The organism is Rhizobium sp. BK619 (assembly GCF_014195245.1).
GTDB classification, from domain to species: Bacteria; Pseudomonadota; Alphaproteobacteria; order Rhizobiales; family Rhizobiaceae; genus Rhizobium; species Rhizobium acidisoli.
This window is the reverse complement of record NZ_JACIBH010000008.1, coordinates 112,432-168,924: the sequence shown is the minus strand read 5'-3', so window position 1 is coordinate 168,924 and position 56,493 is coordinate 112,432. Positions and strand designations below refer to the sequence as shown.

Here is a 56,493-nt window from a genome sequence, read left to right as displayed (position 1 = left end):
TAGCCGTAGTTCGTCTTGCTTTCGTCCGAGGTGCCGTCGGAAACCTTGACGTTGCCGAGGGCAAGACCGGCCGTGCCGTAGAGCAGGAAGGGGTTCATGTCGTAGCCGACGCGGCCACGGACGGAGCCGTTCCAGCCATACTTGTTCTTAACGCCGCCCGAGGAAACGTCGTCGCCGCTGTAGCCGAGGTCGGATTCAACGCCGTAAACGATCTGGCCCTGCTGCCAGTTGTAGCCGGTGAAGACCTGGCCGCCGAAACCGTAGGTGTGGCGGTCGGAACCGAAGTCACCCATGTTGTAGGTGCCGGCGCCGCCGAGGTAGAAGCCTTCCCAGCTGCCAGCCGGCTTGACCGGGGCTTCCTGGGCGACCGGTGCTTCCGGAATCTGGTCGACGGCATCGGCCGCCTGAGCTGCCGAGATGCCGGCAATTGCAAAAACGGAGGCCATGAGGCCAGCAATGAGTACACGCATACTTAGTCTCCTTTCAGTCCCGCGCCGCTGATCATCTGTCTATCAGTGAAGCATTGGCGGGATATTGCCAGATGTCCCTTCCGGATCGAGACTGAAATTGGAACTCAAATGCGGATTTGAAAGAGCCAAATTGTGATATCATTGTGGCTGCCGCATGGCCGAAATTCGATGTTGCTTTGACGCAACATACATTTCATTAACCCTACTGAAGAGTTAAACTGAAAATACTTATTTTAGGAAATCGCATTCTTAAATAATACATAGAATATCCGGCCCTCGGATGCAACCGCCACAGCCTATTTATATAATCTCCGCCCGCGCCTATATAGTCGGCAGACAGACTCGCGGGATTAGAAGGCAGGATTTTGAACCACAAAAGACTTCGCTCGGCCCTTGTAACAGGGGCTGCTAAAAGAATAGGCCGGGCAATCGCCGAAGACCTTGCTGCAAATGGCTTTTCCGTTGCCATCCACGCCAACGGCTCCCTCAGTGAAGCCGAAGAGTTGGTGGCGGAATTGCGGCAGAAGGGATATCGGGCGATCGCGCTCAAGGCCGACCTTACCAAAATCGGCGAAACCGGCGAACTCGTAAAAAGAGCGTCGGAAGACCTCGGTCCGCTCGACCTGCTCGTCAATAATGCCTCCATCTTCCGCCAGGATTCGGCCCGCAGTTTCGATGCGCAGGCATGGGCGCAGCATTTCGACGTCCATGTGCGGGCGCCGTCGATCCTTGCCGCAGCCTTGGCCGAACAGCTGCCCGACGATGCGACCGGGCTGATCGTCAACATCATCGACCAGCGGGTCTGGGCGCTCAATCCCGGCTTCTATTCCTACACGCTTTCCAAAGCCGCACTCTGGACGGCGACGCAGACGATGGCGCAGACCTTTGCGCCGAGGCTGCGCGTCAACGCCATCGGCCCCGGCCCGACGGTGCGCAGCGCGCGGCAATCGGAAGAGGACTTCCAGGCACAGATCGACGGGCTTATCATGAAGGCGGGGCCGGGATTCGGCGAGTTCGGACAGACGATTCGCTTTCTCTTCGACACGCCCTCGATCACCGGCCAGATGATTGCCCTCGATGGCGGCCAGCACCTCGCCTGGCAGACGCCCGATGTGGCGGAGATTACGGAATGAATGGACGAAAGCTGCCGGATGGCGGCGTTCTCTACGACGATACGGATGAGAGCGAAGACGAGATCGAGGTGGAAGGCGACCTTTCCACTGCTGCCCCGCTTGCGACTGCGGTCGACTGGAACGCCGGCAGCCTCAACGAGACCGGCCTCATCGGCGCCGAACTGATCGGCGAATTCGTCAAGCGGCTGCCGAACAGCCCCGGCGTCTACCGCATGTTCAATGCCGAGGGCGACGTGCTCTATGTCGGCAAGGCGCGCAGCCTGAAGAAGCGCGTCGGCAATTACGCCGTCGGCCGCGCGCATTCCAACCGCATCGCCCAGATGGTGCGCCAGACGGCGAATATGGAATTCGTGACGACGCGCACGGAAACCGAAGCGCTTCTCCTGGAAGCGAACCTGATCAAGCGCTTGCGGCCGCGCTTTAACGTTCTGCTGCGCGACGACAAGTCCTTTCCCTATATCCTCATCACCGGCGACCATCGGGCGCCGGCCATTTTCAAGCATCGCGGCGCGCGGGCCAGAAAGGGCGACTACTTCGGGCCCTTCGCTTCGGCCGGCGCGGTCGGGCGGACGATCAATTCGCTGCAGCGTGCCTTCCTGATCCGCACCTGCACCGACAGCGTCTTCGAAACACGCACGCGTCCCTGCCTGCTCTATCAGATCAAGCGCTGTTCCGGGCCGTGCACCCATGAGGTCAGCGATGCGGGTTACGGCGAACTGGTGCAGGAGGCGAAGGACTTCCTCTCCGGCAAGAGCCAGAAGGTGAAGTCGCACATGGCCGAAGCCATGAACCAGGCGGCCGAGGACCTCGATTTCGAGCGGGCAGCTATCTATCGCGACCGCCTGGCCGCACTTTCGCATGTGCAGAGCCACCAGGGCATCAATCCGGCCGGCGTCGAAGAGGCGGATGTTTTCGCCATCCATCACGAAGGCGGCGTCTCCTGCATCCAGGTGTTCTTCTTCCGCACCGGCCAGAACTGGGGCAACCGCGCCTATTTCCCCAAGGCCGATCCGCAGCTTTCCGGCGCCGAAGTGCTGAATGCCTTCCTCGCCCAGTTCTATGACGACAAGCCGGTGCCGAAGCAGATCATGCTGTCGGAAACGATCGAAGAGATGGAGCTGCTTGCCGCAGCGCTCAGTGAAAAGGCCGGCCACAAGGTTGCGATCCTCGTGCCGCGGCGCGGTGAGAAACGCGATCTCGTCGACCATGTCGTCGGCAATGCGCGCGAGGCGCATGGGCGAAAGCTTGCCGAAACGGCGTCGCAGTCGCGGCTGCTGGAAGGCTTCAAGGACACGTTCGGGCTTGCCTATGCGCCGCAGCGCATCGAGATCTACGACAACTCGCATATCATGGGCACCAATGCCGTCGGCGGCATGGTGGTCGCGGGGCCGGAAGGTTTCGTCAAGAACCAGTACCGCAAGTTCAACATCAAATCGACCGACATTACCCCCGGCGACGACTTCGGCATGATGAAGGAGGTGATGACGCGACGGTTCTCGCGGCTGATCAAGGAGGAAGGCATTCCCGACCGGACGGCGCAGGCAACCGCAGCCGACGCTGCCGACATGCCGTTTCCGACCTGGCCCGACGTGATCCTCATCGACGGCGGCCAGGGGCAGATGACGGCGGTGCGCGCCATCCTCAGCGAACTCGGCATCACCGACAGCGTGACGGCGATCGGCATCGCCAAGGGTGTCGACCGCGATGCCGGGCGCGAGCGCTTCTTCCCGCCGGGACGCGAGAGTTTTACCCTGCCGCCGCGCGATCCGGTGCTCTATTTCGTCCAGCGCATGCGCGACGAGGCGCATCGTTTCGCGATCGGCTCGCACCGGGCCCGGCGCAAGAAGGAAATGGTCAAGAACCCGCTCGACGAGATCGGCGGCATCGGGCCATCGCGCAAGCGCGCGCTGCTTCAGCATTTCGGCACGGCAAAAGCGGTTTCGCGCGCCGCGCTCTCCGACCTGATGGCGGTGGAAGGCATTTCGGAAGCCGTCGCCAAGCAGGTCTACAACCATTTCCACGACGACGCCGCGAAATAACCGGCGCCCGTCGCAAATTCCACGCAAAGGCAGTGAAAAGACAGAAAGAATGTTGACGGTCCGCGGTCAAAGCCGTCATCTACCGCATCGGCCCGAAAATCGGACTCGATTGGAAGGCACGATGCGCAGGTTCAAAGTGTTACAGCGTCCTTTGCGCGTCTGAAAAGCCGCGCGGCGCTGTGGCGGCGCATCAATTCAGAGAAACGATCCCATGGCATCGCGTGCGTACAGCATTCCCAATCTTCTGACCTACGGCCGTATCCTCGCCGTACCGCTGATCGTTCTCTGCTTCTTCATCGAGGGTAAGCTGTCGATCAGCAACACGGCGCGCTGGGTGGCACTGTGGATATTCGTCATCGCCTCGATCACCGATTTCCTCGACGGCTATCTCGCGCGCATCTGGAATCAGACCTCGAATATCGGCCGCATGCTCGATCCGATCGCCGACAAGCTGCTGGTCGCCTCGATCCTGCTCCTGGTCGCGGCCGACCAGACGATTGCCGGCTGGTCGATCTGGGCGGCGATCACCATTCTCTGCCGCGAGATCCTGGTGTCCGGCTTGCGCGAATATCTGGCGGCGCTGAAAGTCAGTGTGCCGGTGACGCGGATCGCCAAGTGGAAGACGACGCTGCAACTCGTCGCCATCGCCTTCCTGCTCGCGGGACCTGCCGGCGACGAGATTTTCCCCTATACGACGCAGACCGGCATCGCGCTGCTGTGGATTGCCGCACTGCTGACCATCTATACAGGCTATGATTATTTCCGTGCCGGGCTGAAACATATCGTGGATGACGAGGAATGACGCGGCTTGTCTATTTCGCATGGGTGCGCGAGCGCATCGGCAAAGGCGAGGAGGAGATCGACCTCCCCTCCTCCGTCGTCACCGTTACCGATCTTCTGAATCATTTGAAGACGCTGGGCGAAGAATATGAGGCCGCACTTCAATATCCCGACGTGATCCGCGTGGCGCTCGACATGGAGCATGTCGAGCATGACGAGCCGATCGGCGCCGCACGGGAGATCGGGATATTTCCACCGATGACGGGGGGATGAAGCCCCGCTCCTCTTGGGCTTTGGAAAGCTGATAATGGGTAAGACTGTGTCTTCCTTTCTCTCCCTCATTCCTGTGCTTGTCACAGGAATCCAGCCACCGCGCGTCCGCGCGGTGAATGACTCCTTTCGACTGCGATTAATGTCTCCCGCGCCCAAGGACTTGGGCGCACTGGATTCCTGTGACAAGCACAGGAATGAGGGAGCAAGGGGGTTTGGCAGCGCATCAAAGCAGCCGAGGATTTCGCTGTGACCCTCCCACCCACCATCCGCGTTCAACGCGAAGACTTCGACCTTCAAGCCGAAGTCGACCGCCTCTCTAAAAACAACCCCGGCGTCGGCGCCATTGTCACCTTCTCCGGCCTCTGCCGCGATGACGGCGGAACCCTCGCCGCCCTTGAACTCGAACATTACCCCGGCATGGCCGAAGCCGCGATGACCCGCATCGGCGAACTCGCCATCGAGCGCTTCGGGCTGCTCGGCCTCACCGCCATCCACCGCTACGGCAAGATCGCCGTGGGCGAGAATATCGTCCTCGTCGTCGCGGTCGCGCCGCATCGGCAGGCGGCATTCGACGGCGCCAATTTTGTCATGGACTTCCTGAAGACCGCAGCCCCCTTCTGGAAGAAGGAGCACGGTCGGGATGGCGCCGAGGGCGACTGGGTCGCGGCGAAAGACGCCGACGACGCGGCGCGCGACAAGTGGAAATAGGCTAAAGCACCACCCGCTCCCTGCGGCTCATGACCAAGAGCAGGACGAGCAGCGAAAAGATGACGAAATCGCGCCAGACGAAGGGGCCATAGGCGCCCCATAGGGTTTCGACGACGGCGAGGCAGGCAGCGCCGCCGGCCGAGCGCAGCGGATCGGAATAGCCGCCGACAGCCGCAATCAGCAGCACCTTCAGCCCGAACATCAGGCCGGCGCCGAAATCCATCGAGCCGTAATAGAATGTCGCGAGGATGCCGCAGATTGTGGCGACGAGGCTAGCTGCCGCATAAGCGACGAGAAAGACGCGGTCGGCGCTGGTACCGCAGAGTTCGGCGGCCAACGGATCATCGGTGACGGCGCGCCAGATGCGGCCCCAGGCGGTGCGCCTGAGGATCAGCGCCCCGATCGCGACGACAGCTGCCATCAGCGCCGTGTCGATCAGCTGGATATAGGTGAGCGTCACCTTGAACGGGCCATCGTTCCAGAAGACGACCGTGTCGTTCAGAAACGGCGGCAGCCAGATGGCGCGGGTATTGGCGGCAAGCCGGGCGGTTTCCATCAGCACGATCATGATCCCGAGGGCGGCGACGATCACCGTATTCGGAGATTTGCTGACCAGCGGCAGCATGATCGAACGGCCGATCCATAGGCCCGCCGCCAGCGAATAGGCGATGGCAGCGCAGGCGCCGACGGCAAGAGCGGCCGGCAGCACCAGCCAGAAGCGGTTGAAGGCGAGCTCGGTAAACAGCAGCAGGATCTGGCCGGAAAAAGCGAAAATCGCGCCATAGGTGATGTCGGCCCGCTTCGTCACGCCGAAGGCGACGGCATAACCGAAGGCGAGCGCGGCATAAAGAGCGGCTAGCGGAACCGCATTCGCCAGCTGCTGCAAAAGATAGGCCATTCCATGCACTCCGCGTCGGCAAATTATAACTGGTAAAACTTATTTCACCAGTTATAATTTGGTCATGAGCTTTTCCTGGACCCCTCACCGCTTTGCCGGCGGCGCACTGGCGCTCGACGTCGCCAACAGCGTCGTGCTGCGCCATGATGCAACCCGGCGGATCGACCGCTTCGCGGTCCGGGACCAGATGCAGGACTTTCCGCGCGCCGCTGCCGAATTCTGCGCCGAACGGGCCCTCTTCGGCGACATCGCGCCGGTGGCGGCGGAAGACGAGACGGATTTCCTCGCGCTGCGGGAAGCGATCGACCGCTATTTCCGCAAGCGTATACTGGATGGCGGCGACGACCAATTGCTGGCCGGTCTGCTGGAGGCGCTGGCAAAAGTGCTGCGCGAGGCAGCTCCCGGCAGCCTGGCCGCGGCCACCGCCCATTCGGTGCTGCAGCTGGTCGCGATGCCGGATCCGGAGCGCATGAAGATTTGCGGCAATTGCGGCTGGCTGTTCATCGATCGCAGCAAGAACAGGAGCCGCGCCTGGTGCGACATGGCGGTCTGCGGCAACCGCGCCAAGGCGAACCGGCACTATCGCCGCAAGAAGGAGGAGACGCCATGAGAAAACACCTGATCATAACGGCGGCAGCGGCCAGCCTTTTGCTGTCTGCCTGCCAGCGCCAGGCCGAAAATCTCGTCGAGGTCACCGGCCATCTCTTCGTCTTCAACTATCGCGTGGCGAGTGCCACCTATCTGCTGACACTGAAGAAGACAGGCCCCATTCCCGACGGCTCGGTCATCATCGCCGAATTCGAAAATCCTCAAGGCGGCGATCCGCTGGTGCTGAACCAGAAAATCTATCCGATCGACGACAAGATCGCGCTGCAGAGCCAAAACCTGCATTGCGTGCGCAAGGACCGTCCCTATTCCGTGAGCCTCCGGCTGGTCGACAAGGACGGCAAGGTGCTGCAGGAATTGAAGACGCAATTCCGATCCGACCTGGACCAGACCGTGCTGCCGAGTAAGCCGCTTGTCGTCGGTGCGCTTTATGACAAGAATCCTGAGGTCTTCAAGCCGGACGGCAGCGTCGATTTCTCGAACACCGACAAATGCCCGGCATGACGGACGTCCGCGCATAGAAAAAGCCGGAGCGAAGCCCCGGCTTTCGAGAGTCAATTCAAAGCATTGCCAGCCAATGCCGAAGCGTGGCCTCAGCCGACGACTTCGGTATCGGAGAACCAATACTTGATTTCCTGGGCAGCCGTCTCCGGAGCATCGGAGCCGTGAACGGAATTTTCGCCGATCGACAGAGCGTGAACCTTGCGGATCGTGCCTTCGTCAGCGTTTGCCGGGTTGGTCGCGCCCATGATCTCGCGGTTCTTGAGGATGGCGCCTTCGCCTTCCAGAACCTGAACGACCGTCGGGCCGGAGGTCATGCCTTCGACGAGTTCGCCGAAGAAGGGGCGATCCTTGTGAACGGCGTAGAAGCCTTCGGCTTCGCGACGGCTCATCCAGACGCGCTTGGAGGCGACGACGCGCAGGCCGGCATCTTCGAGCATCTTGGTGATGGCGCCCGTCAGGTTGCGCTTGGTTGCATCCGGCTTGATCATCGAGAAGGTGCGTTCAATCGCCATAGTCAAATCCTCTGTTTTCTCGGGAAAAGTGGGCGGTCTTTACCCGCCCCACCGCCCGAAAACAAGAGGTCGCCGGCAATTTCACGCCGCTGTCACAGTCCGGCCGCGGTTTTGATGGAGATCGAGGCAGCGTTCGAACCAGCCCAGGACCGGATCGGCGGCGGCCAGCATCGCGAGGCCGGTGCAGACACGCAGCCATTGCAGCGCGCCGAAGACGATATAATCGGCAAAGAGCGGCGTCTGCCCGCCGATGAAGGGCTGGAATTTCAGCATGTGCCGGAGCGGCTCCAGCTTGGCGCCGAAGGCGGCCTTCTCCGCCTCGCTACCCGCAGCAACGACTTCGAATGATTTGCCGAGACGAGCTTCGCGGCTCTCGCGGAAATAGGCCTTGTCTCCCTCGTCAAGATTGGCGTGGATGTCGAGAAGGGCAATCCGCGTGATCGCCGGATGGATGATCATCTGCGAATAGCCCTCGACCATGCGCGACAGCGCCTTGCCGCCCTCGCCGTTAAACAGTGAAGGCCGCTCAGGATAGGCCTCTTCGAGATAGAGGGCGATGTCGAAACTGTCGGGGATCAGCCGGCCGTTGTCGTCGAGCACGGGCACGGTCTGCGAGACGCCGCCGCCGATTGCGCGGATGCGGGCATAGGTCGTCGGGATTTCCTCGAAATCGAGCCCCTTATGCGCCAGTGCCATCACCGCCTTCCAGCAATGAGGCGAGAAGAGGTGCTGTTGATCGGCGCCGCAGAGGGAATAGAGGGCTCTGGTCATGACATTCCTTTCGAAATCGCAATTGCAAGCATTCCACGACAGAAAGCATCCGCGATCAAATCAGGAAATTTCATGGCGTCATCACTCCCGCTTCTAGGGAAACTGGCTAGACTGCCGATAGGCCAAAGGGAGAACCGCATGCTCAGGCAATACAGGATGTTCGCTTCCTATAATCGCTGGGCCAATGCCCAGGTCTATGCGGCCGCAGCCGATCTCAGCGACGCGGAATTCCGCAGCGACCGCGGCGCCTTCTTCGGCTCGCTGCATCGCACGCTCAATCATCTGATGGTCGCCGACCGGATATGGATGAAGCGCTTCACCGGCACCGGCGAGGCGCCGACGAGCCTCGATGCCATTCTCTATGAAGAGAGGCATGCGCTTGCCGCCGCACGCAAGACAGAAGACGAGCGGATCATTGCCTGGACCGGCGTGCTTAACGAGGCAAGGCTTGCCGCCGACTTCACCTACTCGCCGGTGTCGCAACCGATCGAGATCACCCAGCCGCTGTGGACGGCGCTCTCGCATCTCTTCAACCACCAGACCCATCATCGCGGCCAGTGCCACATGACGCTGACGGCGCTCGGCAAGCCGAGCCTCGGGCTTGATCTCATCTACTTCCTGCGCAGCGAGGGGCGCGAGTGGATGTGAGCGTATCAGCATCAACAGGTCATTAACTGCCTTTGCCAGTTTCGCTGCGAATCCAGCGGTTCCCACTCAAGAATTCAGCCTCTCTTAAAGCGTTGAGGGCATAGCGGAATGAAGGGACAAGCCGGGCCGCGAGGGATCGTCATGCAGAATGCAAGCGCAAACGCACTGGTGCCGCGCACGGCGCCCATGGCCGACATTCAGAAGATCGCCCAGCATATGGCGCGCCTGAATGTCGCGGCGCTGCCGCGCAACTACGAACTCTTTCATGAGGCAATCATCGGGCTCAATGCCGGTCTCGCGCAGGATATCGCCGCACTCGGACCCCAGCCGCAACAGGCGATGCTCGACGAACTCGGCCTGAAGTACCGTCTCGTCAGCCATTGCGGGCTGGCGGGCGAGGCTTCGCAGAACGAGGCGAGCCGGTTGCTGCGCGAAGCGGCGGAGCGGCTTGCAGAAGGGCTGCGACACAGAGAAGCCTTTGCACGCGCCTGCGCCACGATCCTGAAATCCGTCTCCGGCCACGACGACCAAAGCCTTGCCGCGTTCATCGGCGAGGTCGATTACCTCTCTGCCTCGCTTTCGACGGTACTGTCGGCGGAGATGGAAATCGGCGCCCGGCTGGAGGACGATATCAAGAGGCTGGAAACGCTGGAGCGCGGCATTTCGGCAATGCAATCGGCCGCCGTGGCCGACCGGATTACCGGACTTCCGAACCGCATCGCGCTGAACCGGGAGATCGCCGATCTCTATGAGCGCGAAGAGGGTTTTGCCGGCAGCGCGCTGGTTATGGTCGATATCGACAATTTCACCGAACTCAACGACAGATACGGCACCCAGGCCGGCAACAAGCTGCTGAAGAAGCTCGCCGGCCTTTTCCGCAACTCGATCAAGAAGAACGACTTCGTCGCCCGCACCGAGGCTGACGAATTCGCGCTGTTGTTTTCCAACGTCGGCATGCAGGATGCGATGACGATCGCCGAACGCCTGCGCGCCTCGGTCGAGGATAATCTCGTCTTTGCGACCTCCGACAAGGCCGATCACGGCAGGCTGACCATCTCGATCGGCGTAGCGCTCAGCACCGATGCGGCAACGCCCGGCCAGTTGCAGGCCAATGCCCGCGTGGCGCTTCTTGCCGCGCAGTCCAACCCGCGAAGGCCGGTGCAGGCTTTCGGCCACTGAAGGCGCGAATTAGTAAGCCTACCGAAGGATAGGCAAGCTTCTCTTGGGACGAGCGCTCTTGCCTTAGCGGGCGCTTTCGGCCAAAACGCCGGCCATGATCACGCTCACCGATATTTCCGCCCGCATTGCCGGGCGCCTGCTTCTCGACAATGCCAGCATTTCGCTGCCTTCGGGCACGAAGGCGGGGCTGGTCGGGCGCAACGGCGCCGGCAAGTCGACCCTGTTTCGCGTCATCACCGGCGATCTCGGCTCGGAGACCGGATCGGTGTCGATCCCGAAGGCGGCGCGCATCGGCCAGGTGGCGCAGGAAGCGCCGGCGACTGAGGAATCCCTGATCGAGATCGTGCTTTCTGCCGACAAGGAACGCGCCGCCCTCGTTGCCGAGGCGGAGACGGCGACCGATCCGCACCGCATCGCCGAAATCCAGATGCGTCTCGTCGATATCGACGCGCATTCGGCCGAAGCGCGCGCGGCAAGCATTCTGGCTGGCCTCGGCTTCGACCAGGCAGCGCAGGCCCGCCCGGCCTCCTCCTTCTCAGGCGGCTGGCGTATGCGCGTGGCGCTCGCCGCCGTGCTGTTTTCCGAGCCGGATCTGCTGCTGCTCGACGAACCCACAAACTATCTCGACCTCGAAGGCACGCTGTGGCTGGAAGATTATGTCCGGCGCTACCCGCACACGGTCATCATCATCAGCCACGATCGCGACCTCTTGAACAATGCGGTCAACGCGATCGTCCATCTCGACCAGAAGAAGCTGACTTTCTATCGCGGCGGCTACGACCAGTTCGAGCGGCAGAAGGCGGAAGCAGACGAGCTGCAGACCAAGGCCAAGGCCAAGAACGACGCGGCGCGCAAACATCTGCAGAGCTTCATCGACCGCTTCAAGGCCAAGGCTTCCAAGGCCCGGCAGGCGCAATCGCGCGTCAAGGCGCTCGAGCGCATGGGAACGGTCGCCGCGGTGATCGAGGACCACGTACAGCCGATCATTTTCCCCGAGCCGGAAAAGCAGCCGGCCTCGCCGATCGTCGCGATCCAGAGCGGCGCCGTCGGCTACGAGCCCGGCAATCCGATCCTGAAGAACCTCAACCTGCGCATCGACAATGACGACCGCATCGCCCTGCTCGGCTCGAACGGCAACGGCAAGTCGACCTTTGCCAAATTCATCTCCGGCCGGCTTGCGCCGGAAAGCGGCGAAGTGAAGCTGGCGCCGAGCCTGAAGATCGGCTTCTTCGCGCAGCATCAGCTCGACGACCTCATTCCCGAGCAATCGCCGGTCGAGCATGTGCGCCGGCTGATGCCCGGCGCGCCGGAGCCCAAGGTGCGCGCCCGCGTCGCCCAGATGGGGCTTGCGACCGAGAAGATGGCAACCGCCGCCAAGGATCTTTCCGGCGGCGAGAAAGCCCGGCTGCTGATGGGGCTTGCCGCCTTCAATGCGCCCAATCTGCTGATCCTCGACGAACCCACAAACCACCTCGATATCGACAGCCGCCGGGCGCTGATCGAGGCGCTGAACGATTACGAAGGCGCCGTCATCCTGATCTCGCACGATCGTCATCTGATCGAGGCGACGGTCGACCGGCTGTGGCTGGTCAATGGCGGCACGGTGACGACCTTCGAAGGCGATATGGACGAATACCGCGACCTGATCGTCACATCCGGTAAAAAAAAAGAAGAAAAGCCGCAGCTGACTGAGGATGCGACGTCGAAGGCCGACCAGCGCAAGCTCAATGCCGAACGGCGCGCCTCGCTGACCCCGCTCAAGAAAAAGATCAACGAAATCGAATCCTTGACGGCGAAGCTGGAGAAACAGATTCAGGCGCTTGACGCGGAACTTGCAAATCCCGCTCTTTATGAAAAGACGCCCGCCAAGGCCGCCGAGAAGGCAAAGCAGCGCGGCGAGGCTGCGGCCAAGCTGGCTGCCGCCGAGGAAGACTGGCTGATGCTTTCCGCCGAATACGAAGAAGCGATGGCAGGATAGCCACAGGCTTTAATGAAAGCGTGGCGAAGTGCCGCGCATCGGCACAAATCCGGCCAACATCAACCAATCGTTAACTATAATTCGAAAGGTTGTCTCAACATTCGTTACCGATTTGTTGAGCCCTTTCGATGTATCGCTTTTTCATTCTGTCCTGCATGGCCCTCACGGCCACTCTGTCTGCCTGCAGCACCACCAAACAGGCCCCGGATACCTCGATCAAGACCTCCTCGGTGATCGCGCCCGCGGAGCGGAAACTTGCCTTTGCCGGCGACGATGCGGCGCCGCGCATGAGCGGCTGGCACCATCTGGCCGGACGGACGCTTCAGGTGTCGTCGCTCGCCGATCTCAAGCTGCAGGACAAGGAAGTGATCCTGAGCTTCGATGACGGCCCGATCCCGGGCCGGACCGACAAGGTCTTGGCGATCCTCGACCGGTTCGGCGTCAAGGGCGCCTTCATGATGGTCGGCGAAATGGCCGAAATGCATCCGGCGCTGGCCCGCAGGGTCGCCGAGGACGGCAACACGATCGGCAGCCACACCTACGACCACGCCGACCTGACTTCGCTTGATTTTGACGCAGCGATGGCCGAGGTGGTCAAGGGCGAATTGGCGGTGACCAAGGCGACGGGAACCGACGTCTCCTTCTTCCGCTTCCCCTATCTGGCCGAGAGCCACAGGCTGCGCGCCGCGATCGGCATGCGCGATCTGGTGGTCATGGATGTCGATGTCGACAGCAAGGATTATTTCGCCATCACGCCGGCCTCCGTGACGCGCCGGACGATGGACCTGCTGCACAAGCGCGGCCGCGGCATCATCCTGATGCATGACATCCACAAACGCACGGCAACGATGCTGCCGACCCTGCTCTCCGAACTCGAAGCCGAAGGCTACAAGGTGGTGACGCTGAAGTTCAAGAAGACGCAGGCGCCGAGCAACCTCGTCGCTTCTGCCGATTTGGTGACGACCCGGTAGGCCGGGTTGCCAAGTCCGGACGCGCTGCCTAGATCTGTTCGACGTCAACGAACCGGCAGGTCAGCTATGAACCTTCATCTCGAAACGGACGACGATCCGCGCACTCGCCAGTTCATCGACGATCATAACCGGATTTCCGATGCGGCGTTCAGAACGGCTGAATTTGCCAGGGATCGCGACGCGATCAAGGCGTTGATCGAGCGGCAGGACAGGTTGATCGTGCCGATGCGCCGCGGTGCGTGGTTGTTCGATTTTCGGCAGAGCAAGGACAATCCTCTCGGCGTCTGGCTCCGTCTGCCTGCCGACCAGGAGCCGCTGCCGGACGCCGGTTGGGAACCGGTTTTCGATCTCGATGCCTTCTGCATCCGTGATGGCAAGCGCTGGAACTGGCGCGGCGTCGTCACCTGCCCGTGGGAGCCGACGCGGGTGCTGCTCACGCTTTCGGACGGCGGCTCGGATCTTCTCCGGCTGCTCGAATTCGACGCCGAGAAGAAAGAGATCGTCGAGGGCGGTTTCGATACGTCGGCCGCACGATCGCATGCCAATTGGCTGAGCCGTGATGAGATCTGCTATTTCGGCTCGATCGACCGATTTTCGGCGACCCGCTCCGGATGGCCACGGGTCGGGCGGCGATTGAAGCGCGGGCAGCGGCCGGAGGATGCCCCCGTCATGTTCGAAGCCGCGAATGAAGACGTCTACGGCTTCAATCTCGTCATCGATCCTGCCCTGTCAGGCGGTTCGGCGGATGCCGGCTTGATCGACATTTTCGTCGCCGCCCATGAGATCGGCGTCGCCAGCGCTTTCCTGACCGCGGCCGACGGCACGCGGCGGCGCATCGATCTGCCTAAGGAAGCCGACTTTCAGTTCAATCACCATCATTGCCTCTGGCGGGCAAAGACCGATGAGCGCGTTCCCACCGGCAGTCTCGTGCTGCAGCGCTTCAATCCCGGCTCGCAGACAGTTCCGCTCGGGCCGGAGCGGATCCTGTTTCAGCCTGGCGAGGGCCAGTCGATCTCGCAGATGATGCTGATGCGCGAGTGGTGCGTCTTCATCATTTCCGACCGGCTGCGTCCGCGCCTCATGGTGTTGGATCTGACCAAGCCCGATGCCGAACAGCGCGAGATCGCGTTGCCTGCCGACATGCAGACGGCTCATTTCAGGCCGCTCTATGCGGATCTGCATCTTGGTGACGATACGCTCGGCATCATCGGCCAGGGCTTTCTGCAGCCGCCGGCCTGTTACCGGCTCGAGCTGTCGGATCGCAGCAAGGCGGCCGAGCCGGTTTTCATCGCCGCAGCGCCCAGCTATTTCGATGCGGCCGGCATGTCATCCGAACTGCTGGAGGCGGTTTCCGAGGATGGAACCAGGGTTGCCTACCGGCTGGTCCTGCCGAAACACTGGACCAAGGGCGCGCTGCCGGTGCTGCTTTACGGCTATGGCGGTTTCGATGTTTCGCTTTCGCCGACCTATTCCGGCGTGACGGGACGCTGGCTGGAACAGGGCGGCGCCTATGTGCAGGCCTATATCCGCGGCGGCGGCGAATTCGGCCCCGATTGGTATCGCAGCGCCAAGCGGCAGGGACGAGACCGGGCGTTTGCCGATTTCGTCGCCATCGCCCGCGATCTCGTCGCCCGCGGCTACACCGTGCCGTCGCGCATCGCCTGCCAGGGCGGCAGCAATGGCGGCCTGCTGACCGGCGTGATGCTGACGCGCTATCCGAACGATTTCGGCGCCGTCTGGTGCCAGGTGCCGGTGCTCGACATGACACGCTTCCACCTGTTCAGCGCAGGCCAGGCCTGGATGGACGAGTACGGCGATCCGGAGGTAGCAGCGGATCGGGATTTCATGCTCGGCTATTCGCCCCTCCACAATGTCCGGCCGGCGACCGAGGTCGCCTATCCGCCGATCTATATCGAAAGCTCCGCCAATGACGACCGGGTGCATCCCTCGCATGCGCGCCGCTTCGCCGCGAGGCTGGAGGAAGCGGGACACCGGCCATTCTTCCATGAGTTCGGCTCGGGCGGGCATGGCGGCGACGGCAATTCCGAAGAGCGCGCCGCCCGGGCGGCGATGGGTTATAGCTTCCTTCGCCAAACTATCATGACGTAAGACGGGCCATCATGCGGTAGGATGGAAGAGAATGAAGGGGAGAGCTTGTCGGCACTCTCCTTTCTGCTAAAAGAAGCGCAATAAATCATACTTTTCACAGGCTCGAGCGAAACCATGTCTCCTATCAACCTCGCCATCGTCGGCGTCGGCAAGATCGTCCGCGACCAGCACCTCCCTTCCATTGCCAAGAACGACGATTTCAAGCTCGTCGCCACGGCAAGCCGCCATGGCACGGTCGAAGGCATCAACAGCTATACGACGATCGAAGCGATGCTCGACGCCGAGCCGTCGGTCGACGCGGTCTCGCTCTGCATGCCGCCGCAATACCGCTACGAAGCGGCCTATAAGGCGTTCGTCGCCGGCAAGCACGTCTTCCTGGAAAAGCCGCCGGGTGCCACGCTGAGCGAAGTGGCCGATCTCGAGGCGCTTGCCGCAAAACAGGGCGCATCGCTATTTGCCAGCTGGCATTCGCGCTATGCGCCGGCGGTCGAGGCAGCCAAGGCGTTTCTGGCTTCGACGACGATCAAAAGCGTGCATGTGATCTGGAAAGAAGATGTCCGCCACTGGCATCCGAACCAGGACTGGATCTGGCAGGCCGGCGGCCTCGGAGTTTTCGATCCCGGCATCAACGCGCTGTCGATCGTCACCCATATCCTGCCGCGGCCGATCTTCATCACCGAGGCCGTGCTCGAATTTCCTGAAAACCGCGATGCGCCGATCGCTGCCGACATTCACTTCCGCAATGCCGACGGCCTGCCGGTTCGCGCCGAATTCGACTGGCGCCAGACCGGCAAGCAGAGCTGGGACATCGTGGCTGAAACCGCGGCCGGCCAGATGGTTCTCGCCGAAGGCGGCGCCAAGCTTTCCATCGACGGCACGCTGACCTTCGCCGAGCCCGAGCAGGAGTATCCCTCGCTCTATCGCCGCTTCGCCGAAATCATCAAAGCCGGCACGTCGGATGTCGATCTGGCGCCGCTGCGCCACGTCGCCGACGCCTTCATGCTCGGCAAGCGGAAATTCGTGGACGCGTTTCACGACTGAGCCATTGGCGTCGTTTGGACGCCTTCTCAGACTTGCAGGCTGAGCAACAAGAGCCGCCGCAAGGGTCAGGTTTTCGCAGGCCGACAATCGGCGCCATACCGGCGCCGATTTCCGGTGAAACGCTCAGGCCTTCTTCTCCCACCGCCCTTCCGGCGTCTGTTGCCAATAGGTGAGGTTATGCCCCTCGCCTTTCAGCTTCTTCCATTGCGCCCTGGCGGCCTCCAGTTGCGCCTGGTCGTGACCATCGAACATGAAGACGACGCGTTCATAGGCATCGAGCGGCGGCGGCTCGGCGCCGTCGATGATGAAACGCACGGTCGCCGCATTGGCATTGCCTGATGTCACGGTCAAAAGCACCGGCTGGTTTTCGGCGAAATCGCCCTCGTCGGTGCCGTGCGGCAGAAAACTCTCCTCACGGAACGTCCAGAGATGCGCGTCGAGAGCATCGCGCCGCGCCGGCTCGCGCGTCTGGACGGCGACGCGCCAGCCGCGCTCGACGCTTTTGTCGATCAGCGGCGGAAGCGCGTCTTCCAGCCTGGTTTCGGTCAGATGATAAAAGAGAACGTCCGTCATCAGGATTCATAATGGGCGCGAACGAGCTCGTCGAGCAAGCGCACGCCAAAACCGGAACCCCAGGACTGGTTGATCTCGTCCTGCGGCGAGCCCATCGCCGTGCCGGCGATATCGAGATGCGCCCAGGGCGTATCCTGCACGAAACGCTTGATGAAATGCGCCGCGGTGATCGAGCCGGCCTGCCGGCCGCCGGTGTTCTTCATGTCGGCGAACTTGCTGTCGATCAGCTTATCGTAGTCCTTGCCGAGAGGCATGCGCCAGAGCTTCTCATTTGTGGAAAGGCCGGCTTCCGTCAGCTGAGCAGAAAGCTGGTCGTCATTGGAAAACAGGCCGGCATGCACATTGCCGAGCGCCACGACGATCGCGCCGGTCAGAGTGGCGAGATTGATCATGAATTGCGGCTTGAAACGGTCGTTGCAATACCAGAGCGCATCGCAGAGCACGAGACGGCCTTCGGCATCGGTATTGATCACCTCGATCGTCTGGCCTGACATCGAGGTGACGATATCGCCGGGACGCTGGGCGTTGCCGTCAGGCATGTTCTCGACTAGGCCGATGACGCCGACAGCGTTGACGGCGGCCTTGCGCGAGGCGAGCACATGCATGAGGCCGGTGACGGCTGCGGCGCCGCCCATATCGCCCTTCATGTCTTCCATGCCGGCGGCCGGCTTGATCGAAATGCCGCCGGTATCGAAGACGACACCCTTGCCGATGAAGGCGACGGGACGATCCTTGGCTTTGCCGCCCTTCCACTGCATCACCGCCAGGCGCGGCGGACGCACGGAGCCCTGGGCGACGCCGAGAAGGGCGCCCATGCCGAAACGGCGCATTTCCTTCTCGGTCAGGATTTCCACTTCGACGCCGAGCTTTTCCAGTTCCTTCGCCTTGGCGGCGAACTCGACCGGGCCGAGCACGTTCGGCGGCTCGTTGACGAGGTCACGGGCAAGATTGACGCCGCCAGCGATCGCTTCGGAATCGGAAAACGCCTTCTTGACGCCGGCCGGATCGGCGGTGACGATCGTCACCTTGACGGATTTGCCCGCCTTTTCCTCGTCGTCGTTCTTCTTTGTCTTGTAGGTATCGAAACTATAGGTGCGCAGCAGCATGCCGAGGGCGAAATCGGCGGCGGCCCGCGCGCTCGTCTGAAGGCCGGGCACGTCGATGAAAACGGCGGCCTTGTCGGTGTTCTTGATTCTCGCTGCCGCTGTACCGCCGGCTTTCAGCCAATCATGGGCGGTGAGGTCGACGGCCTTGCCGAGCCCGATGACGACAATGCGCTCGACGGATGCGCCTTCCGGGGCGACGATATCGAGCGCGCTCATGGATTTCGCGGAGAATCGGGCGATCCTGGCGGCCTTGCCGATCACACCTGCCGGATCGACTGTTTCGGCGCCCGCAGCGCTTTCGGCGTCCGTGGTCTTCAACAGGATCGCCAGGCCGCCAGTGAGCTTTGCCGATTTTGAGAATGAGATTTCGAACTTTGCTGACATGTCTTCTCCGCTGGGATTCTTTGAAATCCGTCCGCCGCGGATAATTTCGCGTTTGGCGGGTCTGTCAATGGCTTGCGACAATTGTTATGGTCGCCCGCGGCCATCACGGCCCTCATGTTTTCGTCAGTTTCGTAGTTATTCGCGTTGACAGTTTTTTCCAAAAATCGCCCGCAGGGTCCGATAATCCGCCTGCCACAAACGACCTTCGGCGCCTTCATGCTGCTGTTCTGGACGTGGTGGGCGCTGCTGATCGTCTTCCGCGCCTTCCCCGGGATAGACATCTATTTTTCCCAGCTTTTTTTCTTGCGCGCAGATTGCGACGCGGCTGCCGCGGCCGGCAGCGTCTGCGGCGGCTTTCCCTATCGCGACTCGGGGAACTTCGACCTTTTACGCACCGTCTTCTTCCGCCTGCCCTATGTCGTGGCGATCGTGATGGTGTGGAAGCTCATCGAATGCCACCAGCAGCATGGCGCAACCTTCAACGCCGAACGGGCACGCAAGCTGAAAGTCGCGCTCGGAACGCTGCTGATCGGACCGGTGCTGCTCGTCAATGTCATCCTGAAGGAACATTGGGGCCGGCCGCGGCCGATACAGACGGACATTTTCGGCGGCGCGCTGCATTTCGTCGAGGCGGGTTCGCTTGCCGGAAAATGCGTTTCGAACTGCTCTTTCATCTCTGGCGAGGCAGCCAGCGCCGGCTGGCTTTTCTGCCTTCTGCTCTTCGTTCCGAAATCCCTGCGTTATGCAGTGGCAGCACCGCTGGCGGCGGTCTCGATCCTGACGCCTGCGATGCGGCTATCCTTCGGGGCGCACTACCTGTCCGACGTCGTTCTCGGATGGCTTTCGTCGCTTGTCGTCTTCGCCGCGTTGCTGGCGTTAACCGAGTCGCAACAGCATCAAAAAAATTCTGAAAATTGAATGAATTTTTGACACCAGCTTGTCGCAAAACCGCGACAAAGAGCGTAGAGGGTTTCTCCTGCAAAGCCGTTTGGGCGTGCAGGTGCTTTCAAGGGCAGGCATGAAACTACTCGAGACATACATATTACGGCGCGTCGGCCAGATGTTTCTCGTGGCGCTCCTGCCCGTTCTGGCGATCATTTGGACGACTCAGGTTTTGCAGCGCATCAACCTGGTGACCGACAGCGGCCAATCGATCGGCTCGTTCGCCAAGCTCGCGACGATGATTCTGCCGTCGATCATTCCCGTTGTCCTGCCCTTCGCCCTCGTTATCGCGATCACCCAGACGCTGACGACGATGAACAACGATTCCGAGCTTACCGTCATCGACGCGGCCGGGGCGCGGCGCAGCGTGCTGATCCGCCCGATCCTGCTGCTTGCCGCCGTCGTCAGCGTCTTCTCCTTCTTCGTCGACAACGTCGTCGAGCCGCGCGCCAAAACCGTCGTGCGCCAGATGATCGCCGAGACCTATGCCGACCTCTTGTCTTCGGTGATCGAAGAAAAGACCTTCCGCAAGCTTGATGAAGGCCTTTATGTGCAGATCTCGAAGCGGATGGCCGGCCGCATGCTGAAGGGCCTTTTCGTCGCCGACGAACGCGACCCGGCCTATGAGCTGATCTATTATGCGAAGGAAGGCGCCGTCGACGATACCGGCACGACGCTGATCATGCATGAGGGTGAGGTTCACCGCAAAACGCCCGACGGCAACGTCTCGGTGATCAATTTCGATTCCTATTCCTTCGACCTCTCGGACATGACGGAGAATCGCGGCCAGGCGACGTTGCGCGCCAGCGACCGCGACCTGTGGTTCCTGCTCAATCCGGATCCGGCCGACAAGGACTATACGATCCGGCCGCAGAGCTACCGCGCCGAACTGCATCGCCGGCTGACGGACTGGATCCTGCCTGTCGTCTTTGCGCTGTTTTCGCTGGCGATCGCCGGCGATGCGCGCTCGCACCGCGAAGCGCGGCTGCATCCGATGGTGAGCGCGCTCGCCTATGCCTTCGCGCTCAGATGGGCGGCATTCTACGCGGCCAATCAGATCGACACCGATCCTGAATATATCGTCGTTCTCTATGCCATACCGATCGTCAGCAGCATCATCTCGATCGTCTTCCTCGGCCTGCACAAACGACTGGCCGTACCGTCGTTCATTCGCGACCGGATGTCGTCTTTCTGGAGACGGACGCAGGAAAGGCTGCTTGCCGCGACCGGCAGGGCCGGCGGAGACGCCGCCCAATGATGTTCGGGACATTGTCGCGCTATTTCTTTCGCCGCTACCTGGTGACGATGGGCTGGTTCCTGATCGGCGTCTCGGCGATTTCCTTCCTGCTCGATTTCAGCGAGACGGCGGGCCGCATGTCCGGCCTGCCCGGCTACACGATCGGCGGCGGCATCCTGATGACCGCCGTGCGCCTGCCGCTGATCCTGCAGCAGACGGTGCCTTTCATCGCGCTGTTCGTCGGCATGACGGTGCTGATCGGGCTCAACCGCAAATATGAGCTCGTCGTCACGCGCGCAGCCGGCATTTCGGTCTGGCAGTTCATGTTCCCCTTCATCGCCGGCTCGTTGATACTGGGCCTGCTGACGATGACGGCGCTCAACCCGCTTGCCGCCTGGGGACAGCGCCAGGCGCTGCTCGTCGAATCCGACTGGCGCGGCGAGAACGCGGTTCTGCGCAAGGCGCCGCAGATTCCGTGGCTGCGCCAGATCAGCGGCCGGGACGATGTCATCATCGGCGCCCATACGGTTCAGGAGAACGGAACCAAGCTGATCGACGCCGTGCTGATCCATTTCGATTCAAGCGGTCAGGTCATTCTGAGACAGGACGCCGCGACGGCAAAATTGGAAGATGGTTACTGGCAACTTAACAACGTTGTCGAGCGCAAGCCTGGCGAAATCCCCGTGCGTAAAGCTTCGGTTCAACTTCGCACCAATCTGAAACAGGACTTCGTCCAGGAGCGGCTGACAGCGCCGGAAACAATTGGTTTCTTTGACCTTTCCAACCGTATTGCCGCGGCCAAATCCTTCGGCATCTCGACCAAGGCGCTGGAGACGCAATTCAACTCCCTGTTGTCCCAGCCGTTGCTGCTGGTGGCCATGACTTTCATTGCTGCAACAGTGTCCCTAAAATTTAGCCGGTTCAACCAATCCCGCTCCGTGATTCTGGGTGGCATCCTCTCGGGCTTCATGCTTTATGTCATCACCGTGCTTGTAAAGGCATTCGGAAGCAGTGGAGTTGTGCCCCCCTTCGTGGCGACGTGGATACCGGTGATCGTCGCGCTGGCCTTGGGTGCGACTATTCTGCTTCATCAGGAGGACGGCTAGTGGCGGCAGGCGACCGCAAGTATTTTAGTAATCAGTTGGTTGCCCTGCTCGTCGGCGCGACTCTATGTTCCTATTTCGGCAGTGTCCCGGTCTCCTACGGCCAGGCCAATACGTCCGCTCAAGATATCGGAAAGAATATTCCGGAAGGGGCCAAGCTTCTGCTTTCGGCCAATGAACTCGTCTACAACCGTGACGCCGATCTGGTGTCGGCGGTCGGCGGCGTGCAGATCAATTATGCCGGCTATAAAATGGTCGCGCAGAAGGTCGAGTACAACCAGAAGACCGGCCGGATGATGGCGCTCGGCAATGTCGAGCTGGTCAGCCCGGACGGCAACCGCATCTATGCGGACAACCTTGACGTGACCGACAATTTCGCCGACGGGTTCCTGAACTCGCTGCGCATCGAAACCTCCGACAATACGCGTATCGTCGCCGAAAGCGGCCAGCGTGTCGGCGGCACGATGATGATTCTCAACAAGGGCGTCTACACCGCCTGCCTTCCCTGCGCCGAAGATCCGAAGCGCGCGCCTTTCTGGCAGGTCAAGGCGAAGCGGGTGATTCAAAACGGCGTGACCCACACGATCCGTCTGGAGCGGGCGCGCTTTGAGCTGCTCGGTTACCCCATCGCCTTCGTGCCGTTCATCGAGGTCCCCGACAATACGGTGAAGCGCAAGTCGGGCTTTCTCTTCCCGACGATGAGCCTGTCGCAGAATCTCGGCTTCGGTCTTTCCATTCCTTATTATTACGTGATCTCGCCGAGCATGGACGCGACGGTCACCACGACCGGCTACACCGCCCAGGGCTTCCTCGTCGAAGGCGAATTCCGCCAGCGCTTCGAAAACGGCACGCATATCCTGCGCGTCGCCGGCATAGACCAGGCAAAGCCGGACAATTTCAGCTCCGGCACCAGCGATGCCGAAGCCAGTCGGCGTGGCATGGTCGCCTCGAAGGCCGAATTCCGTATCAATCCGCGCTGGACGTTCGGCTGGGACGTCATGGTGCAGAGCGACAACAATTTCTCGAAGACCTACAAGCTGAAGGACTTCACCGGCACGGATCGCACCAACCAGATCTACCTGACCGGACTTGGGAAACGGAATTATTTCGACATGCGGGCGTTCTATTTCGACGTCCAGGATGCCGATCGGAAGAACACGGCCGAAAAGCAGCAGGCGATCGTCTATCCGGCGCTCGACTACCACTATGTGGCGCCGCAGCCGCTGGCCGGCGGCGAATTGTCGGCTGATGTCAACCTGACGAATATTTCGCGCACCCATGACGACTTCTATACCGTCGACGGCTTCGACCGCTTCCGCGGCCTGAAGGGACAGACCTCTCGCCTGACGGCCGAACTGCAGTGGAAGCGCACCTACGTCACGCCGACCGGCCTGGTGATCACGCCGCTTCTGGCCGCCCGAGGCGACGCCTTCGCGCTCAACATGGACAACCCCACGGGTTACACCGGCAACTATCTCGACGACAATTCCGCCACCCGCTCGATGTTCACCGCCGGGCTGGAGCTGCGTTATCCGATCCTGATGACGACCGAGAACAGCACCCATATTCTCGAACCGATCGCGCAGATCTATGCCCGCCCCGACGAGCAACTCGCCGGCCGGCTGCCGAACGAGGATGCGCAGAGCTTCGTCTTCGACGCCACCTCGCTGTTCGATCGCGATAAGTTCTCCGGCTACGACCGCGTCGAGGGCGGCACCCGCGCCAATGTCGGCATCCAGTATACCGGGACGTTCGACAGCGGCTACAAACTGCACGGCATCTTCGGCCAATCCTATCAGATTGCCGGCCAGAACTCCTTTGCCACCGATGATCTCGTCAATGTCGGTGCGGATTCGGGCCTGGAAACCGACCGTTCCGATTATGTCGGCCTTGGCGGCGTCGAAACACCATACGGCGTTTCCGTCGCGGCCTCCTATCGCCTCGACGAGAAGGATTTCGAGTTCCGCCGCGGCGACCTGACGACAGCCTACCAGAACGATACCTTCCAGACGCAGGTGACCTACACCCATCTCAGCGCCCAGCCGGCCTATGGCTTTGCCGAGGACAACGACGAAATCCAGACCAGCAGCAAAGTCAAATTCAAGGATTATTGGGCGATCTTCGGCGGCATCGCCTGGGATCTGAACAATGATGTGCTCAGCCGCCGGACGCTCGGTCTCTCCTATGAGGACGAATGCACGATCTTCACGATCGCCTATACCGATACCCGGGACTCCGACGACGAGTCGGCCAGCGACTGGACGATCGGCGCAAGGCTGACCTTCCGGACGCTCGGTGACATCAAGATCGGTTCAAACACCCTTGAGTGACGGGCGGCCGGCGCAAACATGGCCTGAAGCCATTCTTTCGCCGCATGCCTGTGCAGGACATTGCCGCCAGTCGATATCTGAGGCATAGGGGTTTCGCCGCGTGTCTCGCACTGTGGTAAAAAACGCCGCGAACAACGTTTCGCGGCGCTATCGGGAGGTCAGCAGATGATTGACGCGAAAAGAGCCATAACCAAGTTCCTTGCCGGGGCAGCGCTTGCCTTGCTGACGGGGGTTGCCGCTCCGGCACTTGCCGCAAGCGAGGTCAAGGCCGTGGTGAACGGCACCGCCATCACCAGCGGCGACGTCGCCAAGCGCCAGGCCTTCCTGCGCCTTCAGCACACTAAGGCCGACGCCAAGGCTGCCGAGGAGCAATTGATCGACGAAACGCTCAAGCGGCAGGAGGTCTCCCGCGTCCACATGTCGGTCTCGCAGCAGGATGTCGATGCGTCTTTCGCGCGCTTTTCGGCCGGCAACAAACTTTCCGTCGAGCAGATGTCGCAGATCCTCGATCGCGCCGGCGTCGGTGTCGACCATTTCAAGGGTTTCATCGCCGTGCAGATGAGCTGGCCGCGGGTCGTCAACGCGCGCTACGGTTCGACCTCGCGGCTGTCGAACTATGATCTCGTCTCGCGCATGATGCAGAACAACAAGCAGAAGCCGGTGACGACCGAATATATGCTGCAGCAGATCATTTTCGTCATTCCGCAAGCCAAGCGCAACGCCATCACCGGCAAGCGCAAGGGCGAGGCTGAGGCATCGCGCTCGAAATTTCCGGGCTGCGACCAGGCAAAGGTCTTTGCCGCGACGATGCGCGACGTTTCCGTGCGGGATCTCGGCCGCATGCTCGCGCCCGAAATCCCGCCGGATTGGAAGCCGCTGGTCGAGCAGGCCAAGGGCAATACGACAGGGACCCGCGTCACCGACAAGGGCGTCGAATATCTGGCGATCTGCAGCCAGCGCCAGGTTTCCGACGACCAGGCTGCCGAAATGGTCTTCCGCCAGGAAGATCTCGGCAAGGCCAAGGGTGGCAAGGACGCCAGCCCGGAGAACGAAAACAGCAAGAAGTACCTGGATGAACTGCGCAAAAAGGCGCAGATCGCCTATCGCTGACCTGCGATGACGATACCGTTTTCGCGACCGCTTGCGCTGAGCCAGGGCGACCCCGCCGGCATCGGGCCGGATATTACGCTGATGGCCTGGCTCCGGCGGCGTGAACTCGGGCTGCCGCCTTTTTTCCTGATCGGCGATCCCGAGGTGTTGGCGTTGCGAGCCCGCCAGCTCAACCTTTCGGTTTCGATCCGCGAGACGGATAAAGCCAGCGAGGCTGCCGGTATGTTTGCCGATGCGCTGCCCGTCATGACGGTGCCTGCCGGTATCGAGGTGGTTGCCGGCGAACCGCATGCGGCAACGGCGAAGGGCACGATCGCGGCGATCGAAAAAGCCGTGTCGCTCGTCATCACCGGCGAGGCGCTCGCGGTCGTCACCAACCCGATTGCCAAGTCAGTGCTCTACGAGGCCGGTTTCCGGTTTCCCGGCCATACCGAATTTCTCGCCGATCTCGCCGCCAGGGCGACGGGCAGGCCGGTGACGCCCGTCATGATGCTGTCAGGACCGAAGCTTCGGGCTATTCCCGTCACCATCCACATTCCGGTCAGGGACGTGCCCCAGGCGTTGACCGGCGAACTGATCGTGGAAACCTGCCGGATCGCCCATGAAGACCTGAGGCAGCGTTTCGGCATCGCGGCGCCGCGGCTCGCGGTTGCCGGCCTCAACCCGCATGCGGGCGAAGGCGGGTCGATCGGCAGGGAGGACGAGGATGTCATCCGCCCGGCGATCCAGCGCCTGCGCGACGAGGGCATCGATGCGATCGGCCCCCTGCCCGCCGACACGATGTTCCATGACGAGGCGCGGGCGCGATATGACGTCGCCGTTTGCATGTATCACGATCAGGCGTTGATCCCGGCCAAGGCACTCGGCTTCGACGACAGCGTCAACGTCACGCTCGGGCTTCCCTTCGTGCGCACCTCGCCGGATCACGGCACCGCTTTCGGCATCGCCGGCAAGGGGCTGGCGCGCGAGCAGAGCCTCGTTGCGGCGCTGAAGCTCGCCGCCCAGCTCGGCCGCACTGCAGAAAGCCACCGCTGATGGCAGCACTCGATGGCCTGCCGCCGCTTCGCGACGTCATCCAGCGTCACGGCCTCGATGCGCGCAAGGCGCTCGGGCAGAACTTCCTGCTCGACCTTAACCTCACGCAGAAGATCGCCCGCACGGCGGGTGCCCTCGAAGAGGCGACCATCTTCGAGGTCGGCCCCGGCCCCGGCGGGCTGACACGGGCAATCCTGGCGCTCGGCGCCCGGAAAGTCATCGCCGTCGAGCGGGATACGCGCTGCCTGCCGGCACTCGCCGAGATCGCCGATCACTATCCCGGCCGGCTAGAGGTGATCGAAGGCGATGCGCTGAAGACCGATTTCGAGGCCTTGGCGCCTGATGGACCGATCAAGATCATCGCCAACCTGCCCTACAATGTCGGCACGCAGCTTTTGGTCAACTGGCTGCTGCCGAAGGCTTGGCCGCCATTCTGGCAGTCGCTGACGCTGATGTTTCAGAAGGAAGTCGGCGAGCGTATCGTCGCCGGTGAAGACGACGACCATTATGGCCGGCTCGGCGTACTCTGCGGCTGGCGGACGCAGGCGCGCATGGCCTTCGACGTGCCGCCGCAAGCCTTCACGCCGCCGCCGAAGGTAACCTCGACGGTCGTGCATCTGACGCCGCGTGAGAACCCTATTCCCTGCGCTGTCGGTAATCTGGAAAAGGTAACGCAGGCGGCCTTCGGCCAGCGCCGCAAGATGCTGCGCCAAAGCCTGAAACCGCTCGGCGGCGAGAGGCTTCTCGTCAAGGCCGGGATCGATCCGGCCCGGCGGGCGGAAACCTTGTCAGTCGAGGAATTCTGCCTTCTCGCAAACAGCCTTTAGCTAAAGCGACGGCGTCTCTTCCAGCAGTTCCCGGACGAAATCGAACATGCCGTGGCGGCGATCGCGGCGCAGGCGTTCGGCCTTGACGATCGACTGGACGGCGTCGAAGGCGGCGTTGAGGTCGTCGTTGACGATGACATAGTCATATTCGCGCCAGTGGGCGATCTCGGCGCGGCTGTTGGCGAGGCGCGTCTGGATGACATCCTCGGAATCCTCGGCGCGGCGGTGCAGCCGCGACTGCAGCTCGGTCATGGTCGGCGGCAGCACGAAGATCGAAACCACGTCGGCCGACATCTTTTCCTGCAATTGCTGGGCACCCTGCCAGTCGATATCGAAGAGCATGTCGCGGCCCTCGGCCATGGCTTGCTCCACAGGCTCGCGCGGCGTGCCGTAGAAATTGCCATGCACCTCGGCCCATTCCAGCAGCGCGTCGCTATCGCGCAGCCGCTCGAACTCGCGCACGCTCTTGAAGTGGTAATGCACGTCCTCGATTTCGCTCGGACGGCGCTGGCGCGTGGTGACGCTGACGGAGAGGCCGATTTGCCTGTCCTTCTCCAGCAGGGTCCGCGCGATGGTGGACTTGCCGGCGCCCGACGGCGACGAGATGACAAGCATCAGACCGCGGCGAGCGATCTGGACGGGCGAGGATTTCGCCGGATTCATGTCCTACTCCAAATTCTGGACCTGCTCGCGGAACTGGTCGATCACAACTTTCAGTTCGATGCCGGCGGCGGTCACCGCCGAAGCATTCGACTTCGAGCAGATGGTATTCGATTCGCGGTTAAATTCCTGTGCAAGGAAGTCCAACCGGCGCCCGGCAGGGCCATCTTTCACCAGGAGATCGCGCGCCGCGGCGACGTGCGCCTTCAGACGATCGATTTCCTCGCGCAGATCCGCCTTGGTCGCCAGCAACGCCGCTTCGGCATGCAGCCTGTCGCGGTCGAGCGCGGCCATGCCGTCCATTAGCAAGGCGACCTGACCCGCAAGCCGCGCGGCGATCTCTTGCGGCGAGCGCGAGGTGTCGGCCTCAATCGTCCGCGTCAGGCCTTCGATCGTCTTGACATGGTCGAGAAGAATGCGGCTCAGGGCCGCCCCTTCCTGCTCCCGCATCGCCCTGAGGTCGGCAAGGGCGGCCAAAAGGCCGGCGGTGATATCGGTGTCACGAGCGGCAAGCGCCTCCTCGCCATCCTCGCTTTCGCGGAATTCCACGATGCCGCGCACCAGAAGCAGCGTATCGAGCTTCAGCGGCGACGGATCGATTATCCCGTCCAATTGCTCGCGCATGGCAAGCACGGCGGCAAGCGCTTCCCTGTTCAGCACGGCCTCGAAGCGGTTCTCGTCGGCGGTGACGGAGAGCGATGCCTGCAGATTGCCGCGACTGAAGCTTTCGCCTGCAAGGCGGCGGACATCCGCCTCCATGCGTTCGAGGCCGGGTGGCAGGCGCAGCCGCAGGTCGAGGCCCTTGCCGTTGACCGAACGCAGTTCCCATGCCCAGCGCCAGCGGCCGCTCGTTCCCTCGCGCCGCGCAAAACCGGTCATGGACTGCAAAGCCATACGAGCCTCCAGAAGCTATCAGTTAATCTTCTTTTTCTTCGGCGGCACGACGGCAGCGCCGTCATCCGCCGGCTGCTCTTCCGGCTGGCCGTCGACGGCGATGTTGGGGTCCGAACCCTTGTCGGCTTCGAGCTTGCGCCAGCGCTTGACGTTGGCATTGTGCTCCTCGAGCGTCGCCGCGAAAACATGGCCACCGGTGCCGTCGGCGACGAAATAGAGGTCCTGCGTCTTCCAGGGATTGGCGACGGCCTCAAGCGCATCCTTACCCGGATTGGCGATCGGCGTCGGCGGCAGTCCCTTGATCACGTAGGTGTTGTATGGCGTCTCCCGCTTCAGGTCCGACTGGTAGATCGGCCTGTCGGCCGGTTTGCCGTCGCCGCCGAAGAGACCGTAGATGATCGTCGGATCGGACTGCAGGCGCATGCCTTTGCCGAGCCGGTTCAGGAAAACGGACGCGACATGGGCGCGTTCGTCGGCAACGCCGGTTTCCTTTTCAACGATCGAGGCGAGCGTGACGAACTCTTCCTTGGATCGCAGCGGCAGCGAGGAGTCGCGCTTGTCCCAGATCTGATCAACAATTTTCTGCTGCGCCGCCGCCATCTGCTGGATGATTTCCGAGCGCTTGGTGCCGCGCGAGAACTTGTAGGTGTCCGGGCGCAGGCTGCCCTCCGCCGGCAGCGCGGCCGGCAGGTCGCCTTCCAGGACCTGATCCTCCAGCATGCGGTTGAACATCTGGCGGACCGTCAGACCCTCGGGGAAGGAAACGGAATAGAGAATGGATTTGCCCGACTTCAGAAGCTCCATGATATCGCTCATCGAAGCTCTGGCCTTGATCTCATATTCACCGGCCTTCAGGCTCTCGCCGGCAGACAGATGCGTTGCCGTGATATAGCGGAAGATGCGGGCATCACTGATGATCGCATTGCGCTCGAGATTGGAGGCAATTTCGGCGAGACCGGCGCCGTTGCGGATGATGAAATTGGTGTTGGTCTGCAGCGGACCGGGGTTCCGGTAGGTCGACGTGGCGTAATAGAAGCCGATGACGGCGACGACGCAGACCAGCACGGCCATCGTCATGATGAAGTTCAGGAAAAGAACGACTTGGCCGCGGGCTTTCTTGGACCGTTTCGGCGGCTCCGGAACGCGCTCAGGACGCAGAGCTTCGCTCGGCGACTTCGGAATGATCGGTCCCTTCTGCGCTTGCCGGCCGTTCTCGCCCTGCGGGGTATCGTTGCTCTGGTTCGTCGTATCGCTCACCGGCAATCCTCTAAAACTTGACCCTCACTTCGCTATTTCGCGAAGCAATGCGGCAAAAGCAGGTTCTGCCGCCGCTCAACGGCGCCCCTGCCGGCCGTTATGCTCCCGCACACGCTGTTCCGCAATGCAGAGGACCGGCCGGTTGCGGTGTAAGGCACAACACCCATTACACCGCGCGAGACCCCTATTGCGCGTAACGGCGCAGGACGAGCGACGCATTCGTGCCGCCGAATCCGAACGAGTTGGACAGCGCCACATTGATTTCCCGCTCGCGCGCCTTGTGCGGAACAAGATCGATCGCCGTCTCGCGTTCGGGATTGTCGAGGTTGAGCGTCGGCGGCGCGACATTGTCACGGATGGCGAGCGTGGTGAAGATCGCCTCGATCGCGCCGGCAGCACCGAGAAGGTGTCCTGTCGCGGATTTGGTCGATGACATGGAGATCTTCGACGCGGCATTGCCGACCAGCCGCTCGACGGCGCCGAGCTCGATCGTGTCGGCCATGGTCGATGTGCCGTGGGCGTTGATATAATCGATATCGGCTGGCGTCAGCCCGGCGCGCTTCAGGGCCATCGCCATGCAGCGGCCGGCGCCCTCGCCGTCTTCGGACGGCGCGGTAATGTGATAGGCGTCGCCCGACAGGCCGTAGCCGACGATTTCGGCGTAGATCCTGGCGCCGCGCGCCTTGGCGTGTTCCAGTTCCTCGAGCACGACGATGCCGGCGCCCTCGCCCATGACGAAGCCGTCACGGTCGCGGTCATAGGGGCGCGAAGCCTTCTGCGGGTCGTCGTTGTGCTGGGTCGACAGCGCCTTGCAGGCGGCAAAACCGGCGAGCGAAATGCGGCTGACGGGGGATTCCGTGCCGCCGGCGACCATGACGTCGGCATCGCCAAGCGCAATCAGCCGCGCGGCATCGCCGATCGCATGCGCGCCTGTCGAGCAGGCGGTGACGACCGAATGATTGGGTCCGCGCAGCTTGTGGCGGATCGACACCTGGCCGGAGACGAGGTTGATCAGGCGGCCGGGAATGAAGAAGGGGGAGATGCGGCGCGGGCCTTTGTCGCGCAGGGTATAGCCCGCTTCGACGATGCCTTCGATGCCGCCGATGCCGGAGCCGATCAGCACGCCGGTGGCGATCTGGTCCTCATCGGTCTCGGGGTGCCAGCCGGCATCGGCAAGCGCCATATCGGCGGCGGCCATGCCGTAGATGATGAAGGGGTCGACCTTGCGCTGCTCCTTCGGCTCCATCCACTGATCGACATTGAAGGTGCCGTCGGTGCCGTCGCCGATGGGGATACGGCAGGCGATCTTGGCGGGAAGGTCGTCGACCTCGAATTCGGTGACGAGGCGGGCGCCGTTCTGACCGGCAAGCAGCCGGGACCACGTCACCTCGGTTCCGCATCCCAAGGGTGATACCATGCCGGTACCTGTTATGACGACACGTCTCATCGCGTGCTTTCCCCCGTCTGTTATGTTCTATGGAGAAATATGCCGAAAAGAAAAGGGCGGACTCCAGGCCCGCCCTTTCTCAAAATTACAGAATCAGGCCTGGGCCTTCTCGATAAACTTAACGGCATCGCCGACCGTCAGGATCGAGTCAGCAGCGTCGTCGGGAATTTCAACGCCGAATTCTTCTTCGAAAGCCATGACCAGTTCGACCGTGTCGAGCGAGTCAGCGCCTAGATCGTCGATAAAGCTGGCGCTCTCGACGACCTTGTCGGCATCGACGCCAAGATGATCAATAACAATTTTCTTTACGCGTTCTGCGATATCGCTCATGTCGGTTTCCTCGACCTTATGTCCTGATCGGAATGCCGTTGCGGCACCCCTACCCTGTTTCAGCCTGCGATGTTTTCAGACATCCTCGGCAAACTCGTTTACCCGGCTTCAGAGATGTCCCAGGCTTGCGAAAAGCCCGCCGGTCCGTCTGCTTTCTCGGGACGACTGTTGACAGTCATGGCCCGCTTAACATGCTTTAGGTCCGCCGCAAAGCGAGAAAATCAACGGTTCGTGATTGCTCAACATGCTATTGGCGGAAATACTCCCATGCCAGCGGTTTGTCGTTTCAGATCATCGCCATGCCGCCGTTTACGTGCAGCGTCTGGCCCGTCATATAGGCAGCCTCGGAGGAGGCAAGATAAGCGACCGCCGAAGCAACTTCACCGCCTGTGCCCATGCGCTTCATCGGGATCGCTCCCATGATCGCTTCCTTCTGCTTGTCGTTCAGCTTGCCGGTCATGGCGCTCTCGATGAAGCCCGGCGCCACGCAGTTGACCGTCACGTTGCGGGTGGCGATTTCCTGGGCGAGCGACTTGGTGAAGCCGATCATGCCGGCCTTGGAGGCGCAGTAATTGGCCTGACCGGGATTGCCGGTGACGCCGACGACGGAGGTGATGTTGATGATGCGGCCATAACGGCGGCGCATCATCGGATGCGTCAATTCGCGCGTCAGGCGGAAGGTCGACGTCAGGTTCACTTCGAGCACCGCGTCCCAGTCTTCGTCGCTCATGCGCACGAAGAGGCCGTCCTTGGTGATGCCGGCATTGTTGACCAGAATATCGACGCCTTCGAGTTCGGCCTCGGCCTTTTGGCCCAGCGCCTTGACCTCGTCGCGGTCGGAGAGATTTGCCGGGAAGATCTTGACGCGCTCGCCAAGATCGGCCGCCAAGGCTTCCAGCTTCTCGACGCGGGTGCCGTGCAGGCCGACGATAGCGCCCTGCTTATGGAGAAGGCGGGCGATTTCCTCGCCGATACCGCCCGATGCGCCAGTGACGAGAGCCTTGCGGCCGGAAAGATCGAGCATGGAAGCGTTCCTTTATCTGGAGATAGCAATCAGGCCATGAGGGCGGCGACGGCCGCGTCGATATCCGCCGGACCGTTGACGGAGATGCCGTTGATCGTCTTGTCGATGCGCCGGGCAAGGCCGGTCAGCACCTTGCCGGAGCCGAGTTCATAAAGCGTCGTGACGCCATTGCCGGCGAACCATTCCACCGTCTCGCGCCAGCGGACCTGACCGGTCACCTGCTCGACCAGCAAGTTGGCGATCTCGTCGGCTGTGGTTACGGGCACGGCGCGGACATTGGCAATAACGGGCACGACGGGATCTGATTTGGCGACCTTTGCCAGTGCTTCGCGCATGGCGTCGGCGGCAGGCGCCATCAGCTTGGAATGGAAGGGTGCGGAGACCGGCAGCAGGATGGCGCGCTTGGCGCCCTTGTCGGTTGCGAGCCCCGCGGCCTTTTCGACGGCTGCCTTCTCGCCCGAAATGACGATCTGGCCGCCGCCATTGTCATTGGCGATCTGGCAGGCGCCGGTCGCCGCAGCCTCTTCGCAGACGGCAACGACGTCGGCATGCTCGAGGCCGATGATCGCGGCCATGGCGCCGACGCCGACGGGGACGGCCGCCTGCATGGCATTGCCGCGGATGCGCAGCAGCCGTGCGGTGTCAGCGAGCGAGAACGTACCGGCGGCGCAAAGGGCAGAATATTCGCCGAGCGAGTGGCCGGCGACGTAGGCGACCTTGGACTTCAGATCCAGTCCCTTGGCCTCAAGAACGCGGACGACGGCGATCGAGACAGCCATCAGCGCCGGCTGAGCGTTCGCCGTCAGGGTCAAGGTCTCCTCGGGACCGTTGAACATGACGTCGGAAAGCTTTTCACCGAGCGCCTCATCGACCTCGTCGAAAACGGCGCGGGCTTCCGCGAAATTCTCGGACAGATCCTTGCCCATGCCGACGGCCTGACTGCCCTGACCGGGAAAAGTGAAAGCAATGGTCATTCTCGTGTCCCTGGCTCTTGCCCCTGATTGCGCCCCTTGAGGCTGTTTTGCCTCCAATTGACATTCTTTCCGGCAGAGTCAAGTGGCGGCTCATTCTCCGCAAAGCCTTTCGCACCGGCATAAAAGCCCGGTTTTTACTCTTGCGCTCCGCCAAATCCGGCCTAGATTTGCCCGGTCCTTCCCAAGGCGTCAGCTCTCTCCCAAGGTTTTCTCATGAAGTACAATTCACTCGGCCGCACCGACATTTCCGTTTCAGAAATCTGCCTTGGCACCATGACCTGGGGTTCGCAGAACAGCGAAACCGACGCGCATGCGCAGATGGATTACGCCGTCGAAAAGGGCGTCAACTTCTTCGATACCGCCGAACTCTACCCGACCACCCCGGTTTCGCCGGAAACACAGGGCCGGACCGAAGACTATATCGGCAGCTGGTTCGGCAAATCAGGCAAGCGCGGAGATATCGTGCTTGCGACCAAGGTCGCCGGCCGCGGCCGCGAATATCTGCGCGGCGGCGAAGGTGCGGATGCCAGGAATATCCGGCTGGCGCTCGAGGCCAGCCTGAAGCGGCTGCGGACGGATTATGTCGACCTCTATCAGGTCCACTGGCCGAACCGCGGCCATTTCCATTTCCGCCAGAACTGGAGCTACAATCCCTTCAACCAGGATCGCGACAAGGCCGTCGCCAATATGCTCGACATTCTGGAAACGCTCGGCGCCCTGGTGAAGGAAGGCAAGATCCGGGCGATCGGCCTTTCCAACGAAACCACCTGGGGCATCCAGAAATATCTTACGCTGTCAGAACAGAAGAGCCTGCCGCGCGTTGCCAGCGTCCAGAACGAATATAATCTGCTCTACCGCCATTTCGACCTCGATCTGGCCGAGCTCTCGCATCACGAGGATGTTGGGCTGCTCGCCTATTCGCCGCTCGCCGGCGGCATCCTGTCGGGTAAATACGTCGATGGCGCCAGGCCGAAGGGCTCGCGCGGCTCGATCAACCACGATATCGGCGGCCGCCTCCAGCCGCTGCAGGAGCCGGCGACCAAGGCCTATCTGGGGATCGCAGCAAGATACGGCCTCGACCCGGCGGCCATGGCGCTCGCCTTCTGCCTGTCCAGGCCCTTCATGGCCTCGGCCATCATCGGCGCCACCTCGATGGAGCAACTGAAGGTCGATATCGGCGCGGCCGACCTTACGCTTTCGGCCGAGATACTGGCGGAGATCGCCAAGGTGCATCGGCAGTATCCGCTGCCGCTCTGACCCTGTTCCTCTCGTCCGGCCCGACGCGACCGATCGGCCTGCGTCGGGCTTGCATGTCCGATTGGGCTTGCCTTCCCGTGAAAAATCCGTATAAGCCGCCCTGTTCGTTAACCCGGTCTTCTGGCTGGTGGCTGAACGGAGGGCCGGTTTCCTCTTGGAAATCGTTCGGAACGGAAGCGTTCCAGCCTCCCGTGTCTCCGCTCTCGACCGTCTCGGAAAACGCTTTCTTGCCTGGGTCCGCCCAATCAGGAGCAGTCGTTGAGGCTTAGCCGCCGAATATCGGGTTGAACCAAACGCAAGAAAGGCAAAGCTGTCATGGCTCTTTATGAACATGTATTCCTTGCCCGGCAGGATATTTCCGCTCAGCAGGTCGATGCCCTCGTAGAACAGTACAAGGGTGTGATCGAAGCTAACGGCGGTAAAGTCGGGCGTATCGAGAACTGGGGCCTCAAGTCCCTCACCTACCGCATCAAGAAGAACCGCAAGGCGCACTACGCCCTGATGGACATCGATGCACCGGCTGCTGCCGTCCAGGAAATGGAACGTCAGATGCGCATCAGCGAAGACGTTCTTCGCTACATGACGATCGCCGTCGAAAAGCATGAAGAAGGTCCGTCTGCCATGATGCAGAAGCGCGACCGTGACGACCGTCCGCGCGAAGGCGGCCGTGGCCCGCGTGAAGGCGGCTTCGGCGATCGTGACCGTGGCCCGCGTCCGCCGCGTGAAGGTGGCTTCGGCGACCGTGAAGACCGTCCGCGCCGTCCGCGCGAAGACCGCGTATAAGGGAGATCTAAGATATGTCTGAAACTTCCTCCGCTCCGGTCCGCCGCCCGTTCCATCGCCGCCGCAAGACCTGCCCGTTCTCCGGCGCCAACGCGCCGCGGATCGACTACAAGGACGTACGTCTGCTGCAGCGCTACATTTCCGAGCGCGGCAAGATCGTTCCGTCGCGCATCACGGCCGTTTCCCAGAAGAAGCAGCGCGAACTCGCCCAGGCGATCAAGCGCGCCCGTTTCCTCGGCCTGCTGCCCTACGTCGTCGCCTAAATAGAATATGTGACCCCCGGATCGCTGATCCGGGGGTTGCCTCCCTTCCGCGATGGGCGCGGATCGGAACTCTTAAAACCCATGTTGAGACGTTTCTGAATTCGATTCAGCAACATCCTCTAACTGCTTGATGAAGCAGGACAGCGACCTTGAACCGACCGAATTTTAAAACGCTGCTGATCGGCGCACTCGCCGGATTGACCGCCTTCCTGCTGATGCTGGGGGCGAGCATGCAGCCGTCGTTTTTCAGCGCGCTGCTCTATACGGCCTCGGCGCTGCCGATCCTGCTCGTCGGTCTTGGCTGGGGCAACGCCGCCGCTATCGCCGCCGTCGTCACCGCAGCGGCGCTCGGCGCGACCCTCTTCTCCCCTTCTTTCGCGCTGATCATGACGCTGGTGACGCTCCTGCCGGCCGGCTGGCTCAGCCATCTCGCCAATCTCGCGCGTCCCGCTTCCGAACTCGGCGGCCCCGACCATCTGCTTGCCTGGTATCCGCTCTCCGATATCCTGCTGCATCTCTGCGGCTTGGTGACGCTCGCCGTCATCGTCATCGGCGTGATGATCGGCTACGGGCCTCAGGTCACCGATCAGATCGTCGATCTGCTGATCGCCTCCGTCAAGGAACAGCAACCGGAATTCATGCCCGATCCGGCCGCGACCGCGCAGACCAAATCGCTGATCGTGCTGATGCTGCCGGCTTTGCAGGGCGGCATGTGGGTGAGCATGCTGTTTGCCGCCTATTATTTCGCCGTGCGCATCGTCGCAGCGTCCGGCCGCGGCCTTCGCCCGCGCGAGGACATCCCCTCGTCGCTGCGCATGAACCGCAACTCGATCTTCATCTTTCTCGCCGGGCTTGCCGCCTGCTTCTTCGGCGGCGTGCCGGCGCTGGTCGGCGCGACCGTGACCGGCACCTTCGGCGCCGGCTTCATGCTGTCCGGTTTCGCCTCGCTGCATTTCCGCACGCGCGGCAAGGACTGGCGTTTGCCGGCCCTCATCCTCAGCTACCTGGCCTCGATGCTCATGCTCTTGCCAGCTCTCCTCATCCTCGTCCTCGGTCTCAGCGATACGCGCAAGGCGATCGCGCTGACCCCGACGAAAGATGCCGATGCCCCCAAACAATCCGATACGAAAATCTGAGACACAGAAAGGCAAAAGAAAATGGACGTCATCCTTCTCGAACGCATCTCCAAGCTCGGCCAGATGGGCGAAACCGTAAAGGTTCGCGATGGCTTTGCTCGTAACTACCTGCTGCCGCTCGGCAAGGCGCTGCGCGCCAACGCCGCCAACAAGACCCGCTTCGAAGCTGAGCGCGCGACGCTCGAAGCCCGCAATCTCGAACGCAAGTCGGAAGCCCAGAAGGTCGCCGACGTTCTCGACGGCAAGTCCTTCATCGTCGTGCGCTCCGCCGGCGAAACCGGCCAGCTCTACGGCTCGGTCGCTGCCCGTGACGTCGTCGAAATTCTCGCCGCCGAAGGCTTCAACATCGGCCGCAACCAGGTTCACCTCAATACCCCGATCAAGGCGATCGGCCTGCACAAGGTCGAGCTGCAGCTGCATGCCGAAGTCGAAATCCATGTCGAGCTGAACGTTGCCCGTTCCGCCGAAGAGGCAGAGCGCCAGGCCAAGGGTGAAGAACTCACCTCGGTCGACGCCATCTACGGTGTCGACGAAGACGCTCTGCGTCCGGAAGATTTCTTCGATCCGGAAGCTGACGGCGTCGACGAAGACGAAGCATAATATCGCCGGAGCAATCCGCGACAGGAGCCCGGCCATCGCGCCGGGCTTTTTCGTTGGGGATTTTCCGGATGTTTTTGCTGCGGGCCTTATGGCATCGCGCTAAAATAACCTTCTCCGAAACGGATGGGCTGAGTCGGCACCATGCCGTGTCATACGGGTGACACTGACAGTATTTCTCCTTCGTGTTGCCCGGGACTGTGGAGAAGTCGAACAACGTGCACAGCGTTCAGGATTTAAGCGAAGCGGGCGCCTGCTCCTTTCGCAGCCTCTTGATTTTCGCGTCCGGAATTGCAAATCCGGAACTGGAAAAAGACAGAACGGATGATGATGAACGACGCCGCTCGAAAGATTGCAGCCGTTGCCCCCTCGGAGCAGCATTATCGCGAAGCACCCAACAACATCGAAGCCGAGCAGGCGCTTCTGGGTGCCATCCTGATGAACAACGACGCCTATTACCGGGTGTCCGACTTCCTGAAGCCGATCCATCTTTACGAACCGCTGCACCGGAAGATCTTCGAGGTTGCCGGCGATATCATCCGCATGGGCAAGATCGCCAATCCGGTGACGATCAAGACCTTCCTGAAGGCCGACGAGAAGGTCGGCGACATGACGGTGTCGCAATATCTGGCAAGCCTCGTCAGCAACGCCGTCACCGTCATCAATGCCGAGGATTACGGCCGGGCGATCTACGACCTGGCGCTGCGCCGGGCGCTGATCACCATCGGCGAGGATGTCGTCAACATTGCCTATGACGCGCCGCTCGACATGCCGCCGCAGTCGCAGATCGAGGATACCGAACGCCGCCTCTTCGAACTGGCGGAAAACGGCCGCTACGACGGCGGCTTCCAGGCCTTCAACGATGCGGTTGCGCTGGCGATCGACATGGCGGCAGTCGCCAAGGAACGCGACGGCGGGCTTTCCGGCATTTCCACCGGCATCCATTCGCTGGATTCCAAGATGGGCGGCCTGCAGCGTTCGGACTTGATCGTGCTTGCCGGACGCCCCGGCATGGGCAAGACCTCGCTTGCGACCAACATCGCCTACAATATCGCCGCCTCCTACGAAGGCGAAGTCCAGTCGGACGGCAGCATGAAGGCGAAAAACGGCGGCGTCGTCGGCTTCTATTCGCTCGAAATGTCGTCGGAACAGCTTGCCACCCGTATCATCTCCGAGCAGACGGAAGTCTCCTCTTCGAAGATCCGCCGCGGCGACATCAACGATGCCGATTTCGAAAAGCTCGTCGCCTGCTCGATGATGATGCAGAAGGTGCCGCTCTATATCGACCAGACCGGTGGTATCTCGATCGCCCAGCTATCGGCGCGCGCGCGCCGTCTCAAGCGCCAGCGCGGCCTCGACGTGCTGGTGGTCGACTACATCCAGCTGATGACCGGCTCTGGAAAATCCAGCGACAACCGCGTGCAGGAAATCACCCAGATCACCACCGGCCTGAAGGCACTCGGCAAGGAACTCAACGTTCCGATCATCGCGCTCTCGCAGCTCTCGCGCCAGGTCGAAAGCCGCGACGACAAGCGGCCGCAGCTTTCCGACCTTCGCGAATCCGGCTCGATCGAGCAGGACGCCGACGTCGTGCTCTTCGTGTTCCGCGAGGAATACTACGTCAAAAATTCGGAGCCGCGCGACATCAACGATCCGAAATATCCGGAATGGGAAGCCTTGTTCGACAAGGTGAAGGGCACGGCCGATGTCATCATCGCCAAGCAGCGTCACGGGCCGACAGGCACGGTGAAGCTCGCCTTCCAGTCGGAATTCACCCGCTTCGCCGATCTCGCCGATCCCTCCTTCACCCATTACGAGGAACATTGACGCGGTTTCCCGCGTCAAGTTCCATGGGCGCAATTCCGGGCGCTAAACCGCTGCACACTTTTGCTGAATTGCGCTAAAGCGCGTCGCATCAAATTTGATTCATGCGACGCGCTTTAGCTCTTTGTTTTGATGCATGTCGTTATCCCGGAACCGCTGCACACTTCCGGGCGACATGCATTAGAGACCTGCTGCCCGCAACAGGGCGACCGTCGTCACGCCAACCACGACGCTTGCAAGCATCGGCAGATGGCGTGCAGCGACGGCAGTTACCGCGCAGGCCAGCGTCTCCGCCCAACCGACCGCAAAGGCGGTCGGGGCGATGACGGCCATCAGCACGGCCGGCGGAATGGCTTCGATCGCCGTTCTCCGCCGCTCGTCCATCTCTATGTAACGGATCAACACGAGGCCGCTAACGCGGGTGAAGACCGTTGCGGCAGCCATCGCGAGGATGGCGATAAGGGTGTTGAGGTCGAGCGTCATGCCGCTTGCTCCCGCGCCCTGCCTTGCCAGAGGGCCATTGCCAGCCCGGCCAGCGCACCGGCGGCGATATACCAGACCCCGGGCACGAAGTGATGAACCGCAACGGAGGCGGCACCGCTTGCCGCGAGGACGGCGCCTGTTTCCAGACCCTTCCAGAAGCCCATGACGAGCACGACGAAAACCGCCGGAAAGGCGAAGTCGAGGCCGATGACGGCAGGATCGCCGAGAAAGGCGCCGAGCAGAGCGCCCGTCAGCGACGAGCCGACCCAGGTGAGGTAGAAGGGCGCGACGATGCCGGCATACCAGGCGGGTGTCAGTCGGGTGCTACCGGCGCGGAATTCCGCCATGGCCCAGAGCTCGTCGGCGAGGAAGAGCATGGCGATATAGCGTTTGATGCCAGGGAAGGACTGCATCTTCGTGCCGATCGACGCGCTCATCAGCACGTGGCGGATATTGACCAGCAGGGCGGCGAAGCCGACGCCGATCCAGCTTGCCGGATGCGTCCAGATGTCCATCGCCACGAATTGCGAGCCGCCCGCAAAGACAAGTGCGCTCATCAGCGTCGTTTCCAGCGGCGAAATGCCCTTGGTGGCCGCGACCGCGCCGAAGACGAGGCCGATCGGCAAGACAGCGACGACAAGCGGAAAGATGGCGCGCATTCCGGCGAGAAATTCGCCGATAAGAAATTCACCGGATGGCCGGCTGTGCTGCAACATGGCAACCTCCTGATCAAGATCGCGGAGGGTTAGCCCAGCCCGCCATGGCTGTATTGAACGAAAGTGATCAGCCGGTGCGGAATTGGCCGGGGGTTACGCCCGTGCGCGCCTTGAAGTGCCGGGTAAAATGCGCCTGATCGGCAAAACCGCATTCAAGCGCAATATCGGCCGGCATGTGCCCCTGCCGCAGCAGGCGGCGGGCCACCTGCACGCGCCGATCGGTGAGGAAGGCATGCGGGGTAATGTGATATTCCTTGCGGAAGGCGCGGATGAGGTGAGCGCGGCTCAATCCCGCCACGCCGGCCAGTTCCTCGAGGCCGACATCGCTGTCGAAATTCTCGATGAGATATTCGCGGGCGCGGGCGACCGCGCTTCGTTCCTGCGTATCGACAGGCACGACGATCGTGCTGCCGTGGCGCGCAAAGATCGCCGCCAGCACCGAGAACATGCTTTCATCGGCCTCCAGCGCGCCTGCTCCCCTTTCGAGCGTGCGGTGGGCGGCATGAAACGCATTGGCAAGTTGCGGATCGCGCGGCAGCGCACTGGAGAAAGACGGCGTCGCGTGGAAGGCCTTGCCCGTGACATCCTCCAGAATATCGACGAACAGCTTCGTATCCGGATAGATCATGCGATAGCGATAGCCTTCTCCGCCGGGCGTGCCATCATGAACGACGCCGGGATCAATGAGATAAAAATCACCCGGGCCGGTTTCCTCTTTCCTGCCGCTGAGAGTAGCGATCTGGGTGCCGCTTTCGATCGCGCCGATGCTGAACGTATCGTGCGCGTGCGGCGCGTATTCGTGCGTCAGGAAAGTGGCGCTCAAGCACTCCATATCGCGGAAGCGGCCATCCCGCCAGAAGCGAGCCGTTTCCACGTTGGCAAGCGGCATGGCGTCTGCCGCCTCTTTCTGCGATACGTTGTGCATCCGATAAGATTAACGCCGAAGCCAGCATGCGTCTTGAACAAAAGTGATCGTGCAAAAAGCAAAGGGTGGTATGTGGCTGCCTGCGCTTTCCCTTGACCGCAATGCTCTCTAGACTGGTCCCAAGCGGTTTCCTTCCACTATTTCACGGCGATTCATGACAGATTTTCCTATTCCCTTCGAAGACGACGATCTTTTTGCTTCCGCGGGCCTGCGGCTGACCGTCGATCTGACCGCGCTGACGGAGAACTGGCGCGACATGGTGCAACGCTCCGGTGCGGCGCGTGCTGCTGCCGTCGTCAAGGCGGATGCCTATGGCATGGGCATCGAGGATGCCGGTGAAGCGCTCTATATGGCAGGCGCCCGCGACTTCTTCGTTGCCACAGTCGACGAGGGCGTGACACTTCGCCTCTATGCGCCGGACGCCCGCATCTTCGTCCTGTCAGGCATATGGCCGGGCACCGAGCGGCGCTTCTTCGACAATGATCTGGTGCCGGTGATTTCCTCCGACGAGCAGCTTGCCTTCTGGATGGCCGTGCTTGCCGATTATGGCGATTACCCCTGCGCACTGCATGTCGATACCGGCTTCAATCGGCTCGGGCTGCATATGGACGATGCGATCGCGCTTGCCGACGACGTTTCGCGGCCGGCGAGCTTTGCGCCGGTGCTTGTCATGAGCCACCTCGCCTGCGGCGACGAGCCCAGCCATGCGATGAACCGGCAGCAGCTCGAATCATTCCGCAGGGTTAGCGCCGCCTATGAAGGTATCGATTCAAGCCTTGCCGCCTCGGCCGGTATTTTCCTTGGCGAGGATTATCACTTCGACCTGACCCGTCCCGGCATCGCGCTTTATGGCGGCGAAGCTGTCTGCGGACTGGCGAATCCGATGCGGCCGGTGGCAACAGCGGAGGCGCGCATCATCCAGGTGCGCAGCGTCGAGGCCGGCGAGACCGTCAGCTATGGGCGGGCGCTGCAGCTTCGCCGCAAAAGCCGGCTGGCGATCGCTTCGGCCGGGTATGCCGACGGTTACATGCGCGGGTTGTCGAGCGGCGGCGTGCCGCTGCGCCAGGCCGTGCCGCAGGGCGGGCAAGGCTTCATCGCCGGACACAAGGTGCCGGTCGCCGGCCGGATCACCATGGACCTGACGATCTTCGATATCACCGACCTGCCCGACAACGCCGTGCGCGCCGGCGATTATGTCGAGCTGTTCGGAAAGAATATGCCGCTGGACGACGTGGCGCGGGCGGCGGGCACGATCGGATACGAGATCCTGACCAGCATGGGGCTGCGCCACGAACGGCGCTATGTCGCCGACGAGGAATAGCTTCCCCGTCAGCGGCTGCTGAGCGCCAGCCGGACGCCGAGCGCCAGGAAAAGCGCGCCGAGGCCACGATCGAGCCATAGCCCGATTTTTTGATTATGCCTGAGCGCATCGGCAAGCCGCCCTCCGAGAAGGACGAGCGGCGGCTCGATGAAGGCGGCGACGACGATGATGAGCCCGCCATGCAGCATCAGCTGGGCCCATGCCGGCCCTGCCCCTTCGACGACGAATTGCGGCAGGAAGGCCAGGAAGAAAATCGCCACCTTCGGATTGAGCAGCGACACCAGAATTCCCTGCCGGTAGATTTTCGACGCCGGCAACTTTTCACCGGCAGCCTTTATCAGGCCATCGCCGCCGCCGGCGCGTAAAGCCTGGATGCCCAGCCAGACGAGATAGGCGGCGCCGATCCATTTGACCGCCGAGAAAGCGATTGAAGAAGCGGCGAGCACCGCGGAAAGGCCGAGCGCTGCCATCAGAACATGCAGGCAGGCGCCGGACCAGACGCCGAACAGTGCGGAAAAACCGGCGCGTTTTCCGCCTCTCATCGTGTGACCGAGGATGAAGGCGATGTCGGGCCCGGGCGACAGGTTGAGCAGAACCGCCGCCGAGAGAAATGCAAACCAGTGCGCGAGCGAATAATCGAACATCTTCCACCGTTCAGGATGAGCAGGGGCAAAGGATAGGCACGGAGGCGCTGATGGGAAAATCATTAGTTTTGATCCGTCGCGATAGCCATTATCTCAGGCACGACAATGATTCGATGAAGCACGCATCTGCTTCACTCGAGACCCCGGACTGAAAGAGTATTTGATGGCCAAGGCCAGGACACAATTCATCTGCCAGAATTGCGGCACGGTTCATAACCGCTGGGCCGGCAAGTGCGAGAACTGCGGCGAGTGGAACACCATCGTCGAAGAAGATCCGATGGGCGGGATCGGCTCCGGTCCCGGCAAGACGCCGAAGAAGGGCCGGCCGGTGGCGCTGACGGCGCTGTCGGGCGAGATCGAGGAGGCGCCGCGCATCCATACCGCCATGTCGGAGCTCGACCGGGCGCTCGGCGGCGGCTTCGTGCGCGGGTCTGCGGTGCTGATCGGCGGCGATCCCGGTATCGGCAAATCGACGCTGCTGATGCAGGCGGCGGCCGCCCTTGCGCGGCGCGGCCACAAGATCATCTACGTTTCCGGCGAGGAAGCCGTCGCCCAGGTCCGGCTGCGGGCGCAACGGCTTGCGGCGGCCGATACCGACGTGATGCTGGCGGCGGAAACCAATGTCGAGGATATTCTGGCGACGCTTGCTGAAGGCAAGCGGCCGGACCTCGTCATCATCGATTCCATCCAGACGTTGTGGAGCGAACTTGCCGAATCCGCCCCGGGAACGGTGACACAGGTGCGCACCGGCGTGCAGGCGATGATCCGTTTCGCCAAGCAAACGGGGGCCGCCATGGTGCTGGTCGGGCATGTGACCAAGGACGGGCAGATCGCCGGCCCGCGCGTCGTCGAGCACATGGTCGATGCCGTGCTCTATTTCGAGGGCGATCGCGGCCATCACTACCGCATCCTGCGCACGGTCAAGAACCGCTTCGGCCCGACCGACGAGATCGGCGTCTTCGAAATGTCGGACAAGGGACTGCGCGAGGTCGCCAACCCCTCCGAACTCTTCCTCGGCGAGCGCAACGAAAAATCGCCGGGTGCTGCAGTCTTTGCCGGCATGGAGGGCACGCGTCCGGTGCTGGTCGAAGTCCAGGCGCTGGTGGCGCCGACCTCGCTTGGCACGCCCAGGCGCGCCGTGGTCGGCTGGGATTCGGCCCGGCTGTCGATGATCCTGGCGGTGCTGGAGGCCCATTGCGGCGTCAGGCTCGGCCAGCACGACGTCTATCTCAATATTGCCGGCGGCTACCGCATCACCGAACCGGCCGCCGATCTCGCCGTCGCCTCGGCGCTGGTTTCCTCGCTTGCCGGTATTGCCCTTCCCGCCGATTGCGTCTATTTCGGCGAAGTCAGCCTGTCGGGCGCCATCCGGCCGGTTGCGCACACCGCCCAGCGCCTCAAGGAAGCCGAGAAGCTGGGCTTTTCCGCAGCATTGCTTCCGTCCGCCTCCGCCGAACTGCCGAAGGGTTCCGGCGGACGCTGGAGCGAGGTCGAAAGCCTGCCGGATCTGGTCGCGCGCATCGCCGGGTCGAAGGGGGCGCTGCGTGTGGAAGACGAGGTTTGATCCTTTCATTGCCAAGATTGGTGATGATATAGGAGGCACACGATAAGGCACGACACGGCCGCCCAGCGGCAGTCCTGGAGTTGAATTTACATGCCCATTACGATTTTCGACGGTATTGTCATCGGCGTCGTGCTCTTCTCCGCCGTGCTGGCGATGGTCCGCGGCTTTTCGCGCGAGATCCTCTCGATCGCGAGCTGGGGCGGTTCGGCGGCGGCGGCCTATTACCTCTATCCCTACCTGCTGCCCTATGCGAAGAAGTACACCGATGACGACCGCATCGCGATCGTCGGTTCGGCGGCGGTCGTCTTCCTGATCGCGCTCATCGTCATCTCCTTCATCACCATGAAGATCGCCGATTTCATCATCGACAGCCGCGTCGGCGCGCTCGACCGCACGCTCGGCTTCCTGTTCGGGGCAGCGCGCGGCGTGCTGCTGTTGGTCGTCGCCGTCGCCTTCTGGAACTGGCTGGTCGATGTCGACCACCGCCCGGCCTGGGTCAACGAAGCGAAGTCGAAGCCCTTCCTGGATTCGATGGTCGTGAAGCTGAAATCGGTTCTGCCGGAGCAATTTGCCCAGATGATACCGGCGAGCATCCGTGATAAGCTTCAGCCGCCAGCTCAGGGCGGCGCTGAAGGCACCAATCCGCCGACGGGCGACCAGGCGCCGGCGGAAGACGCACCGACAGCGCCAGCACAGCAGCCGGCGAATTGACACAGTGTTCAAGAGCTTGACCTGCCATCCGGCAATTGCCATTTGAGCGGGACGTGAAATGAGGGGTCCGGCCGGGCATTCCAGCTCTGTCGGGCTTCAACTATTTCTGGAAATGCCGATCCATTCTTGTGAGAGCAGAGGCCCGCAGAAATGAACCAGTCCCATTCCTTCCCCACCGACGATCCGCTCGACGGAGATACGCTGCATGAAGAATGCGGGGTTTTCGGAATTCTGGGACATCCCGATGCCGCGGCGCTCACGGCTCTCGGCCTGCATGCTCTGCAGCATCGCGGGCAGGAAGCGGCCGGCATCGTCTCCTTCGACGGCAAGCGCTTCTACCAGGAGCGCCATATGGGGCTCGTCGGCGACCACTATACCAATCCGATGACACTCGCCCGCCTGCCCGGCAGCATATCGATCGGTCATACGCGCTACTCGACAACCGGTGAAGTGGCGATGCGCAACGTGCAGCCGCTCTTTGCCGAACTTGAGGAAGGCGGCATCGCCATTGCCCACAACGGCAATTTCACCAACGGCCTGACGCTGCGCCGCCAGATCATCGCGACCGGCGCCATCTGTCAGTCGACCTCCGATACCGAAGTGGTTCTCCACCTCATCGCCCGCTCGCGCCACGCCTCCACATCCGACCGCTTCATCGACGCCATCCGCCAGATGGAGGGCGGCTATTCGATGCTCGCGATGACGCGCACCAAGCTGATTGCCGCGCGTGACCCCACAGGCATCCGCCCGCTTGTGATGGGCGAACTCGACGGCAAGCCGATCTTCTGCTCGGAAACCTGCGCGCTCGACATTATCGGCGCCAAGTTCATCCGCGATGTCGAAAACGGCGAGGTCGTCATCTGCGAAATTCAGCCCGACGGCTCGATCAGCATCGATGCGCGCAAGCCCGGCAAGCCGCAGCCGGAGCGCCTCTGCCTGTTCGAATATGTCTATTTCGCCCGGCCCGACTCAGTCGTCGGCGGCCGCAACGTCTATACGACGCGCAAGAATATGGGCATGAACCTCGCCAAGGAATCGCCTGTCGAGGCCGACGTGGTCGTGCCGGTGCCGGATGGCGGCACGCCGGCGGCGCTCGGCTACGCACAGGAAAGCGGCATTCCCTTCGAATACGGCATCATCCGCAACCATTATGTCGGCCGCACCTTCATCGAGCCGACCCAGCAGATCCGCGCCTTCGGCGTGAAGCTGAAACATTCCGCCAACCGGGCGATGATCGAAGGCAAGCGCGTGGTGCTGGTCGATGATTCCATCGTGCGTGGCACGACGTCTCTGAAGATCGTGCAGATGATCCGCGAGGCCGGCGCACGCGAAGTCCATCTGCGCGTCGCCAGCCCGATGATCTTCTTCCCGGACTTCTACGGCATCGACACGCCCGATGCCGAAAAGCTCTTGGCCAACCAGTATGCCGATGTCGAAGCCATGGCCAAATATATCGGCGCGGATTCGCTGGCCTTCCTGTCGATCAACGGGCTTTACCGCGCCGTCGGCGGCGAGGACCGCAATCCGGCCCGCCCGCAGTTCACCGACCATTACTTCACCGGTGACTATCCGACCCGCCTGCTCGACAAGAACGGCGAGTCGATGGGCAACAAGCTTTCGATGCTTGCCAGCAACGGCTGAGCCGCTTCCGTTTTGACTTTCCTATCAGGGGCGCCTATTGCGCCCCTTACCTTTTCAAGCACAGCCGGGACCGGAGCAGATGAACATCAATCTTGAAGGCAAGATCGCGCTGGTAACAGGCGCATCGCGCGGCATCGGCTATTTCACGGCGCTGGAGCTTGCGAAAGCCGGCGCCCATGTGATTGCCTGCGCCCGCACGGTCGGCGGGCTGGAAGACCTCGACGACGCGATCAAGGCGGTCGGCGGCACGGCGACGCTGGTGCCCTTCGACCTGGCCGACATGAACGCGATCGACGCGCTCGGGGGCTCGATCTTCGAACGCTGGGGCAAACTCGATATCCTCGTCGCCAATGCCGGCGTGCTCGGCGTCATCTCGCCGATCGGCCATATCGAGGCGAAGGTGTTCGAGAAGGTGATGACCATCAACGTCACCGCGACATGGCGGCTGATCCGCTCGGTCGACCCGCTGCTCGCCCGCTCGGATGCCGGCCGCGCCGTCATCCTATCATCGGGTGCCGCCCATAAATGCCGCCCCTTCTGGAGCGCCTATTCCGCCTCCAAGGCGGCCGTCGAGGCGCTGGCCCGGACCTGGGCCGGCGAAAGCCAATCGACGCCCTTGCGCATCACCAGCGTCGATCCCGGCGCGACCCGCACGGCGATGCGCGCCCAGGCGGTGCCCGGCGAAGATCCGCAGACGCTGCCGCATCCTTCCGAGGTCGCCAAGGCGATCCTGCCGCTGCTCGGTCCCGGGGTGACCGAGACGGGCAAACTGTTTATCGTGCGGGACAACAAGCTCGCCGATTACCGGCTGCCGGAATAAGCCAGGGTCTCACTTGGCTGCAACCGCTGGGAACAGATGTGCGAAGCCTGTCTCCGACGGGCAAAACGCATTGAGATCCACCGCTCCCTGAATGCCGTCGACAGTGCCGTTGTCGGCAAATTGCCAGATCGACCAACGACCGCAACCTTCCTGCGCCGGCTCCTGAAAGACGCTCCGCAGCCAGAGGTAATGGTCGGGGAAGCGTGATTTATTGCCTTTCAGATATTGATCGTAGAATTCCTGGGTGACGTAGAAATCGGCTTTTCCGGAAAAGCGCCCTTCAGCTCGGTGAAGAAGGCGTTCACTTCAGTCGCCATTTCCTCGACGGTCGGGACCTTGTTGCAATTGCCGACGAACTCCAGATCGACAGTGATGGGCAGAGTTCCCGGCTGCTTCGGCACGGTCGCCAGGACATTCTGCGCCTGATCCTTGCCCGGGCGGCAGAAGGTGAAAAAATGATAGGCGCCCCTGACCATTCCGGCATCGCCGGCGCGCTGCCAATTGTCGGCGAACCTCGAATCCTTGTGATCTCCGCCTTCGGTCGCCTTCATGATTGCGAAACGGACGTTCGGCTGCGAAGCCACCGTCTTCCAATCGATATCACCCTGGTGATGGCTGACATCGATGCCCTGGATCGGATAGCGGCTCAAGGATGGATTGTTGAAGCGAAGCATGCCGAAATCGTATGCGAAATATGCGGCGGACGCGACTGCCAGAATTAAAGTCGCTCCAATCGTCCATCGACCCATTCGTCTCACGCATTTCCCCCTATTTTCAGTCGCTTCGCCCCTGCTTAGAAATGATTTGTACCGCGAAAATGGCGGACGAGCCATGCCGCCGGGATCGTTCCTCGCCCCTCTTGACCAAACGTCATTCCCACGCCATAAAACGCGGCATGAAAACGGTTATCTGCATTATCTGCGGAAAGATTATTCGCTAGCGCCAGCGCTGGCCCGGCCGTTTTCGTCTCCCAAATAGTCAAGATGCGAAACGCCCCGGTCCGCCGGTCGCAATATTTTTCTGATTGTGCTTATGGGAGAGTGGAATGGGCGGCATGCCGGAACTGAAGCTGTACAATACGCTGACACGGGAAGAAACGGTCTTTGCGCCGATCGATCCGGACAATGTCCGCATGTATGTCTGCGGCCCGACCGTCTATGATTTCGCTCATATCGGCAACGCCCGCCCGGTCATCGTCTTCGACGTGCTGTTCCGGCTGTTGCGCCATGTCTATGGCGAGGATCACGTCACCTATGCCCGCAACATCACCGACGTCGACGACAAGATCAATGCGCGGGCGCTGAGAGATCATCCGGGCCTGGCGCTCAACGAAGCGATCCGCGCGGTCACCGAAAAGACCGAGACGCAGTTTCACGCCGATGTTGCCGAGCTCGGCTGCCTGGAGCCAAGCGTCGAGCCGCGGGCGACCGACAATATCGTTGAGATGACCGAGATCATCGAGAAGCTGATCGGCAACGGCCATGCCTATGTCGCAGCCGGCGAAGTGCTGTTCGACACCAAGTCCATGGCGGATTACGGCCAGCTTTCGAAGCGCCCGCTCGACGAGCAGCAGGCCGGCGCCCGCATCGCCGTCGACGCGCACAAGAAGAACTCCGGCGATTTCGTGCTGTGGAAACTGTCGAGCCACAATGAACCCGGCTGGGAGAGCCCGTGGGGCCGCGGCCGGCCGGGCTGGCATATCGAATGCTCGGCGATGAGCAAGCGCTATCTCGGCGACGTCTTCGACATTCATGGCGGCGGGCTGGACCTGATCTTCCCGCATCATGAAAACGAGATCGCCCAGTCGCGCTGCGCCCACGGCACCGAGGTGATGGCGAATATCTGGATGCATAACGGCTTCCTGCAGGTGGAAGGCCGCAAGATGTCGAAATCCGAAGGCAATTTCGTTACCATCCACGATCTGCTGCACACCCAGATTTTCGGCGGCCGCAAATGGCCGGGCGAAGTGCTGCGCCTTGCCATGCTGATGACGCATTACCGCGAGCCGATCGATTTCTCGATCAAGCGGCTTGAGGAAGCCGAACGCCTGCTCGCCAAATGGCCGGCGACGGAGCCCGGCGATGCCGAACCTGACGAGACCGTGCTGAACGCACTCGCCGACGACCTCAACACGGTGGCGGCGGTGCAGGCCTTGCACGCACTGGCGCAAGCTGCCCATACGGATCCCGCCGCCGGCGCCCGTTTTGCCGCAACGGCTGCCCTCCTCGGCCTGCTGCCGAAGAAAGCCGAAATCGACGAAGCCGTCGCAGCGGCGGTCGATGCGCTGGTCGCCATGCGTCTTGAAACGCTGAAGGCGAAAAACTTCGCCGAGGCCGACAAGATCCGCGACGAACTGACGGCAAAGGGCATCCAGCTGAAGGACGGCAAGGATGCGGCGACCGGCGAGCGGGTGACGACCTGGGAGGTCAAGCGGTAGGATGGGTTGGTCGGCGACGCATACCCCCCTCTGCCCTGCCGGGCATCTCCCCCACAAGGGGGGAGATCGGCAAGACGCGCCGGCTTCCCAAGATATCGACCGCGCGCCAAGTGGCTTCGGCCGTCTGAGGCGTATGATCGGGGCGAGCGGCCACTCCTATCCGATCTCCCCTCTTGTGGGGGAGATGCCCGGCAGGGCAGAGGGGGGTGCCGCCGCCGCTCCGTCACGTCATAGCGAAAGGCAAGCCATGCCGCATGCACCAGTTCCGCCTCAACGGCGGGCGAACGCCCGGCGTATGCGCAAAACTCTGACCGACGCAGAATTGAAACTCTGGAACGAGTTTCGCGCCCATCGCCTGATGGGCCTGAGCTTCCGCAGACAAATGCCGATTGCCGGCTATATCGTTGACTTCGCATGCCCAGTCCATCGCCTTATCGTCGAGATAGACGGTTCGCAGCACGCCCTTGCCTCGAACATCTCTTACGATGAGATCAGAACTCGACGTCTCCAAACGGATGGCTGGACGGTTCTGCGCTTTTGGAACGGCGATATCCTCCGGGATATCGATAATGTGTGCACCCATATCATTCGCACCACCGGAAAGGACCTGCCATGACCACCTATACCGGCGGCTGCCAATGTGGTGCGGTGCGTTTTCGCGTCAATGGCGAACTCAAGGATTCGTCGATCTGCCATTGCCGCATGTGCCAGAAGGCGTTTGGCGCCTATTATGCGCCGCTGGTCTCGGTGCGCGGCGCCGATTTCGCGTGGACGCGCGGAGAGCGGAAGAAGTTCCGCTCTTCCAATTTCGTCGAGCGCGGCTTCTGCGGCGATTGCGGCACGCCGCTCTCCTACGAGGCGCCTGACGGGGTTGCGATTGCCGCAGGCGCCTTCGACGATCCTTCGGCGCTTCCGCCGGTGGTGCAATATGGTATCGAGGGTAAGATCGGCTTCGTCGATCAGCTGCACCAACTGCCGGGGCACCGGACGGAAGAGGATGCGCAAGCCGCGCCCTTCGTGCTCGAACTCGTCTCCTACCAGCATCCCGACCATGAGACGCAGGCATGGCCAACCAAGGAGCCCAGATGACAGCGGACGCGGACAGAAACGGCGGGTGCCAGTGCGGGGCGGTGCGTTACCGCGCCGAAGGCGAACTCGGATATCCCCATCTTTGCCATTGCCGCATGTGCCAGAAAGCGGCCGGCAATTATTTCATGCCGCTTGGCGGCGTGAAGCACAGCAATTTCACCCTGACGCGCGGCGCGGCGAAATGGTTCCATTCCTCCGACCTCGTCCGGCGCGGTTTCTGCGGCGATTGCGGCACGCCGCTGTTCTACGATATTCCTGGGACGGATTTCATCAACATCACACTCGGCTCGCTGGATGATCCCGACGCGGTCAAGCCGGTGATGCAATCGAACACAGGCCGCAAGATGTCCTGGTTTCACGCGCTCGACGGCCTGCCGCTCGAACCAGAGCCCGAAACGCCCGACCGCGAGGATGCGATTGCGGCAAGCAATCACCAGCATCCCGACCACGACACAAAAAGCTGGCCCCTCGGAGAAAGCTCATGACGGACACGATAAAAACAGGCGGATGCCAGTGCGGCGCCGTGCGCTTCCGCATCTCGGGCAAGTTGGGGCGACCCTCGATCTGCCATTGCCGCATGTGCCAGAAGCAGTTCGGCGGCTTCTTCTCCGCGCTGGTCACGGCACCTGAGGAAGGGATGGAATGGACGCGCGGCGCACCGAGCTACTTTCAGTCCTCGGTCAATATCGAGCGCGGCTTCTGCAGCAATTGCGGCACGCCGATGACCTATCGTCATCCGGGCGGGCTGGAGCTTGCGATCGGCACTTTCGACGACCGCGGCGATCTGGCACCGCAGATCCAGGTCAATTACGACGCCCGCCTGCCCTGGGTCGAGGAAATCTTCGAGGCGCCGGTGCTGAAGGATCAGGATTTCTACGCACGGCAGGAAGCGATCATCTCCTTCCAGCATCCCGATCACGATACCGAAGTCTGGCCCGCGAAAGGCGTGAAAATATGACCGAGAGACTGCGCACGCTCTATCCTGAAATCGAAGCCTATGCTTCAGGCCATCTCGATGTCGGCGATGGTCATGTGATCTATTGGGAGCGCTCGGGAACGCCTGGCGCCAAGCCCGCCGTTTTCCTGCATGGCGGCCCCGGTGGCGGCTTCTCGCCCGTCCATCGCCGGCTTTTCGATGCCGCCCTCTACGACGTCATGCTGTTCGACCAGCGCGGTTGCGGCAGGTCGACGCCGCATGCGGAGCTCGGTGCCAACACCACCTGGCACCTCGTCGCCGATATCGAGCGGCTGCGGGAAATGGCCGGCGTCGACAGCTGGCAGGTGTTCGGCGGCTCCTGGGGTTCGACGCTGGCGCTTGCCTATGCCGAGGCGCATCCGGAGCGCGTCTCCGAACTCATTCTGCGCGGCATCTATACGCTGACCAAGGCCGAGCTCGACTGGTACTATCAGTTCGGCGTCTCGGAAATGTTCCCGGACAAATGGGAGCGCTTTATCGCTCCCATTCCGCCGGAGGAGCGGCATGAGATGATGCATGCCTATCATCGCCGCCTGACACATGAGGATCGGTCCGTGCGCCTTGCCGCCGCGCAGGCCTGGAGCATCTGGGAAGGCGAAACGATCACGCTGCTGCCTGAGCCTTCGACCAGCGGCAAGTTCGAGGAACCGGAATTCGCCTATGCATTTGCGCGCATTGAGAACCATTTCTTCGTCAATGCTGGCTGGATGGACGAGGGACAGCTGATCCGCGATGCCGGCCGGCTGAAGGATATTCCCGGCGTCATCGTGCATGGCCGCTACGACATGCCCTGCCCGGCAAAATATGCCTGGCTGCTGCACAAGGCCTGGCCGAAGGCGGAATTCCACCTGATCGAGGGTGCAGGCCATGCCTATTCGGAGCCGGGCATTCTCGACCAGCTGATCCGGGCGACGGACAAGTTTGCCGAGAAGACAAACTGATGCTGCATGCCGTGACTACCCCCCTCTGCCCTGCCGGGCATCTCCCCCACAAGGAGGGAGATCGGCTGGGCGTGAAGGCCTTGCCCGAACCTCGATGGCCTGGACTGCAGCTCAGCGAATTTTCGATCTCCCCCCTTGTGGGGGAGATGCCCGGCAGGGCAGAGGGGGGTAAGCCCCGGATAAAAGCATTAAATGCCTGGGAGGCATCGCGGTGACCAAGGAAAAAATCTACCTCTTCGACACGACGCTCCGGGACGGGCAGCAGACGCCCGGCATCGATTTCTCGGTCGAGGATAAGATTGCGATCGCCGCGATGCTGGACGAATTCGGCATCGATTACGTCGAGGGCGGCTATCCCGGCGCCAATCCGACCGATACCGCCTTTTTCAGCGAGAAGCGCACCAGCCAGGCCAGCTTCGTCGCCTTCGGCATGACGAAGCGGGCGGGCGTTTCGGTTTCCAACGATCCCGGCATTGCCGGGCTGCTGCAGGCGAAATCCGACGCCATCTGTTTCGTCGCCAAAAGCTGGGACTATCATGTCGCGGTGGCGCTCGGCTGCACCAATGAGGAAAATCTCGAAAGCATCGCCGAAAGCGTCAAGGCGGCGGTCGGCGCCGGCAAGGAAGCGATCGTCGATTGCGAGCATTTCTTCGACGGTTTCAAGGCCAATCCGGCCTATGCGCTCGCCTGTGCCAAGACCGCCTATGAGAGCGGCGCCCGCTGGGTCGTGCTTTGCGACACCAATGGCGGCACACAGCCGCCGGAGGTGCGCGCCATCGTCGAGGCAGTGATCGCCTCAGGGGTGCCCGGCCGCTGTCTCGGCATCCACGCCCATAACGACACCGGCCAGGCCGTCGCCAATTCCCTGGCTGCGGTCGAAGCCGGCGTCCGACAGATCCAGGGCACACTGAACGGCATCGGCGAGCGCTGCGGCAACGCCAATCTGGTGACGCTGATCCCGACCTTGGCGCTGAAGAGCGCCTATACCTCACGTTTCGAAACGGCGATCGACGAGGAGCGGCTGCTCAACCTCACCCGCCTCTCGCACGCCTTCGACGAGTTGCTCAACCGTTCGCCCGATCATCAGATGCCCTATGTCGGCGCCTCCGCCTTCGCCACCAAGGCCGGTATCCATGCGTCGGCGCTGATCAAGGACCCGAGGACCTACGAACATGTGCCGCCGGAGAGCGTCGGCAATTTCCGCAAGGTCATGGTCTCTGACCAGGGCGGCAAAGCGAATTTCATCAATGCGCTGAAGCGGCGCGGCATCGTGGTCGCCAAGGACGATCCGAAGCTCGATCTGCTGATCTCGATCGTCAAGGACCGTGAATCGATCGGCTATGCCTATGAGGGCGCGGATGCGAGCTTCGAACTCTTGGCGCACCGCACGCTCGGCACGATCCCGGAATTCTTCACCATCGAAGGCTTCCGCGTGATGATCGAGCGCCGCTTCGACAGTCTTGGCCGCGTGAAGATCGTCTCGGAGGCGGTGGTCAAGATCACCATCGACGGCCAGACGCTGATGTCGGTTGCCGATGCCGAAGGACCGGTCAACGCGCTCGACCTGGCGCTGCGCAAGGATTTCGGCAAATACCAGCACGAGATCGACGATCTGGTGCTCGCCGATTTCAAGGTGCGTATCCTCAATGGCGGCACGGCGGCAATCACCCGCGTGCTGATCGAATCCACCGACAGCGATGGCGTGCGCTGGTGGACGGTCGGCGTTTCCGAGAACATCATCGACGCTTCGTTCCAGGCGCTGATGGATTCCGTCATCTACAAGCTGATGAAGAACCGGCAACTGGCCGGCAAGATCGCGGCGGAATAATCTGTTCCGCCGGTTCGGCTAACCGCGGGCAAACGCCGCCAGCGTCTCGCCCGCCATCCTATAGCGGATCCATTCCTTCTGCGGCTCCGCGCCAATCGCCTCGTAGACACGGATCGAGGGTTCGTTCCAGTCGAGCACGCTCCATTCGAAGCGGCCGCAACCCTTCTCCAGCGCGATCTGCGCCAGGCGCCGCAGCAGCGCCTTGCCGGCGCCCGAACCGCGCGCGTCCGGCGTTACGTAGAGATCCTCCAGATAAAGACCGTTCTTCGCTTGCCAGGTCGAATAGCTGAAGAAATAAACCGCCATGCCGATGGCTTGACCCTCGCGTTCGCAGATCAGCGCATGCGTGACTGAACCGTCGCCGAAGATCGCCGCACGCGTGCTCTCCTCGGTCGCCTCGACCTCGTGGATCGCCTTTTCATAATCGGCCAATTCGCGGACAAATCGCAGGATCGTTGCCGCGTCAGAAGGCGTTGCCGGGCGTATGGTAAGGGTCATGTGAGGCTCCTGGTCTGGCGCTTGGCGTTCCAGATGAAAGAACCTGCCGGACCTGTCAACTGAATGCGCAGATCATCAGCGGGTTTGCGAGTTTGTTCCCTCGATTGGTCCACCTGTCGCCCGCCCGCGGTAGGCTGGAACAGGACTCGGATTTTTGGAGGCCGATACCAGCCTTTGCCGCTATCA

At 62.0% G+C, this 56,493-nt stretch carries 56 protein-coding genes and 1 pseudogene (1 of these 57 only partly in view); 38 read left to right on the top strand and 19 right to left on the bottom strand.

Going from position 1 to position 56,493, the window contains the following annotated elements; genetic code table 11:
• On the bottom strand, nt 1-470 hold the 5' portion of the coding sequence (locus FHX14_RS16840; protein WP_003587470.1) for an outer membrane protein. 166 nt of this gene lie to the left of the window's left edge; the window shows 470 of its 636 coding nt (coding positions 1-470); it begins with the start codon at nt 468-470; its stop codon lies off the left edge, out of view.
• A 365-nt stretch (nt 471-835) separates the two neighbouring features.
• Here FHX14_RS16840 and FHX14_RS16835 point away from each other — a divergent pair, with 365 nt between their 5' ends.
• From FHX14_RS16835 to FHX14_RS16815, 5 genes are all read left to right on the top strand, one after another.
• Entirely contained in the window at nt 836-1,603 is a 768-nt protein-coding gene (locus tag FHX14_RS16835; RefSeq protein WP_184377848.1) for an SDR family oxidoreductase, read from the top strand.
• Nucleotides 1,600-3,642 (top strand): excinuclease ABC subunit UvrC, encoded by a 2,043-nt coding sequence (gene uvrC, locus FHX14_RS16830; protein WP_184377847.1) that lies wholly within the window; start codon nt 1,600-1,602, stop codon nt 3,640-3,642. Before FHX14_RS16835 ends, uvrC begins: the two co-directional genes overlap by 4 nt.
• A 211-nt stretch (nt 3,643-3,853) precedes the next feature.
• Complete coding sequence (gene pgsA / locus FHX14_RS16825; RefSeq protein ID WP_184377846.1) at nt 3,854-4,444, top strand: CDP-diacylglycerol--glycerol-3-phosphate 3-phosphatidyltransferase; 591 nt, start codon at nt 3,854-3,856, stop codon at nt 4,442-4,444.
• Nucleotides 4,441-4,695, top strand: coding sequence for a molybdopterin converting factor subunit 1 (moaD, locus tag FHX14_RS16820; RefSeq protein WP_179610842.1), 255 nt, complete (start codon nt 4,441-4,443; stop codon nt 4,693-4,695). The genes pgsA and moaD overlap by 4 nt, the downstream gene beginning before the upstream one ends.
• A 246-nt stretch (nt 4,696-4,941) precedes the next feature.
• Nucleotides 4,942-5,403, top strand: coding sequence for a molybdenum cofactor biosynthesis protein MoaE (locus FHX14_RS16815; RefSeq protein WP_003587475.1), 462 nt, complete (start codon nt 4,942-4,944; stop codon nt 5,401-5,403).
• A gap of 1 nt (nt 5,404) precedes the next feature.
• Here FHX14_RS16815 and FHX14_RS16810 read toward each other — a convergent pair whose 3' ends face one another.
• Nucleotides 5,405-6,301, bottom strand: a complete 897-nt coding sequence (locus tag FHX14_RS16810; protein WP_012557184.1) for a branched-chain amino acid ABC transporter permease — start codon at nt 6,299-6,301, stop codon at nt 5,405-5,407.
• Nucleotides 6,302-6,365: 64 nt separating this feature from the next.
• Here FHX14_RS16810 and FHX14_RS16805 point away from each other — a divergent pair, with 64 nt between their 5' ends.
• Together FHX14_RS16805 and FHX14_RS16800 are read left to right on the top strand one after the other, a co-directional pair.
• Nucleotides 6,366-6,911, top strand: coding sequence for a CGNR zinc finger domain-containing protein (locus FHX14_RS16805; protein WP_184377845.1), 546 nt, complete (start codon nt 6,366-6,368; stop codon nt 6,909-6,911).
• The gene (locus FHX14_RS16800; protein WP_003587480.1) at nt 6,908-7,411 is read left to right on the top strand and encodes a hypothetical protein; all 504 of its coding nucleotides are present in this window, start codon (nt 6,908-6,910) and stop codon (nt 7,409-7,411) included. Before FHX14_RS16805 ends, FHX14_RS16800 begins: the two co-directional genes overlap by 4 nt.
• A gap of 89 nt (nt 7,412-7,500) precedes the next feature.
• Here the strand turns inward: FHX14_RS16800 and ndk are convergent, their stop codons facing one another.
• Together ndk and FHX14_RS16790 are read right to left on the bottom strand one after the other, a co-directional pair.
• Nucleotides 7,501-7,923 carry a nucleoside-diphosphate kinase gene (ndk, locus tag FHX14_RS16795; RefSeq protein ID WP_003574140.1) on the bottom strand — a complete coding sequence of 141 codons (423 nt, stop codon included), beginning with the start codon at nt 7,921-7,923 and terminating at the stop codon, nt 7,501-7,503.
• Nucleotides 7,924-8,004: 81 nt separating this feature from the next.
• Nucleotides 8,005-8,694, bottom strand: a complete 690-nt coding sequence (locus FHX14_RS16790; protein WP_184377844.1) for a glutathione S-transferase family protein — start codon at nt 8,692-8,694, stop codon at nt 8,005-8,007.
• 138 nt (nt 8,695-8,832) lie between these two features.
• Between FHX14_RS16790 and FHX14_RS16785 the strand changes: the two genes are divergently transcribed.
• From FHX14_RS16785 to FHX14_RS16760, 6 genes are all read left to right on the top strand, one after another.
• Nucleotides 8,833-9,342 carry a DinB family protein gene (locus FHX14_RS16785; RefSeq protein ID WP_003587484.1) on the top strand — a complete coding sequence of 170 codons (510 nt, stop codon included), beginning with the start codon at nt 8,833-8,835 and terminating at the stop codon, nt 9,340-9,342.
• A 141-nt stretch (nt 9,343-9,483) separates the two neighbouring features.
• Nucleotides 9,484-10,521 (top strand): GGDEF domain-containing protein, encoded by a 1,038-nt coding sequence (locus tag FHX14_RS16780; RefSeq protein ID WP_184377843.1) that lies wholly within the window; start codon nt 9,484-9,486, stop codon nt 10,519-10,521.
• 94 nt (nt 10,522-10,615) lie between these two features.
• The gene (locus FHX14_RS16775) at nt 10,616-12,499 is read left to right on the top strand and encodes an ABC-F family ATP-binding cassette domain-containing protein (protein WP_184377842.1); all 1,884 of its coding nucleotides are present in this window, start codon (nt 10,616-10,618) and stop codon (nt 12,497-12,499) included.
• A 128-nt stretch (nt 12,500-12,627) separates the two neighbouring features.
• Nucleotides 12,628-13,470 carry a polysaccharide deacetylase family protein gene (locus FHX14_RS16770; protein WP_184377841.1) on the top strand — a complete coding sequence of 281 codons (843 nt, stop codon included), beginning with the start codon at nt 12,628-12,630 and terminating at the stop codon, nt 13,468-13,470.
• A gap of 66 nt (nt 13,471-13,536) precedes the next feature.
• Nucleotides 13,537-15,579: a prolyl oligopeptidase family serine peptidase gene (locus FHX14_RS16765; protein WP_184377840.1), complete on the top strand. Its 2,043-nt coding sequence runs from the start codon at nt 13,537-13,539 to the stop codon at nt 15,577-15,579.
• Between the two features lie 114 nt (nt 15,580-15,693).
• Nucleotides 15,694-16,620 carry a Gfo/Idh/MocA family oxidoreductase gene (locus FHX14_RS16760; RefSeq protein ID WP_184377839.1) on the top strand — a complete coding sequence of 309 codons (927 nt, stop codon included), beginning with the start codon at nt 15,694-15,696 and terminating at the stop codon, nt 16,618-16,620.
• Nucleotides 16,621-16,743: 123 nt separating this feature from the next.
• Here the strand turns inward: FHX14_RS16760 and FHX14_RS16755 are convergent, their stop codons facing one another.
• Both FHX14_RS16755 and FHX14_RS16750 read right to left on the bottom strand, forming a co-directional pair.
• Nucleotides 16,744-17,193, bottom strand: a complete 450-nt coding sequence (locus tag FHX14_RS16755; RefSeq protein WP_054181794.1) for a DNA polymerase III subunit chi — start codon at nt 17,191-17,193, stop codon at nt 16,744-16,746.
• Nucleotides 17,193-18,683 carry a leucyl aminopeptidase gene (locus FHX14_RS16750; RefSeq protein ID WP_184377838.1) on the bottom strand — a complete coding sequence of 497 codons (1,491 nt, stop codon included), beginning with the start codon at nt 18,681-18,683 and terminating at the stop codon, nt 17,193-17,195. The genes FHX14_RS16755 and FHX14_RS16750 overlap by 1 nt, the downstream gene beginning before the upstream one ends.
• A gap of 144 nt (nt 18,684-18,827) precedes the next feature.
• Between FHX14_RS16750 and FHX14_RS16745 the strand changes: the two genes are divergently transcribed.
• From FHX14_RS16745 to rsmA, 7 genes are all read left to right on the top strand, one after another.
• On the top strand, nt 18,828-19,601 hold the full coding sequence (locus FHX14_RS16745; protein WP_184377837.1) for a phosphatase PAP2 family protein: 774 nt from the start codon (nt 18,828-18,830) through the stop codon (nt 19,599-19,601).
• A gap of 100 nt (nt 19,602-19,701) precedes the next feature.
• The gene (lptF, locus tag FHX14_RS16740) at nt 19,702-20,883 is read left to right on the top strand and encodes an LPS export ABC transporter permease LptF (protein WP_097627275.1); all 1,182 of its coding nucleotides are present in this window, start codon (nt 19,702-19,704) and stop codon (nt 20,881-20,883) included.
• Nucleotides 20,880-21,968, top strand: a complete 1,089-nt coding sequence (gene lptG / locus FHX14_RS16735) for an LPS export ABC transporter permease LptG (protein WP_003587499.1) — start codon at nt 20,880-20,882, stop codon at nt 21,966-21,968. Before lptF ends, lptG begins: the two co-directional genes overlap by 4 nt.
• On the top strand, nt 21,968-24,295 hold the full coding sequence (locus tag FHX14_RS16730; RefSeq protein WP_184377836.1) for an LPS-assembly protein LptD: 2,328 nt from the start codon (nt 21,968-21,970) through the stop codon (nt 24,293-24,295). Before lptG ends, FHX14_RS16730 begins: the two co-directional genes overlap by 1 nt.
• A 165-nt stretch (nt 24,296-24,460) precedes the next feature.
• Complete coding sequence (locus FHX14_RS16725) at nt 24,461-25,405, top strand: peptidylprolyl isomerase (protein WP_184377835.1); 945 nt, start codon at nt 24,461-24,463, stop codon at nt 25,403-25,405.
• A gap of 6 nt (nt 25,406-25,411) precedes the next feature.
• Nucleotides 25,412-26,440, top strand: a complete 1,029-nt coding sequence (pdxA, locus tag FHX14_RS16720; RefSeq protein WP_184377834.1) for a 4-hydroxythreonine-4-phosphate dehydrogenase PdxA — start codon at nt 25,412-25,414, stop codon at nt 26,438-26,440.
• Nucleotides 26,440-27,267 (top strand): 16S rRNA (adenine(1518)-N(6)/adenine(1519)-N(6))-dimethyltransferase RsmA, encoded by an 828-nt coding sequence (gene rsmA, locus FHX14_RS16715; RefSeq protein WP_184377833.1) that lies wholly within the window; start codon nt 26,440-26,442, stop codon nt 27,265-27,267. The genes pdxA and rsmA overlap by 1 nt, the downstream gene beginning before the upstream one ends.
• Here rsmA and gmk read toward each other — a convergent pair whose 3' ends face one another.
• The 7 genes from gmk to fabD form a co-directional block, all read right to left on the bottom strand.
• Nucleotides 27,268-27,930, bottom strand: a complete 663-nt coding sequence (gmk, locus tag FHX14_RS16710; RefSeq protein ID WP_184377832.1) for a guanylate kinase — start codon at nt 27,928-27,930, stop codon at nt 27,268-27,270.
• A gap of 3 nt (nt 27,931-27,933) precedes the next feature.
• Entirely contained in the window at nt 27,934-28,821 is an 888-nt protein-coding gene (locus tag FHX14_RS16705; protein ID WP_184377831.1) for a YicC/YloC family endoribonuclease, read from the bottom strand.
• 18 nt (nt 28,822-28,839) lie between these two features.
• A complete protein-coding gene (gene mltG, locus FHX14_RS16700; protein WP_179610851.1) occupies nt 28,840-30,078 on the bottom strand; it encodes an endolytic transglycosylase MltG in 1,239 nt (412 codons plus the stop codon).
• Nucleotides 30,079-30,262: 184 nt separating this feature from the next.
• Nucleotides 30,263-31,525 (bottom strand): beta-ketoacyl-ACP synthase II, encoded by a 1,263-nt coding sequence (fabF, locus tag FHX14_RS16695; RefSeq protein WP_003587507.1) that lies wholly within the window; start codon nt 31,523-31,525, stop codon nt 30,263-30,265.
• 93 nt (nt 31,526-31,618) lie between these two features.
• Entirely contained in the window at nt 31,619-31,855 is a 237-nt protein-coding gene (locus FHX14_RS16690) for an acyl carrier protein (protein WP_003547058.1), read from the bottom strand.
• Nucleotides 31,856-32,141: 286 nt separating this feature from the next.
• Nucleotides 32,142-32,879 (bottom strand): 3-oxoacyl-[acyl-carrier-protein] reductase, encoded by a 738-nt coding sequence (fabG, locus tag FHX14_RS16685; protein WP_003587508.1) that lies wholly within the window; start codon nt 32,877-32,879, stop codon nt 32,142-32,144.
• A 29-nt stretch (nt 32,880-32,908) separates the two neighbouring features.
• Nucleotides 32,909-33,853 carry an ACP S-malonyltransferase gene (fabD, locus tag FHX14_RS16680; protein ID WP_054181785.1) on the bottom strand — a complete coding sequence of 315 codons (945 nt, stop codon included), beginning with the start codon at nt 33,851-33,853 and terminating at the stop codon, nt 32,909-32,911.
• A gap of 213 nt (nt 33,854-34,066) precedes the next feature.
• Here fabD and FHX14_RS16675 point away from each other — a divergent pair, with 213 nt between their 5' ends.
• The 6 genes from FHX14_RS16675 (at nt 34,067) to FHX14_RS16650 (ending at nt 39,716) form a co-directional block, all read left to right on the top strand.
• The gene (locus FHX14_RS16675) at nt 34,067-35,110 is read left to right on the top strand and encodes an aldo/keto reductase (RefSeq protein ID WP_184377830.1); all 1,044 of its coding nucleotides are present in this window, start codon (nt 34,067-34,069) and stop codon (nt 35,108-35,110) included.
• A 315-nt stretch (nt 35,111-35,425) separates the two neighbouring features.
• Nucleotides 35,426-35,893 carry a 30S ribosomal protein S6 gene (rpsF, locus tag FHX14_RS16670; RefSeq protein ID WP_003574183.1) on the top strand — a complete coding sequence of 156 codons (468 nt, stop codon included), beginning with the start codon at nt 35,426-35,428 and terminating at the stop codon, nt 35,891-35,893.
• 14 nt (nt 35,894-35,907) lie between these two features.
• Nucleotides 35,908-36,156: a 30S ribosomal protein S18 gene (rpsR, locus tag FHX14_RS16665; protein WP_003547038.1), complete on the top strand. Its 249-nt coding sequence runs from the start codon at nt 35,908-35,910 to the stop codon at nt 36,154-36,156.
• A gap of 149 nt (nt 36,157-36,305) precedes the next feature.
• Entirely contained in the window at nt 36,306-37,292 is a 987-nt protein-coding gene (locus tag FHX14_RS16660) for a DUF2232 domain-containing protein (protein ID WP_003587511.1), read from the top strand.
• A gap of 21 nt (nt 37,293-37,313) precedes the next feature.
• Nucleotides 37,314-37,892: a 50S ribosomal protein L9 gene (gene rplI / locus FHX14_RS16655; protein WP_003574185.1), complete on the top strand. Its 579-nt coding sequence runs from the start codon at nt 37,314-37,316 to the stop codon at nt 37,890-37,892.
• Nucleotides 37,893-38,219: 327 nt separating this feature from the next.
• Nucleotides 38,220-39,716, top strand: coding sequence for a replicative DNA helicase (locus FHX14_RS16650; RefSeq protein WP_184377926.1), 1,497 nt, complete (start codon nt 38,220-38,222; stop codon nt 39,714-39,716).
• A gap of 177 nt (nt 39,717-39,893) precedes the next feature.
• Here FHX14_RS16650 and FHX14_RS16645 read toward each other — a convergent pair whose 3' ends face one another.
• From FHX14_RS16645 to FHX14_RS16635, 3 genes are all read right to left on the bottom strand, one after another.
• On the bottom strand, nt 39,894-40,196 hold the full coding sequence (locus FHX14_RS16645) for an AzlD domain-containing protein (RefSeq protein ID WP_003587514.1): 303 nt from the start codon (nt 40,194-40,196) through the stop codon (nt 39,894-39,896).
• The gene (locus FHX14_RS16640; protein ID WP_184377829.1) at nt 40,193-40,912 is read right to left on the bottom strand and encodes an AzlC family ABC transporter permease; all 720 of its coding nucleotides are present in this window, start codon (nt 40,910-40,912) and stop codon (nt 40,193-40,195) included. The genes FHX14_RS16645 and FHX14_RS16640 overlap by 4 nt, the downstream gene beginning before the upstream one ends.
• A 67-nt stretch (nt 40,913-40,979) precedes the next feature.
• Nucleotides 40,980-41,801, bottom strand: a complete 822-nt coding sequence (locus FHX14_RS16635; RefSeq protein WP_003587517.1) for an AraC family transcriptional regulator — start codon at nt 41,799-41,801, stop codon at nt 40,980-40,982.
• A gap of 190 nt (nt 41,802-41,991) precedes the next feature.
• Between FHX14_RS16635 and alr the strand changes: the two genes are divergently transcribed.
• A complete protein-coding gene (gene alr, locus FHX14_RS16630) occupies nt 41,992-43,158 on the top strand; it encodes an alanine racemase (protein ID WP_184377828.1) in 1,167 nt (388 codons plus the stop codon).
• Nucleotides 43,159-43,166: 8 nt separating this feature from the next.
• Here the strand turns inward: alr and FHX14_RS16625 are convergent, their stop codons facing one another.
• The gene (locus FHX14_RS16625; protein WP_184377827.1) at nt 43,167-43,802 is read right to left on the bottom strand and encodes a LysE family translocator; all 636 of its coding nucleotides are present in this window, start codon (nt 43,800-43,802) and stop codon (nt 43,167-43,169) included.
• 163 nt (nt 43,803-43,965) lie between these two features.
• Here FHX14_RS16625 and radA point away from each other — a divergent pair, with 163 nt between their 5' ends.
• From radA to FHX14_RS16605, 4 genes are all read left to right on the top strand, one after another.
• The gene (gene radA, locus FHX14_RS16620; protein WP_003587521.1) at nt 43,966-45,366 is read left to right on the top strand and encodes a DNA repair protein RadA; all 1,401 of its coding nucleotides are present in this window, start codon (nt 43,966-43,968) and stop codon (nt 45,364-45,366) included.
• Between the two features lie 90 nt (nt 45,367-45,456).
• Nucleotides 45,457-46,077 (top strand): CvpA family protein, encoded by a 621-nt coding sequence (locus FHX14_RS16615; protein ID WP_049733914.1) that lies wholly within the window; start codon nt 45,457-45,459, stop codon nt 46,075-46,077.
• A 150-nt stretch (nt 46,078-46,227) separates the two neighbouring features.
• Nucleotides 46,228-47,718, top strand: a complete 1,491-nt coding sequence (gene purF, locus FHX14_RS16610) for an amidophosphoribosyltransferase (RefSeq protein WP_179610859.1) — start codon at nt 46,228-46,230, stop codon at nt 47,716-47,718.
• Nucleotides 47,719-47,797: 79 nt separating this feature from the next.
• Nucleotides 47,798-48,538 carry an SDR family NAD(P)-dependent oxidoreductase gene (locus FHX14_RS16605; protein WP_003587525.1) on the top strand — a complete coding sequence of 247 codons (741 nt, stop codon included), beginning with the start codon at nt 47,798-47,800 and terminating at the stop codon, nt 48,536-48,538.
• Between the two features lie 9 nt (nt 48,539-48,547).
• On the opposite strand, the pseudogene FHX14_RS16600 reads toward FHX14_RS16605, so the two are convergent.
• Nucleotides 48,548-49,296 (bottom strand): annotated as a pseudogene (locus FHX14_RS16600) (GH25 family lysozyme).
• A gap of 287 nt (nt 49,297-49,583) precedes the next feature.
• Between FHX14_RS16600 and cysS the strand changes: the two are divergent.
• The 7 genes from cysS to cimA all read left to right on the top strand — a co-directional run bounded on the left by cysS (nt 49,584) and on the right by cimA (nt 55,809).
• On the top strand, nt 49,584-50,975 hold the full coding sequence (gene cysS / locus FHX14_RS16595) for a cysteine--tRNA ligase (RefSeq protein WP_184377826.1): 1,392 nt from the start codon (nt 49,584-49,586) through the stop codon (nt 50,973-50,975).
• 247 nt (nt 50,976-51,222) lie between these two features.
• Nucleotides 51,223-51,591 (top strand): DUF559 domain-containing protein, encoded by a 369-nt coding sequence (locus FHX14_RS16590; protein ID WP_184377825.1) that lies wholly within the window; start codon nt 51,223-51,225, stop codon nt 51,589-51,591.
• Complete coding sequence (locus tag FHX14_RS16585; RefSeq protein WP_012557152.1) at nt 51,588-52,064, top strand: GFA family protein; 477 nt, start codon at nt 51,588-51,590, stop codon at nt 52,062-52,064. The genes FHX14_RS16590 and FHX14_RS16585 overlap by 4 nt, the downstream gene beginning before the upstream one ends.
• Complete coding sequence (locus FHX14_RS16580; protein ID WP_012557151.1) at nt 52,061-52,549, top strand: GFA family protein; 489 nt, start codon at nt 52,061-52,063, stop codon at nt 52,547-52,549. The genes FHX14_RS16585 and FHX14_RS16580 overlap by 4 nt, the downstream gene beginning before the upstream one ends.
• A complete protein-coding gene (locus tag FHX14_RS16575) occupies nt 52,546-53,022 on the top strand; it encodes a GFA family protein (RefSeq protein ID WP_184377824.1) in 477 nt (158 codons plus the stop codon). Before FHX14_RS16580 ends, FHX14_RS16575 begins: the two co-directional genes overlap by 4 nt.
• Complete coding sequence (gene pip, locus FHX14_RS16570) at nt 53,019-53,981, top strand: prolyl aminopeptidase (protein ID WP_184377823.1); 963 nt, start codon at nt 53,019-53,021, stop codon at nt 53,979-53,981. Before FHX14_RS16575 ends, pip begins: the two co-directional genes overlap by 4 nt.
• A gap of 211 nt (nt 53,982-54,192) precedes the next feature.
• The gene (cimA, locus tag FHX14_RS16565; RefSeq protein WP_184377822.1) at nt 54,193-55,809 is read left to right on the top strand and encodes a citramalate synthase; all 1,617 of its coding nucleotides are present in this window, start codon (nt 54,193-54,195) and stop codon (nt 55,807-55,809) included.
• Between the two features lie 18 nt (nt 55,810-55,827).
• On the opposite strand, the gene FHX14_RS16560 is transcribed toward cimA, so the two are convergent.
• Entirely contained in the window at nt 55,828-56,307 is a 480-nt protein-coding gene (locus FHX14_RS16560) for a GNAT family N-acetyltransferase (RefSeq protein ID WP_012557147.1), read from the bottom strand.
• Between the last annotated feature and the right edge of the window lie 186 nt (nt 56,308-56,493).

Coding starts and splice junctions, on each gene's coding strand:
- FHX14_RS16645 (WP_003587514.1), bottom strand. CDS start 40,196: ATGACGCTCGACCTCAACACCCTTATCGCCATCCTCGCGATGGCTGCC.
- FHX14_RS16575 (WP_184377824.1), top strand. CDS start 52,546: ATGACGGACACGATAAAAACAGGCGGATGCCAGTGCGGCGCCGTGCGC.
- FHX14_RS16750 (WP_184377838.1), bottom strand. CDS start 18,683: ATGTCAGCAAAGTTCGAAATCTCATTCTCAAAATCGGCAAAGCTCACT.
- FHX14_RS16705 (WP_184377831.1), bottom strand. CDS start 28,821: ATGGCTTTGCAGTCCATGACCGGTTTTGCGCGGCGCGAGGGAACGAGC.
- pip (WP_184377823.1), top strand. CDS start 53,019: ATGACCGAGAGACTGCGCACGCTCTATCCTGAAATCGAAGCCTATGCT.
- FHX14_RS16790 (WP_184377844.1), bottom strand. CDS start 8,694: ATGACCAGAGCCCTCTATTCCCTCTGCGGCGCCGATCAACAGCACCTC.
- FHX14_RS16625 (WP_184377827.1), bottom strand. CDS start 43,802: ATGTTCGATTATTCGCTCGCGCACTGGTTTGCATTTCTCTCGGCGGCG.
- FHX14_RS16800 (WP_003587480.1), top strand. CDS start 6,908: ATGAGAAAACACCTGATCATAACGGCGGCAGCGGCCAGCCTTTTGCTG.
- uvrC (WP_184377847.1), top strand. CDS start 1,600: ATGAATGGACGAAAGCTGCCGGATGGCGGCGTTCTCTACGACGATACG.
- rpsF (WP_003574183.1), top strand. CDS start 35,426: ATGGCTCTTTATGAACATGTATTCCTTGCCCGGCAGGATATTTCCGCT.
- FHX14_RS16725 (WP_184377835.1), top strand. CDS start 24,461: ATGATTGACGCGAAAAGAGCCATAACCAAGTTCCTTGCCGGGGCAGCG.
- fabG (WP_003587508.1), bottom strand. CDS start 32,879: ATGCTCGATCTTTCCGGCCGCAAGGCTCTCGTCACTGGCGCATCGGGC.
- FHX14_RS16805 (WP_184377845.1), top strand. CDS start 6,366: ATGAGCTTTTCCTGGACCCCTCACCGCTTTGCCGGCGGCGCACTGGCG.
- FHX14_RS16690 (WP_003547058.1), bottom strand. CDS start 31,855: ATGAGCGATATCGCAGAACGCGTAAAGAAAATTGTTATTGATCATCTT.
- fabD (WP_054181785.1), bottom strand. CDS start 33,853: ATGACCATTGCTTTCACTTTTCCCGGTCAGGGCAGTCAGGCCGTCGGC.
- FHX14_RS16675 (WP_184377830.1), top strand. CDS start 34,067: ATGAAGTACAATTCACTCGGCCGCACCGACATTTCCGTTTCAGAAATC.
- pdxA (WP_184377834.1), top strand. CDS start 25,412: ATGACGATACCGTTTTCGCGACCGCTTGCGCTGAGCCAGGGCGACCCC.
- lptG (WP_003587499.1), top strand. CDS start 20,880: ATGATGTTCGGGACATTGTCGCGCTATTTCTTTCGCCGCTACCTGGTG.
- rpsR (WP_003547038.1), top strand. CDS start 35,908: ATGTCTGAAACTTCCTCCGCTCCGGTCCGCCGCCCGTTCCATCGCCGC.
- FHX14_RS16765 (WP_184377840.1), top strand. CDS start 13,537: ATGAACCTTCATCTCGAAACGGACGACGATCCGCGCACTCGCCAGTTC.
- FHX14_RS16580 (WP_012557151.1), top strand. CDS start 52,061: ATGACAGCGGACGCGGACAGAAACGGCGGGTGCCAGTGCGGGGCGGTG.
- cysS (WP_184377826.1), top strand. CDS start 49,584: ATGGGCGGCATGCCGGAACTGAAGCTGTACAATACGCTGACACGGGAA.
- fabF (WP_003587507.1), bottom strand. CDS start 31,525: ATGAGACGTGTCGTCATAACAGGTACCGGCATGGTATCACCCTTGGGA.
- FHX14_RS16775 (WP_184377842.1), top strand. CDS start 10,616: ATGATCACGCTCACCGATATTTCCGCCCGCATTGCCGGGCGCCTGCTT.
- FHX14_RS16810 (WP_012557184.1), bottom strand. CDS start 6,301: ATGGCCTATCTTTTGCAGCAGCTGGCGAATGCGGTTCCGCTAGCCGCT.
- FHX14_RS16640 (WP_184377829.1), bottom strand. CDS start 40,912: ATGTTGCAGCACAGCCGGCCATCCGGTGAATTTCTTATCGGCGAATTT.
- ndk (WP_003574140.1), bottom strand. CDS start 7,923: ATGGCGATTGAACGCACCTTCTCGATGATCAAGCCGGATGCAACCAAG.
- FHX14_RS16585 (WP_012557152.1), top strand. CDS start 51,588: ATGACCACCTATACCGGCGGCTGCCAATGTGGTGCGGTGCGTTTTCGC.
- radA (WP_003587521.1), top strand. CDS start 43,966: ATGGCCAAGGCCAGGACACAATTCATCTGCCAGAATTGCGGCACGGTT.
- lptF (WP_097627275.1), top strand. CDS start 19,702: ATGAAACTACTCGAGACATACATATTACGGCGCGTCGGCCAGATGTTT.
- FHX14_RS16650 (WP_184377926.1), top strand. CDS start 38,220: ATGAACGACGCCGCTCGAAAGATTGCAGCCGTTGCCCCCTCGGAGCAG.
- FHX14_RS16560 (WP_012557147.1), bottom strand. CDS start 56,307: ATGACCCTTACCATACGCCCGGCAACGCCTTCTGACGCGGCAACGATC.
- FHX14_RS16605 (WP_003587525.1), top strand. CDS start 47,798: ATGAACATCAATCTTGAAGGCAAGATCGCGCTGGTAACAGGCGCATCG.
- rsmA (WP_184377833.1), top strand. CDS start 26,440: ATGGCAGCACTCGATGGCCTGCCGCCGCTTCGCGACGTCATCCAGCGT.
- gmk (WP_184377832.1), bottom strand. CDS start 27,930: ATGAATCCGGCGAAATCCTCGCCCGTCCAGATCGCTCGCCGCGGTCTG.
- FHX14_RS16755 (WP_054181794.1), bottom strand. CDS start 17,193: ATGACGGACGTTCTCTTTTATCATCTGACCGAAACCAGGCTGGAAGAC.
- FHX14_RS16590 (WP_184377825.1), top strand. CDS start 51,223: ATGCCGCATGCACCAGTTCCGCCTCAACGGCGGGCGAACGCCCGGCGT.
- moaD (WP_179610842.1), top strand. CDS start 4,441: ATGACGCGGCTTGTCTATTTCGCATGGGTGCGCGAGCGCATCGGCAAA.
- alr (WP_184377828.1), top strand. CDS start 41,992: ATGACAGATTTTCCTATTCCCTTCGAAGACGACGATCTTTTTGCTTCC.
- FHX14_RS16770 (WP_184377841.1), top strand. CDS start 12,628: ATGTATCGCTTTTTCATTCTGTCCTGCATGGCCCTCACGGCCACTCTG.
- FHX14_RS16635 (WP_003587517.1), bottom strand. CDS start 41,801: ATGCCGCTTGCCAACGTGGAAACGGCTCGCTTCTGGCGGGATGGCCGC.
- FHX14_RS16785 (WP_003587484.1), top strand. CDS start 8,833: ATGCTCAGGCAATACAGGATGTTCGCTTCCTATAATCGCTGGGCCAAT.
- purF (WP_179610859.1), top strand. CDS start 46,228: ATGAACCAGTCCCATTCCTTCCCCACCGACGATCCGCTCGACGGAGAT.
- pgsA (WP_184377846.1), top strand. CDS start 3,854: ATGGCATCGCGTGCGTACAGCATTCCCAATCTTCTGACCTACGGCCGT.
- FHX14_RS16615 (WP_049733914.1), top strand. CDS start 45,457: ATGCCCATTACGATTTTCGACGGTATTGTCATCGGCGTCGTGCTCTTC.
- rplI (WP_003574185.1), top strand. CDS start 37,314: ATGGACGTCATCCTTCTCGAACGCATCTCCAAGCTCGGCCAGATGGGC.
- FHX14_RS16760 (WP_184377839.1), top strand. CDS start 15,694: ATGTCTCCTATCAACCTCGCCATCGTCGGCGTCGGCAAGATCGTCCGC.
- FHX14_RS16780 (WP_184377843.1), top strand. CDS start 9,484: ATGCAGAATGCAAGCGCAAACGCACTGGTGCCGCGCACGGCGCCCATG.